We start from the raw sequence: 56216 nt of genomic DNA, 5'->3' as shown, positions 1-56216 counted from the left end.
TTCTCTTGGGCGGATAGCGTTGGGCTGTGATTACATCGCCGAACCCTCGGCTAATACGATGCCGCAATGCCATCACCTGATGCCACGCGAGGCCCTTCCGATTTCCTCCGAGGCAGATACGCTTAACAGACGCCCAAGGAAGCGTTAGTTTGGAGGACGGGGTATCAGGGTGACGGACAAGAGATTTCTCGATGAGCCGCCAGAGAGCGTGGCGCTAACAGACTATGATCGCGCGCATGCAAAATTGTACATGCGTCTGCTGGATGCCGCCACCGATGGTGCGGACTGGCGCGAGGTTGTGCTCGTTCTGTGTAAGCGGTGTGCCGATCACACCCTATATGCTCCAGGCAGGCGCGATAATTTCCGCGGCTCTTGTGACCGGAATCCGCTCAGATTTACCGGGGCAGATCACCGCTCAGGTGACCGAGAACGTCTATGATAGCCCGTCCGGACGCTACTTGCTCATCCCCCAGGGCACCCGCCTGATCGGCGAATATGACAGCGGCGTCGGATTCGGGCAGCGAAGGGTATTGCTGGTCTGGAATCGCCTCATTTTGCCAGGCGGCAACTCGATTGTCCTCGAACGGCAACCGGGAGCGGACGGCGCAGGCTTTGCTGGATTGGAGGACGGCGTCGACCATCATTGGTGGGACGTCGCGAAAGCAGCCGGGCTGTCGACACTGCTCAACATTGGAGCCGAGCTCGGAAGAGATGAGAGTAATGAAATCGCTGAAGCGATCCGCGACGGCGCACAGGATACGATCGGCGATGCAGGGGAAGAAATTGTACGGCGTCAGATTGGACGCACCCCAACGCTAACCATCCGGCCCGGATTTCCAGTGCGCGTGATCGTCACCCACGATCTGATCCTCGAACCGCAAAGGGGACAGTGATGAGCAAGCTTAAACTCGGACCGCTCGTCGACGACAAGCCCGTCAAGCTCACCGTCGAACTGCCTGCAGCCGTACACCGCGACCTTGCCGACTACGCCGAAGTGCTGGGCCGCGAAACCGGGCGGCCGATAGAGGAGCCCTCCAAGCTGATCGCGCCGATGCTCAAGCGCTTCATCGCAACCGATCGGGTGTTTGCGAAAGCGCGGAAGGCGCTTCGTGAGAAGAAGATCGCATCGACACCGACCGCGTCAGAGCCGACTTAGGCCCCTTGTCGTCACAAATGCCGTTTCGGCGTGCTGTCAGTTGCGCGAGGCTGAGCATCCGTCGCCAGGCGGGATTGTCGTTGTTCGGCGACCAAACCGCACAGAAGGGCAGCGTCTCGCCTTCGAGTAGCCGATACACCACGCCGGGAAACCGCATCGCGACCGTAGATTCGCTGGTAAGCGTCACACCGCGTCCAAAAGATACAATCTGCATAAGATTATCGCGACCCACACGGTGCCGCTCGATCGCAGGGTGGACGCCGAGATCGGCAAGATGCTTGATCAGGAAATCGTGGATTTCCGGTCCCGGATCGCCCTCGCTGAGGATGAAAGTCTCCTCGCGCAAATCGTCCCACTTGATCAAAGTCCGCTTCGTTAAAGCATGCGCTTCCGGAAGCATCACGAACACACGCTCGGTCCACAACTGTGCTGCATCACAATCGGTCAGGGCGGGAACCCCCGTAACGAACGCCACATCAAGCTTGTGCATGCGTACGGCCGAGATGTGATCCAACGGTGCGCCTTCGACTATATCAATGCGCACATCGCCGTATCGATTACTGTAGGCACGCAACATCTGCGCCAAAAAGCCGGATGCCAAAGATGAGAAGATACCAACCCGAACCACACCTTCTTCTCCACGCCCTATAAGGCCAACATCAGCGGCAGCAGAGGAGACCTCGCTAAGCGCTTGTCGAGCATGGCGCACAAATTTCTTGCCCGCATGGGTGAGGATAACACCGCCAGAATGACGGTTGAAGAGTGACGCTCCGAGTTCATCTTCGAGATCACGGATGCGGCGACTTATGGCAGACTGCCTGATACCTAACGACATAGCCGCACGCCGAAAGCTGCCGCAAGTCGAAGCGGCGACAACGTATCGGAGATGTTTGAGTTCGATTGTCACCTTTCACCTGTATAGTACCTAAGTTTCTTGATAACCGTCGTCTCATGATGTTCGCAGCTAATGTTCGATCCGAGCCGGAATCTACTGAAGCATTTGTCTCGTCATCAGCGGACCATCAATATTCTGCGCGTTGCGATAGATCATCGACGGTATAACTTGGCAGAAGAGCGCACCTTCAATTTCTGCGTTTGAGGTAGGGTCGGACATTTTCGCGGCGACAGGAGGAACATGATCCACCAAGGGAACGCCGCCTCACGCACATCCCGCCCCACAACACGCGGGATCGTATTAAGCATAGTCGTGCTCGTTGCTTCCCGTGGTTCTTGGAACTGCACCACCTCATTGGGGCGCACGAGGCCGGAGACATCGAGCAGTCGGACGAAGATCTCGGCGAGGTCGGAAAGAAAGGCATAGGTGTTTGGCAGACTCGGTGCGAACTTCGTAATCTTCCGGATCGGCCTGCCAACACGCACCATGGCTTGGCCGAACCAGATATGCGTGTGAAGGTCGCGGGCCACGGCAAAGCCGACCCCGTCCGTAGCAGTGAGGAATAGCGCGATGCGCTGCTGACTTTCCTCATAACTATAATGTGCATCGTCATGAGTATCTCCCAACTGGGGAGAAAACTTAAACAGTTTAGCCCTCATGGAAAATTGCTGAAAACTTTTGAGCAGTTCGTAATAAACTGATGAGCAGATTTTCAATCTATCTGTAGAATTGGAACGACCAACGAGCATTTCTCACGGACAATGGACGGCAGATCGCTTTTCGCCGCTGTGTGCGAATTGGAACGCACTCAGCCTATCCGTTGGCCATTGTTTATTTCGACACCGGGTGCGGATTGTTCGCTCGATGCTGCCTCCGAAAGGATTTTCCAAAGTTTCGGATTGAGCGGATCGAAGAGTTTTAACCGACCGACGAGAATTTTCGCCCGAACCGCGTTAGTCTGCTCCGCGACTATCTTGCTCAATCGTCGTAAATCGGCGTGTCGATATGGCAGGGGCTTTCCACGCAACAGACTCTCACATGCCGCGCGAGCGAACCGCTTTCGAATGAACGTGGCTCGCGACCGTCAACCGCGACGACGACCAAACTAAAAGCTGTCGCAACGCTTGAGTGACGTACTGTTTCTGAAGAGAGAAATGGTGCACCCGACTGGATTCGAACCAGTGGCCTTCGCCTTCGGAGGGCGACGCTCTATCCAGCTGAGCTACGGGTGCTTACCTTGGTGCAACTGCTTACGTGGTGCTTACGTGAGGAATATCAGCTTTCCAAGCACTTCGCACCGATCATAGTAAGTCGTTGTTTATTCTTCCTCTTTCGTCGTTTCTTTTTCAACAACCACCCTTGACATCAGCCTTCGGAGGGCAGCGCTCTATCCAGCTGAGCTACGGGTGCGTATCTTGATTCAGCTGCTTATACGATGCTTACGCGAGATATATCAGTTTTCCAACCATCTCATCGCTGCCAGTATAAGCAGTCAATTCTTGACCAAGTTTCCTCATTTCCATTCAAAACTGCCCCTTTACTTATCTTCAAAGCGGTAACGCTATATCCTGCCAAGCTATGGGACCCTGCGCGGCAGGGGATAGCCGCGAACCCCGACCTCTGCAAGTCACTTCGCATGGTGGTTTTTCACCTGCGCCAGCACCGACTTTGCGGCGCGCAGGCCTGGTGCCTCGCCACCCCGGCCCAACCGCCGCATCGTCAGCTTCAGTGCCTCGGCCTGCCGCATTCGCTCGGACGGGACCGACATCAGCCGCGCGAAGGCCGTGCCGACAGGGCCGGGCAGACAAGCGGGGCCAAGAAATTCCGGCACGGCCTTTTGTTCGGCCACCAGATTGACCAGCGTGACGGTGTCGATCTTCATCATCCGGCTGATGATCTGCCAACTGAGCCAGCTCATATCGTAGGCAATGACCATCGGTGTGCCCGAGGCCGCCAATTCCAGGCTCACCGTGCCCGAGGCCGCCAGCGCCGCCGTCGCCGCACCGAAGGCGGCGCGTTTCTCCGCCGTGTCGGTCACCACCAGAGGATTGCCGGGCCAGAGCCGGGTCAGGTCGCGCACCATGTCGGCCAGGTGCGGCACGGTTGGTACGACCACGCGGGCGTCCTTCGGCAATTGCTCCAGGGCGCGACCGAAGACCGGCGCCAGCCGCGAAACCTCGCCCCGCCGTGACCCTGGCAGGACAAGGGCGATGCCGTCACCTTGGGCCGCCTTGAATAATGCGATTTCCGCATCGGTTGCCTGCGGCTCGGACACGACCGGGTGGCCGACGAAATCGCAGGTCATCCCGGCGGCTTCCATGAGGGGCGGCTCGAACGGCAACAAGGCCAAAACATGGTCGATCGAACGCGCCATTTTTGCCGCCCGCCCTTTGCGCCATGCCCAGACAGACGGAGCGACATAGTGGATCGTCCTGAGCGTCGGAGTGGCGGCCCGGGCACGGGACGCGACCCGCAGGCAGAAATCGGGGCTGTCGATGGTCACGAGGGCGTCCGGCTGCATCTCGGTAATTGCGTCAACCGCCTGATCTCGTCGGCGAAACAGGTCGGGCAGACGGGGCAGCACTTCGGACAGACCCATGACCGACAGAACCTCCATCGGGAACAGGCTTTGCAAGCCTTCGGCAATCATTTCCGGACCGCCGATGCCCGCGATCCCGATCTCCGGCTCCAGCACACGCAGGCCACGCATCAGCGCAGCACCCAATCGGTCGCCCGACGGCTCCCCGGCGATCAGAAACAGCCGCGTCACTGGGTCCACGTCGTCAGAAACAGTCCGGTCCTGGTCAGGCGATGCGTCATTTCCTGTGCGTCCAGAACCAGAATGTCGTCCTGCACCACCGCGATACCTGACAGACCCGCAGCTGCAGCTCCGGTCACAGTATCCGGGCCTATGGTCGCCATATCGACACGGCGGTCCTGGCGGGCCTTTGCCGCTTTGAACAAAACGCCGCCAACAGGTCCATCGAAATGCCTCAGGCTGGCCAGCATCCAGTCGGTTCCCGGCATCGCCTCAATGGACAGCACCTGCCCCCCCGCGACGACACAGCCCTGCCCGACGTCCAGCGGGTCAAGGGCAGCGTGAACCTGCATGGCGCGCGCTATATCCTTCCTGTCACGATCCGAAGGGGTGCCCTGCACAGGGACAACCAGAAGCGACGGCAACACGTCCTGCGCGGCAATAACGTGTAGCCCCGCCTCCTCGAATATCTCCAGTACGACCCGCAATGCCGAGTCGTCACCTGCCTGCAAAGCCTGCATCATGCGTGGAACCAGCGGCAATGTTGCCGCATCGATAGCCGATGGGTCTAACAGGGGGCGTGCGATCCGGCCAGCAAAACAAACCTCGGTCACGCCATTCGCCTGCAACGCGGCGATGAAACTGCCCAGGCGTTCGATGCGGAACGGTTGCGACGACACATCGTCCGGTGCAAATCCGTCGAGATGGTAACAAATGGCATCGGGTCTTGCGCAGGCCAGTAACTGCGGCAGCGCCCCCTGCCCTGCAATCAGTGCCAGCGTCACTTCGGAACCAGAAAGCTGCGATCCGAAGCACCGGTGATGAAATCGACCATGCGCCGGACGTAATCGCTATCGGTTTCGTCGCCAAGACGGCGAGCGCGTTCCAGAAATGTGCCCTCTCCCTGTTTCAGGGTCAGCAGCGCGACCCGCAATGCCTGTATGTCCGCGCGGTCAACGCCCCTGCGCTTCAACCCTACGAGATTGAGTCCGTCCAGCTCGGCCCGCGGGCCGGTCACGAGGCCATAGGGAACCACGTCGTTCGTCACCATCGACAGCGCACCGATGATTGCGCCCTGCCCGATGCGCACCCATTGATGAATACCCGACAGCCCACCGATGATGACGTCGTCCTCGATTTGGCAATGGCCCGCCACGGCAGTCTGGTTCACCACGATCACACGATTTCCGATACGACAGTCGTGCGCGATGTGGCATCCGGCCATGAACAGGCCGTCGTCGCCCACCACCGTCTCGCCGCCGCCCTGTGCAGTGCCGGTGTTCATCGTCACATGTTCACGGATGCGATTGCGCGCGCCGACGATCAGTCGCGTCTTTTCGCCGCCAAACTTCAGATCCTGCGGCACTTCACCTATTGACGCGAAGGGGAAGATAACCGTGCCGTCACCGATCTCGGTCTGCCCCGTGACGACGACGTGGCTGCGAACGTCGACGCCCGTGGCCAGAACGACTTCGGGACCAATTAAGGTAAATGCGCCGACCGAGACGCCCGCGCCGATCTCCGCGCCGTCTTCGATCACGGCTGACGGGTGGATCCTGGCCGTCGGATCAATGCTCACTTCGGCAGATCCATCATTGCGGTGAAATCGGCCTCAGCCGCCATTTCGCCGTTCACCGTCGCTTCGCCGTGGAAACGCCAGACCTTGGCGCCGGGCTTGCCGCGGGTGACATCGACTTTCAGTTCGAGCACGTCGCCGGGGATGACCTTGCGACGGAACTTGCAGCCATCAATCGCCATGAAATAGACTAGGAATTCCTTATCCGCCAAATCGTTGGACACACCCACCATGACTGCCGCCGTCTGCGCCATCGCCTCGATAATGGTGACGCCCGGCATGATCGGAGCGCCGGGAAAATGACCCTGAAAGTGCGGTTCGTTGAAAGTCACGTTCTTGATACCGCATGCCGAAGTATTGGCGACGATATCGCGCACCTTGTCGATCAGCAAAAAGGGATAGCGATGCGGAATGATCCGCTGGATCAGGTGAATATCGGCTTCGGTGGTCATGCGCGGCCCCTTCGTGTTGCGATCGGCAGTTAACGTGCGGCAGGCGGTCGGGGCAAGCGTGGGCTATTTGCCGGGGGCAGCGCCGGGGGTGGGACGGGGTTCGGGTATGGTTCGATCCAGAAGCCCGCTGCCGTCCCCCAGCATCGCGTCGATCCGAGTTTGCGCCAGCGCGGTAATATCGACCTGATCGGCGGACGCGATGACAATCCGCCGGTCCAGGATCACCAGGGCGCCGGTTTCGCGGGCCAGATCCACCAGAACCGGGTTGGCACGCTCGAAGAATATCTGCTGTGCGCGCTCGGTCTGTTGTGTAATGGCGCGGGCCTTTGCGTCCTGCGCCTGTCGGATCCCGGTAACGCGGCTGTCGAAGTCGTCCGCAATGGTGCGGAAAGCAACGACGTCCATTTCGTCGCGTCTTATGGTCAGAGCGCGTTCCTCGGCCTCCAACTCGGCCTCGATACGGCGGTTCTCGGCGGCCAGTTCGGTCGAGGCCGTCTCGATATCGCGGGCAACCCGCCGTCCGAACAAGCTGTTGCTGAACAATGTATCACGGTCCAGAACCACAACCGCCGATTGCGGCACGCCCACGGCCTGTGGTGGGTCGACCGCCTGCTGCGCCGACCCCGAGCCCGTAGCGCAAGCGACAATGGTCGCCAGCAACAGCCCGGCACGCCGCATCAGAACCGCGTCTGGATCGTCAGGTCGAACGTCTGCTCCCGGTCAAACGACCGCTTGTTGATCGCGCGGGTAAAGTTGAAGCGCAGCGGACCGATCGCCGTATCCCAGAGAACACCAACCCCAACAGCCGAATTGAGATAAAAGTCGTCATCCACATTCGAGCCAGCAGGAATGTCGTCCAGCCCCCAGACCGACGCCATATCGAGGAACGTAGCACCCGTTATTCCATATTCCTCCGGAATGAACCCAAGGGGAAACTGCGCCTCGAACCTTGCAGCGACGAAATAATTGCCGCCCAGCGTCGCATCGTCGAAGTTCAGGTCGCGCGGACCGATGCCGCCCGACTCGAAGCCGCGAATGATCGACTGATTGTTAAAGAACCGGTTCGAGCTGCGCGAGATGCCATCGCCAAGCGACGTCAGAACGCCGCCTTCGAAGGTGCCGTTCAGGGTCACTTCGTCGTTGCGAACGGTGCGCTGGGCCGACGCCAGAAACGTCGTTTTGATGAATTCCTCGTCCCCGCCAACGCCCGCGAACTGCTGACCGAAGCGCAGGCGAACACCGCGCGTCGGGTCCAGACCGGTATTGATCGTGCTGTAGGTATAGTTATAGCCGACCGAAGAAGTGATCGCCTCGCCGACGTCGGCCAACAGAACAGGCGACAACGTGGTCCCGGACCGTTCGGTCAGTTTGTCGGTAGCAAAGCTGTAGTAGGTGTTCAGGCGGCTGAATTCGCCGACGGGAAACTCCAGCCCGGTGCGGAAGCCGGCGCTGCGCGAGTCGAAGGTCCGCGAATCCTGCGAGCTTTCGCTGTAGAAGATCGAGAATGACAGCGCCAGATCGCGGTTCAGGAAAAACGGCTCCACGAACGTGAGGTTCGAAGCTGAATTTTCCGAGCCGGTGTCGATCGAAAAACTCAGGATCTGGCCGCGCCCCAGAAAGTTCGTCTCCGAGAAGTTGAACGATACGCCGACGCCGCTTTCGACGGAGTAATTCGCACCGAACCCCAGCGATCCAGTGGGCTGCTCCTCGACGTTGACGTCGACGATGACGGACTCTGGCGTCGTGCCTTCACGTGCCTCCACGTCGGCCTGACTGAAATACCCCAGGGCGCGAATGCGTTCGGCCGAGGCGCGAATTTCGCGTGGGTTGAACGGATCGCCTTCGACGGTATCGAACTGGCGGCGGATGACCCGGTCCAGCGTCGTGGCATTGCCTTCGATGTCGATCCGCTCGACGAACAGACGCTCGCCGCGTTCCAGAACGAAATCGACATCCAGCGTCCGGGCGGCATCGTTGCGCGTGATCTGGGGCGTGGCCCGCACGAAGGTCAGGCCCTGCCGCGTAGCCAGAAGCTCCAGCCGCTGAATCTGCCGCTCGATTGACTGCGGATTGAAAATATCGCCGGGCTTTACCCGAACTTCGGCCTGATATTCCGGCACGTTGATATCGGGAAGGGTCGATACGGCGTTGACCTGACCGAAGCGGAATTGCTGCCCCTCCTGAATGCGGAACGTCAGGAAATAGGCGTCGCGGCTGGGCGCAAGTTCGGGCGTGGCGGACAGGACCTGAACATCTGCATATCCGCGCGACAGGTAGAAATCGCGCAGCAGTTGCGTGTCCAGCGCGACCCGGTCGGCGATGAAGGTGTCCGAGCCGATGAAGGTGCGGAACAGACCGGCCTGCTTGGTTTCCAGGATGCGGCGCAGGCGGCGGTCGGAATAGGCGCGGTTCCCGACAAAGCTCAGACGCTCCACTTCGGATACACGACCTTCGGCGATTTCGAAAACCAGATCGACGCGATTATCGCTGCGACGGATGATCTTGGGCTGCACCGTGGCGGACAACCGTCCCTCGATCGCGTAAGCTTCGCTTATTGCGGCGGCATCGAGTTCGGCCTGTGCCGGGGAATAGACGCGACGCACCTGACTTCCGATCAGCGTCTCGATCTGTTCGTCCTTGATGCGATTGTTGCCTTCGATCGAAATGCGGTTGACCGTCGGATATTCGTTCACGATCACCAGCAGCTTGGACCCCTGTGGCACGATTTCGACCGTCTCGAACAGACCCGACGCCTGAAGCCGCTGAAAGCCATCGTTCAATTGGCCTGCGGAAATCGGCTGCCCCGGCGTCACGCCCAGCGTGGACAGGACCGACGCGGTTTCGATGCGGGTGTTGCCCTGTACTTCGAAGGTCTGGAACTGGAAGGTCTGCGCTTGTGCCGCTCCGGCCATCAGAACTGCGCCAAGCAGGGCCAACAGCGTCAGCCGCAAGCCGTAAATCCAGGATGTGAGGATGGAGGTTGCCCCCCGACCGACGCCATTCTGCGCCTTGCCGTGCTCGATCATGTCTATACCGCCCCGTTACGACATTCTTTGGAATGTCACTACCGAACGGTGGATTGCATGTCAAAGCGACAAAGCCCCGGATGGGGCCTTGGTTACGTGAATTGTTTCATGTGTGCGCAAAGGGTTTCTGCGCAACTCCCTCAGCCGTTTGTTCCGTCTATCAGAGCGACTGGACCCACGCCGCCAGCAGAACCGCACCGAGAATGGCGAAGGCCGACAGAAAGCGGTCGATGTTCAAGCCCATGAAGACCGAGAGGCCACGATATCCATTTTGCATTTGGCGCATGGGACAACCCTTTAAAAACATGTCCCTCTTGATGCCGCCGGAATGGGGCGGGATTGGGGCGACCATCGGGCGATTTCGGACCGTTTCGGTTGCTGAACCGTAAACAAGCAGATGGCGGGGCGAAGGATTGCCCGCACCCGCGCCGCTATCCGCCCATCATGCGCAGGTCAGATCGTTAAACAATGCGAACACCATAAGTGCCCCCATCAGTGCGATTCCGATCATCATCAAGATCCGCACCGCATTGTCCGACGGCGGCTTGCCGCGCACCGCCTCATAAGCGTGGAACACCAGATGTCCGCCGTCCAGCACCGGTATCGGGAACAGGTTCAGCATTCCCACTGCTGCCGACAACAGCGCAATGAAACCGATGAAGGTCGCGGCGCCGTGGCTGGCAGCGACCGCACTGGTCTGGGCAATTCCGATCGGCCCCGACAGGTTGCAGGTGCTGATCTTGCCGGTGATGATGTAGCCCAGCGACGATAGCGACCGACCCAGGATCGACCAGACCTGCTGACCGCCGAAACTGATCGCCTCGATCGGGCCGGACCGGACGGTCGCAGGCTCGAACGCGAGAGAGCTGGTGATGCCGATCAGGGCGCGCCGCTCGAACCCGCCATCGGGCAGCGGCACATCGCGCATCCGCGGTTGCAGAATGAAGTCGAGGATTTCGCCGTCGCGCCAGGCCGTCAGCGTGACTGTCCCCCCGTCCGCCGCCTTGACGACCGCTTGCAGGTCCGAGAACGAGTAAAGCGGGTTACCTTCAGCCGTCAGGATGACATCGCCAGGACGCATCCCGATATCCCAGGCGGCAGATCGCGGCTGCACCGTATCGGCGCGCGCGGGCATCGGTGGCGTCGCCTCGACCTCAATCACGGATCCGTCGCGGAGCACTTCATAGGGCAGCAACTGGACCGACGGCAGATCGCGCACCACATTGTTCAGATCTGCGAATGTTTCGATCGGATTGCCAGCAATCGACAGGATCTGATCGCCCGGTTCCAGTTGGATCATCTCGGACGGAAGCAAAACAGTCTGGCCGACAGTGGGCATTTCGGTCGGACGCCCCAAGAACATGACCATCCCTGCGAATAGCAGGATCGACAGGATGAAATTGAATACAGGACCCGCCGCGACAGTCGCCGCGCGGCGCCAAAGCGATGCGCCGGTCATGGTCTGGGCGCGTTCCTCGGGCGTCATTTCCTCCAACGTGCCGTCATCGCCGACCGAAGCGGCATTGCCGTCGCCACGAAACTTGACGTATCCGCCCAGCGGCAGCGCCGCCATCTGCCAGCGCGTGCCGTGCCGGTCCATCCGCGAAAACAGGATCGGGCCGAAGCCGATGGAAAAGACATCCGCCTTGATCCCGCACCAGCGTCCGACAATGTAATGACCGTATTCATGGATAGCGACGATGATGGACAAGGCCAGCACAAACGCGAGGATCGTCCAGATCAGGCCGCCGAACTGCGGGATGATGTCTGCAAACATGTAAGGTCTTTCCTGCTCAGGCGGCGCGGAGGGTCTGCGCAAGCTCCTGCACGATGGCTCGCGTCATTCGATCGGTGTCCTGCACCATATCGAGTGAAAGCATGGCAGCTTCAAGGCTTCCCTGCCCGTCCAGCCGATCAAGTGTCCGTTCGACCAGCGGTGCCATGTCGGTAAACCGGATGCGGCGGTCGATGAAAAGGTCCAATACATGTTCTTTTGCGGCGTTGAACGCGGCCCCTGCGAGTCCGCCCCTTGCCATCACGAAATCGGCCAACGCCAGCGCCGGATAACGCGCCGCGTCGGGCGCGTGAAAATCGAGGCGGGCAATATCCGCAAGGTTCAGCCGCGCCACCGGCAGCGCCGCGCGGTCGGGCCAATTGAGCGCATAACCGATGGCATGTCGCATGTCCGGCGCGCCAAGATGTGCCATCATTGCTCCGTCGACGAACTGCACCAACGCATGGATCAGACTTTGCGGGTGAATGATGGTTTCGATCTGCGAACGGTTTAACCCGAAGAATTCCTTCGTCTCGATCAATTCCATCGCCTTGTTGAACATCGATGCGGAATCGATGGTGATCCGCTGGCCCATGTCCCAGTTCGGGTGCGTACCGGCCTGATCCGGTGTCGCCTCGGCCAATTTGTCCAGTGGCATATCGCGCAAGCCGCCGCCCGATGCGGTGATGACAACTTTCTCGACCGCTGCGATGTCTTCGCCCGCAAGTGCCTGAAACACGGCGGAATGCTCACTGTCGACCGGCAAAATTGTCGTGCCGTGCCGCGTCGCCTCGGCCATCAGAATCGGCCCGGCACAGACCAGGCTTTCCTTGTTGGCCAGCGCGACCGTCGTGCCATGTCGCAGGGCGCGCAGTCCGGGGGCCAGACCGGCCACCCCGACGATGGCCGACATGATCCAATCGGCAGGGCGGTCCGCCGCTTCCTCCAGCGCGGCAGTCCCGGCGGCGGCTTCGATACCGGTGCCGGCCAAGGCCTCGCGCAGTGAGAAGAGTTGATCGTCAAAAGCTGTGACAGCAACATCCGCCCGCAGGCGGATCGCGTCGGCGGCCAACAAGGCGACGTTGTGTCCGCCGGTCAATGCCACGACATCGTAATCACCACGTCCAATCAGGTCGAGAGTGCTTTGACCGACCGAACCGGTCGCGCCGAAGATGGAGACGCGCTTCATCTAGACCCCCGGAACCGGCGGAAATTCCATCAGCGATTCAATCACCAGTAGCATCAATGCTGCGCCCAGCATCGCATCGAACCGATCGAACAGCCCGCCATGGCCCGGCAGCAGATTGGAGCTGTCCTTGACGCTGGCCTTCCGCTTGACCGCCGATTCCGCGATATCGCCCATCTGCGCCATCATGGCGAGAGCTATGGAAATGCCGATCGTTTCCCACCCCGCATTCTGCCAGACGACCCAGACCCAGCCGACCAGTCCCGCGCCGATCCAGCCCGCGATGGTGCCGGACCAGGTTTTCTTGGGGCTGACGCGCGGCCAGAACTTCGGCCCGCCCAGCATCCGGCCCGCGAAATACCCCGCCACATCGGACATCACGACGACGGCGATCAGCCAGATCATCCAGATCAGACCGAACTGCGCCAGATGCTGCGTCAGCGCCAGACCGGCCAGCACGATGGCGGCGGAAAACCCGACCATGATCCGGCGGTCGTTGCGGATGAACGCAATCGCCGTCATCGGCACCAGCATCAGAAGCGGCAGGCCGAACCCGACCGGCATGATGTTGGCCACGAACAGCGCGACGCCGCCCACGACCGCCATCAGCCGCGCGCGTTTCCGCCCGCAGCGTAGCATCGTCGCCAACTCCCACAGCATTACCGCGACGCAGATGGATATCACCGTCACGAACCAAAAACCGCCCCCCCAGATCGCAACACCGCCGATCACCAGCAGAAAGAGCGCGGTTCCCATGCGCGGCGCTAGATCCTGAAACCGTCCCGCCACCTGTGGTTCGATCGGCGGGTCGAGGGTGAAATCGAACAACGGCGGTTCGTCTTCGGGGAGGTCGGAAGGATCGGTCATGCCTTGACACCTCCAAAGCGGCGATCTCGGCTGCCATAGCGGTCCAGAACCTCTTCGAACTTCGCGCGGGTGAAGTCGGGCCAGAGCGTATCGACGAATTCGTACTCGGCATAAGCCGATTGCCACAGCAGGAAATTCGAGATCCGCGCCTCGCCACTGGTGCGGATCACCAGGTCTGGGTCGGGCAGGACATGGGTATCCAGATAGCGCGGCAGCGTTTCGTCGGTGATTGCGTCCGGGTCCAGTTTACCATCGGCTACGTCACGGGCCAGACGCTTTGTGGCGCGCGCCACCTCGTCCCGGCCACCGTAGTTCAACGCAATGGTCAGGTGACAGCGAACGTTATGCGCGGTCAGCGCTTCGATCATGTCCATCAGACCGCGCAGCTTCTTGTCCAGACGCAGGCGGTCGCCGATGAACCGCACCCGCGTGCCTTGCTTCAACAGGGTCTGCGCTTCACTTTCTATATACCGACGGAACAACGTCATCAGGCCCGACACCTCGGCCTGAGTCCGCTTCCAGTTTTCGGTCGAGAAAGCGAAGATCGTGACGTACTCAACCCCCAGTTCGGGACAGGACTCGACGATTTCCCGAACCCGGCGCGCGCCCGCCCGGTGGCCCAGAAGACGCGGCCGACCCCGCTGTTCCGCCCAGCGACCATTACCATCCATGATGAAGGCAACGTGCCGGGGACCGGGTCTGGAAGCGGAAACGCCCTTACTCATCGTCTGATCCTTCGTTCCGGCGTCAGCCGGGACTGGCAATACCGGACCGCTCCCGCGACCCAAAGTCTCGCCAATGTCCGCAAGGCATCCAGGCCAACGGGTCATGCGCAGGCTCGCGGTCTGTCTGCATCATCCGGGGCTCCGCTCTATATGTGCTCAAACGATCCATCGGATCGCTTGCTGTCCCTGTGGGTCAGTTCAGCATTCAAACCTGCATGATCTCGGCTTGCTTGTCGTCCAGCGCCTGATCCACCTTCTTGATGTATGCGTCGGTCATATCCTGCACTTCCGACTCCCACATTTTAGCTTCGTCTTCGGCCAGCCCGTCGGCCTTCTTGATCTTGTCCATACCGTCACGGCGGATGTTTCGGATCGCGACGCGCGCGCCTTCGGCATATTGGCCGGCGACCTTGGTCAAGTCTTTGCGGCGCTCTTCGTTCAATTCAGGAATCGGCAGCATAATGATTGTGCCGTTGAGCTGCGGATTGATGCCCAAGCCACTCTCTCGGATGGCTTTTTCCACTTTGCTGACAAGCCCCTTGTCCCAGACGTTCACGGTGACCATGCGCGGCTCGGGGACGTTGACGGTGCCGACCTGGTTGATCGGCGTCGGGCTGCCGTAGGCATCGACCATCACCGGCTCCAGCATCGAAGCCGAGGCCCGGCCCGTCCGCAGGCTACCGAATTCGGTGCGCAGGTTGGCCAGCGTGCCGTCCATGCGACGGGTCATGTCAGCAGTGTCGAGGTCGAATTCTTCGGCCATTCCCAATTCTCCGTCAGGTTCGTCGTCGCCCGCTTTCATACGGCCCGCGAGAGTTCTTGTATAGATGCAGGGCGGGCCGGTCCTGCCGCGCTTGTGCTTGGTTAGATATGGATAATTGTGGAAGGCTGTCGGCGACCTCAGCCCTCGACACGGGTATAGGTGCCTTTCCCCGCGAGAATTCCCCGGAAACCACCCGGCTCGTCCAGCGAAAAGACGATGATCGGAAGGCCGTTTTCACGCGCCAGGGCGATGGCCGACGCATCCATGACCTTCAGGTGCTTCTGCAACACTTCGTCATAGGTGATCGTCTCGTATCGCACGGCATCGGGGTGTTTTTCGGGATCCTTGTCATAGACACCATCGACCTTGGTGCCCTTGAAGATGGCGCCGCAGGACATCTCGGACGCGCGCAGCGTTGCCGCCGTGTCGGTCGTGAAATACGGATTGCCTGTTCCGGCGGCAAAGATCACGACCCGCTTTTTCTCCAGATGCCGCACAGCGCGGCGGCGAATATACGGTTCGCAGACCTGATCCATCGGAATGGCCGAAATGACCCGAGTATGGATACCAAGGCTTTCCATCGCGCCCTGCATTGCCAGCGCATTCATCACTGTGGCCAGCATGCCCATGTAATCGGCTGTCGTCCGCTCCATCCCCTGGGCACTGCCCTGAAGGCCGCGGAATATATTGCCGCCGCCGATCACCATGCAGATCTCGACGCCCATTTCATGGACAGATTGCACTTCGCGGGCGATGCGTTCGACGGTCGGGGGATGCAGACCGAAGCCTTGCGGCCCCATCAGCGCCTCGCCGGAAATCTTGAGCATTACACGCTTGAGGGGCTTTGCGCCTGCGGTCCCGGTGTCCTGGTCCTGCATCCTGGGCTCCCCTCGTGGCCGTTGCGGTGACGGGTATGCCGGATTAACCGGGAACGGGCAACCGCAACCGACAACATCCAGAATGACATGAAGAACGCGCCACAAGATGCTGCAATTTATAGATGATATACCCAAAGATCGTCCGGTCCTGATCGCTGGACCGACGGCATCTGGCAAGTCTTCGCTGGCGCTGGCGATCGCGCGGCGGGGCGGCGGGCGCATCGTGAATGCCGATGCGCTTCAGGTTTTTGCCGACTGGCGCAGCCTGACGGCCCGTCCTTCTCCCGAGGAGGAGACGCTGGCCCCGCACGCTCTGTATGGTCACATCGAATGGATGCGTGCCTATTCCGTGGGCGACTGGCTGCGCGACGTCACGCCATTGCTCGGCGGGATGCGTCCTATCGTGGTCGGCGGAACCGGCCTTTACTTTCGCGCCCTGACTGAAGGTCTGGCCGACATTCCCCCTACGCCCCCGGACGTCCGGACCGAGGCGCAGGCCCGGTTGGTCGACATCGGTCTGACCGCACTGGCTGCGGAGTTGTCGGACGACGTGCGCGTTGATCTGGACCTGTCTAATCCGATGCGTGTCATGCGAGCCTGGGAAGTGGCGCGGCACACTGGCCGGTCGATCCGCGACTGGCAGGCCGATACGCCGCCGCCTTTGGTGCCGCTGGCGAAGGCAGTGCCGCTGATGATCGACGCGCCGAAGGACTGGCTGACGCCCCGGATCGAACGCCGTTTCGATCTGATGCTGGACGACGGCGCGCTGGATGAGGCGCGCGCGGTTCTGCCGAACTGGGACCCCGGACTGAATGCCGCGCAGGCCATTGGCGCGCCGGAGCTGATCTCGTATCTGCGCGGCGAAATCGACCTTGCGGCAGCCCGCGAACAAGCAATCATTGCCACCCGCCGTTATGCCAAGCGACAACGCACGTGGTTCCGTGCAAGGCGGGCAGGCTGGACGCTACTGGACGCAGAAGACATCTGACGACATTTTGTTTCTTTGACAGTCGTGTCCCGCCCGTGGTCCCCTAGGTTTCATGTCGCGCATCCGCCTCTTCGAATCGCGGGATCTGTCCGAGGCCGAGCGTCTGACAGGTCTGACGCTGGAAATGGTCACTGCGCTCAAGCGGCATGGCCGCTGGCGGCGCACCCTGCCCCATGTCGAACCCCTGCCCGTTCTGATCTGGATTCAGCGAGGCCAGGGTCGCATCACCGTTCTGGGACGCACCCGCGGGTTCGGACCGGCAACCGCCATCGCCCTGCCGCCGGGGACACCTTTCGCGCTAGTGCCGGGGACGATGACCGAAGGCACGCTGATCCGTATGCCCGCCCTGTTCGAGGCTCCACTTCCTGACACACCGCGTCATCTGCGACTGTCGGATGTCGCGGTGCAGGGCGAGTTGTCCGGCCTGATCGACCGCTTGGGACGGCACGGCGACCTGGCAGATCCGCCCGCCGGGCGTTCGGCACTGGGTCGGGTGATCCTCTTGTCGGCGCTGGTCGAACGCGAGGCGCGGAAGGTCGAGGCTCCGCCGACGCCCCGCCCCGCACAGCTTGCGGCGCGCTTTGCCCGCGCGGTCGAGGCGCATCTGGGCAGCTGCGTCACACTGGAGAATATCGGCGCGGAACTGGGCGTCACCGCGACCCATCTGACCCGCACCCTTCGCGAGACCGCGGGAATGACAGCGGCGGCCTATATGCAGGCGCGCCTGATGCACGAAGCGCGCCGCCGCCTGTCGGACACCGACGCGCCCGCGGCAATGATTGCGGCCGACCTGGGATTCAGCAGTCCTGCCTATTTCACGCGGGCCTTCGGGCGTGAGACCGGGCAGACGCCATCGGCCTTTCGCGCCGAGGCGCGGCGGGTCGCATCGATCTGATCGGAACCGATATAGGGTTGCCGGACGTTGTTACGCGTAATCCCGTCTCAGGAGGCCCCTCGAATGTCCGATTCAAGCTGGACGATTCCGATCATGCGCACGGGCTATGCTGGACGCGGCATCACTTATCTGGCGGTTGCGGGCCTTTCGCTTTTCGCGATTTGGCGCGGCGGCGACGCGAAGGGCACCAGTTCCACCATGGAGGCGCTGTCGGGTTCGATCTGGGGGGTTCTGACGCTCTGGCTTATCGCGCTCGGTTTGGCGGCCTACATGATGTGGCGGCTGGTGGATGCATGGAACGATCTGGAGGATTACGGGACTGACGCCAAGGGCATCGTGTCGCGCATCGGAATGGCCACGACCGGGTTGGTTCACGGAGCGCTGGCCGGATTGGCGGCCTTTGCTGCACTCGGCATCGAGGGAAGCGGCGGCGGCATTCCGGGCTTCGTCTCGGCAGTCCTGGGCTGGCCGGGTGGATGGCTGATCGTCGGCCTTGGCGGCCTTCTGACCTTTGGCGCAGGCGTCTATGAAATCCGCAAAGGCGTCAAGGCAAGCCACCGGAAACATCTGGCCGCAAATCCGTTCACCGAAAATTGGGACTGGGCCATCCGGACAGGCGTTATCGCGCAGGGTGTGCTGATCGTGATCATCGGTGCATTCCTGGTGTTCGCCGCCTGGACGGGACAGGCCGGCGAAACCGGCGGCGTCGAACGGGCATTCGATTTCCTTGAAAATCAGTCATTCGGTAATTTTCTGGTGATTGCGATCTGTATCGCTCTGATCGGGTTTGCCTTCTATTGCTTCGTCAACGCCGCTTATCGCGTTATCCCCAAGGCATCCGATCCCGACCTGAAGACCGTGGCGGCAAAGCTCCGCGCGATGGGCTGACGGGCGCGCTGACCGCCGGACATCCATTACAAAAAAAAGGCCGGGGCGCAAAATACGCCCCGGCCCGTGTCATCGGATCAGTGGATCAGTGGATCACTGGTTCCACGACTGGATCAGCTCGTCGTAGCTGACGGTGATGGGCTCTTCATCCTCGTTCTCCAGCTTCGGCTGCGGTGCGCCGGGCTGGGCGAACCAATACTCCGCATCCCGCTCTTCGTTCAGGACCGGACCCAGGTCTCCCTGGATCCCGGCACGCTCCAGACGCTCCAGCACGCTTTCCTGATCGGCGCAAAGGCTGTCGAGTGCTTCCTGTGGGGTCTTCGCACCGGACATTGCGTCGCCGATGTTCTGCCACCACAGCTGCGCCAGCTTGGGATAGTCAGGCACATTGGTTCCGGTCGGCGACCACTGCACGCGCGCGGGCGAGCGGTAGAATTCGACCAGACCGCCCAGCTTGTCGGCCCGCTCGGTGAAGGATTCGTCCTGAATCGTCGACTCGCGGATGAAGGTCAGGCCCACATGGGACTTCTTCACATCCACCGTCTTGGAGGTCACGAACTGAGCATAGAGCCAAGCGGCTTGCGCCCGATCCACCGGAGTGGATTTCATCAGCGTCCACGATCCGGCGTCCTGATAGCCGATCTTCTGTCCTTCCTGCCAGTAAACACCGTGCGGCGAGGGGGCCATGCGCCACTTGGGCGTGCCGTCCTCGTTCATCACGGGCAGGCCGGGCTTTACCGTGTCGGCGGTAAAGGCGGTGTACCAGAACATCTGCTGGGCGATGTTGCCCTGCGCCGGAATCGGCCCGGCCTCGCCGAAGGTCATTCCCATGGCGGTCGGCGGCGAGTACTTGTTCAGCCACTCGATCGCCTTGGTCACGGCGTAGACCGCAGCCGGGCCGTTGGTGTCGCCACCGCGCGCCACGCAAGAGCCGGTCGGCTGGTTGTTCTCGTTGACGCGAATACCCCATTCGTCGACCGGAAGGCCGTTGGGTTCGCCGACGTCTCCGGCACCGGCCATGGACATCCATGCGTCGGTATAGCGCCAGCCAAGCGACGGGTCTTTCTTGCCATAGTCCATGTTGCCGAAGACGTCGCCTTCGACGCCCAGACGGCTGAGATCACGACCGGTGAAGAATTCGGCGATGTCCTCATAAGCGGACCAGTTCACCGGAACGCCCAGCTCATAGCCATACTTCTCCTGGAAGTCGGTCTTGTTCTGTTCGTCGTTGAACCAGTCGTACCGGAACCAGTAAAGGTTCGCGAACTGCTGCGTCGGAAGCTGATAGAGCTTGCCGTCGGGTCCGGTTGTGAAACTGGTGCCGATGAAATCGTCGACGTCCAGCGTCGGCGACGTCACATCGGCGCCTTCGCCTGCCATCCAGTCGGTCAGATTGCGAACCTGTTGATAGCGCCAGTGGGTGCCGATCAGATCGCTGTCGTTGACGTAGGCGTCATAGATGTTCTCGCCCGACTGCATTTGCGTCTGCAGCTTCTCAACGACATCGCCTTCGCCGATCAGGTCGTGGTTCACCTTGATGCCGGTGATTTCCTCGAAGGCCTTGGCCAGCACCTGCGACTCGTACTCGTGCGTGGTGATGGTTTCCGAGACGACGTTGATCTCCATGCCCTGATAGGGCTCGGCCGCGTCGATGAACCATTGCATCTCGGCTTCCTGCTCTTCGCGGGTCAGTGTCGACAGATCGCCGATCTCCGCATCGAGGAAGGCCTGCGCGGCTTCCATGTCGGCAAAGGCGGGTGCTGCGAACAGCGCCAGGGCCAGTACCGAGGTTGTTGTAAGGGTCTTGTTCATGTGTTCCTCCCTGAACGTGTGAACGATGGAAACGGGCCGTCAGACCCAGCGGAAGACCGCTGCGGCATAGACGGCACAGACGACCAGCGCGCCCCATTGGGGCAGACCGCTGAGACCGAGCCAGGCCAGATTGATGAAGGCCGAACCCAGAAGCGTGATGAACAATCTGTCACCACGTGTCGTTGCGATCCGGAGGATGCCGGTGCGAGGCGTCTCCGGGAATTTGATGGCGAGCACCGTGAAGGTCAGCAGGATGCCCGCAATGATGATGAAGAAGGTTGCGGTGGGCCAGGTCCAGGCCATCCAGTCAAGCATGGGGAGCCTCCTTGCCACTACGAACATTCACGTGCACAGGCACTGAAAAGGAAATGCGGTTCGCCTTAGTTCGCTCCACTTCACCACCAGCCTCGGCAATCTGCATAACTCGCAAGCCACTCTTTGCAGATGCATCCGTTGTCACATCTGCCTCGAATGAAATCGGCCTTTCGGTCCAGATTGATTTTCCTTCGATACTTGCTGGAGCGACCGCAGAGTCTTCGTTCTCCGCAGCACGAACGCCTTCCAGAATTTCCTGGGTCGAAGTTTGGATGAAATCTCTGAGTTCCATCATACCCTCCCCAGGGCAAAGCCCTTGGCGATGTAGTTGCGCACGAAATAGATCACCAACGCCCCCGGCACGATGGTCAGGACACCCGCCGCCGCCAGCACGCCCCAGTCGACGCCCGACGCGCCGACCGTGCGGGTCATCGTCGCGGCGATGGGCTTGGCATCGACCGACGTCAGCGTCCGCGACAGCAGCAGCTCCACCCAGGAAAACATGAACGAGAAGAACGCGGCCACGCCGATGCCCGAGGCGATCAGCGGTGTAAATATCTTCACGAAGAAGGTCGGGAAGGAATAGCCGTCGATATAGGCCGTCTCATCGATTTCTTTCGGGACGCCGCGCATGAACCCTTCCAGAATCCAGACTGCCAAAGGCACGTTGAACAGCGTGTGCGCTAGCGCCACTGCGATATGGGTGTCGAATAACCCGATGGAGGAATAGAGCTGGAAGAACGGCAGCGCGAATACCGCAGGCGGTGCCATCCGGTTGGTCAGCAGCCAGAAGAACAGGTGCTTGTCGCCCATGAAGCTGTAACGGCTGAAGGCATAGGCCGCAGGCAGTGCCACCGCGAGGCTGAGCACCGTGTTCATCACCACGTAGATGATCGAGTTGACGTAGCCCATGTACCAACTGGGGTCGGTCAGGATCGTCTCGTAATTCTCGAGGGTGAAATTGCGCGGCCAGAGCGAGAACGCGCCCAGAATTTCCGAGTTTGTCTTCAGGCTCATGTTCAGCAGCCAATAAATCGGCAGCATCAGGAACAACAGGTAAAGTCCCATTACGATAAGCGATCCGGAGGGCCGGAAGCGGCGCGAGCGCGTCCGCGACCCGGTCATGGTCATCGACTTTGCTGTCACGTCGCCCGGCAGAGGGGCGGCGCCGGGGGCTGCGGTATCGGACATCATTTGCCCTCCCGTGCATCAAGGGTCGTCATGACCGTATAGAACACCCACGAGATCAGCATGATCACGAGGAAATACATCAGACTGAACGCCGCTGCCGGTCCAAGATCGAACTGACCCAGCGCCATCTTCACAAGGTCGATGGACAGGAATGTCGTGGCATTGCCGGGGCCACCGCCGGTAACGACGAAAGGCTCGGTATAGATCATGAAACTGTCCATGAAGCGCAGCAGGATCGCGATCATCAGAACGCCCGCCATCTTGGGCAGTTCGATATATCGGAACACGGCCCAGCGGCTGGCCTGATCGATCTTGGCGGCCTGATAATAAGCATCCGGAATTGATCTCAGACCGGCATAGGCCAGCAGCGCGACCAGCGAAGTCCAGTGCCAGACATCCATCACGATGACCGTCATCCAGGCGTCGAGCGTGTTCTGCGTATAGTTGTAGTCGATGCCGATCGCGTCGAGCGCATAGCCCAGCAGGCCAATGTCGACACGCCCGAAAATCTGCCAGATGGTGCCGACCACGTTCCACGGGATCAGGAGCGGAAGCGACATGGTGACAAGGCAGAACGATGCCCAGAAGCCACCCTTGGGCATGTTGAGCGCCACGAAAATGCCCAGTGGCACCTCGATGGCCAGGATGATCGCCGAGAACATCAGCTGACGGCCAAGAGCGTTCCACATCCGGTCGCTGGACAACATATCCTCGAACCAGCTGAGGCCCGCCCAGAAGAACTGGTTGTTTCCGAAGGTGTCCTGCACCGAATAATTCACCACTGTCATCAGGGGGATGACGGCGGAAAAGGCGACCAGCACCAGCACCGGCAGCACCAGGAACCATGCCTTTTGATTGACGGTCTTGTTCATGCCCTGCCCTCCACACGCCAGTCGTCGGCGTAAACGTTCACCCCTTCGGGCGCGAACGAGATGTGATCGATATCCGCCGGGATGGTATCCCCCTCGCCCGCTATGGCGCTGACGGGGCGCCCTTCGACGTCCAGCCGGACGATCTTGTGACGGCCGACATCCTCGACCCGGCGAATGCGCGCGGGAATACCCTCGCCGCCCGATTGCAGGCGGATGAATTCGGGCCGCACACCAATCTGCGTCTTGCCCTGCGCCGTGTAGGATTGCCCCAGATCGACCGATGTGTCGCCGACGCGGGCGGTGCGTCCGTCGATCTGCGCGTCGAACAGGTTCATGCCCGGCGAGCCGATGAAATAGCCGACGAAGGTATGCGCGGGCCGTTCGAACAATTCCTGCGGCGTGCCGATCTGGACGACGCGGCCATCATACATGACGACGACCTTGTCCGCAAAGGTCAGCGCCTCGGTCTGATCGTGCGTCACGTAAATCATCGTGTGCCCGAAATCGTTGTGCAGCTTTTTTAACTGGGTTCGAAGTTCCCACTTCATATGCGGGTCGATCACGGTGAGCGGTTCGTCAAAAAGCAGCGCGTTCACGTCCTCGCGGACCATCCCGCGCCCCAGCGAAATCTTCTGCTTGGCGTCCGCCGTCAGGCCGCGTGCCTTGCGGTCGAGACGATCCTCCATGTCGATCATCGAGGCGACCTTCTGGACCCGGCGTGTGATTTCGGCCGTATCCATGCCCCGGTTCTTGAGCGGAAAGGCTAGGTTTTCACGCACTGTCATCGTGTCGTAGACTACGGGGAACTGGAACACCTGCGCGATGTTACGGTCCGCCGTGGGTGCGGTGGTTACGTCCACACCGTCGAACAGCACCCGGCCCTGCGACGGGATCAACAGGCCCGAGATGATGTTCAGAAGCGTGGACTTGCCGCAGCCCGACGCGCCCAGCAAAGCATAGGCCTCGCCGTCAGCCCAGTCGTGGTTCAACTCCTTCAGGGCGAAGTCATCCTCGGACCTGGGTTTCGGCAGATAGGAATGCGCGAGATTGTCGAGTGTGATCTTGGCCATCTACGCAGCCTCCGCATAGGGGGCAGTGGCGGCCAGACGGCCGTCTTCGGAAAACAGGTAAACGCGCGACAGGTCCAGATAAACCGGCAGGTCCTGTCCGGCCCGCAGCTGGCGCACACCGTGGATCAATCCGACCCATCGATCGCCCGCGTGTTCAAGGTGGACGAAGGTTTCCGACCCCGTGATCTCGGTCACGGTCAGCCTGGTATCGAAGCGGACAGCACCAGGAGTCTCCTCCAGCGTCAGGTGATTTGGCCGGAACCCGGCCATATATGTTCCGTCGGGCATGTTGGCCGCCGACCGCGGCACCGGCAGGCTGCCGCCCTTGGCGAAGGTCATCATGTCGCCCTGCTTTTTCAGCGTGAGGAAGTTCATCGGCGGGTCCGAAAACACCCGCGCCGTCGTCGCGTCGGCAGGTTGGCGATAGACCTGCGCGGTCGGACCGAACTGTGTCACGCGGCCTTCCCAGAGCGTGGCGCAATGACCGCCCAGCAACAGCGCCTCCTCGGGTTCGGTCGTCGCATAAACGAAGATCGAGCCGGATTCCTCGAAGATGCGCGGGATCTCGGCGCGCAATTCTTCACGCAGTTTGTAATCGAGGTTGGCCAACGGCTCGTCCAGAAGGACCAGTCCGGCATTCTTGACCAGTGCCCGCGCCAGGGCACAGCGCTGTTGCTGACCGCCCGACAATTCCAGCGGTTTGCGGTTCAGCATCGGGGTCAGCTGCATCAGATCCGCCGTTGCACGGACGCGGCGGTCGATCTCGGCCTTGTCCAGCCCCAGCAATTTCATCGGCGAAGCGATGTTCTCGTAGACGGTCATCGAGGGGTAGTTGATGAACTGCTGATAGACCATCGCCACCTTTCGGTCCTGAACCCGCTGACCCGTCACGTCTTCTCCATTCCACAGGACGCGCCCCCGGGTCGGCTGATCCAGTCCCGCCATCAGACGCATCAGCGATGTCTTGCCGGACAGGGTCGGACCCAACAGGACGTTCATCGTTCCCTTTTCCAGCGTCAGGGACGTCGTGTGAATGTGGGTCTGCGCGCCGACGGTATGCGTCACGCCGTCCAGTTCAAGTGCCACGAGCCTCTCCTCTCTGCCGCTGAGCGGCTACAACGCGGGGCGATCGCGCGTCGGTCAGATATTTATCAAGCGTTGTCACAGCATCCGCGGACATCCGCAGCCCCAGCTTCGACCGGCGCCACAAGATGTCTTCCGATGTGCGCGCGAACTCCCGTGTCATGAGCCAGTCAATTTCGGCTTCCGTCAAGGTTGCACCGAAATCCTGACCCAGATCATTTGCGGTCCGCGCGTCGCCCAGAATCAGGTGCGCGTCCGTGCCATAGGCCCGGATCAGACGCTGCGCCCAAGACAATGTCAGAAACGGATAATCGCGCCGCAAACCGGAGATCATCGCATCGACGCCGTCGACGGCGAAGTTGCCGCCCGGCATCGGCGACCCGGCGGTCCATGGGCCGGGGAGGTCGGCGAACTGCGTGCCGATCTTGTCGAGTGCGCTTTCCGCCAGCCGTCGATAAGTGGTGATCTTGCCGCCGAAGACATTCAGTACGGGCGCACCGGCGCTGGTGTCGACCTTCAACGTGTAATCCCGCGTTGCCGCCGAGGCGGAGGACGCGCCGTCGTCATGCAGCGGGCGGACACCGGAGTAGGTCCAGACAATATCGTCGGTCGAGATCGGCGTTTTGAGATACCCGTTCACGAAATCGATCATATACCGTTGCTCCTCGGGAGTGCAGACCGGCGTATGGTCAGGGGTGTCGTGATCCTGATCGGTTGTTCCGATCAGGGTGAAATCGGTCTCGTAGGGGATGGCGAACATGATCCGCCCGTCAGTCCCCTGAAAGAAATAGCATTTGTCATGATCGAACAGTCGCTTGGTCACGATATGGCTGCCCCGGACCAGCCGCACGCCATCCTTGCTCCTGGATCGGATCGTGTTGCGGATCAGGTCGCCGACCCAGGCCCCTGCCGAATTGACGATCATCTTCGCCCGCACAACGCGCGTCTCGCCAGTCTCGCTGTCTTCCAGCGTGACGTTCCATTGCCCGTCCTGCTGATCGGCGGATACGACCTTGGTACGGGTCAGGATCGTCGCGCCCCGCGCCTCGGCGTCACGCGCGTTGAGGACGACAAGGCGCGCATCCTCGACCCAGCAGTCTGAATATTCGAATGCCGTGGCGAAACGATCGTCCAGTGGCGCGCCTTCAGGACCGGACGTCAGGTCAAGCGTTCTGGTCGGGGGCAGGATGTCCCGGCCTCCCATGTGGTCATACAGGAACAGGCCCAGACGGATCAGCCATGCGGGTCGTCGTCCGCGCATCCACGGCATCACGACGTTCAGAAGGCGAGACGTCGGAGTATCGCTCTCGAACCGCATATCCTTGTGATATGGAAGAACAAAGCGCATCGGCCAGCTGATATGCGGCATGGCGCGCAGCAGGATTTCGCGTTCAATCAGGCTTTCGCGGACCAGCCGGAACTCGAAATATTCAAGATACCGCAGCCCGCCGTGGAACAGCTTGGTCGACGCGGAGGATGTGCCGGACGCGAGATCGGACATTTCGGCCAGAGTGACGGACAGGCCCCGACCGGCTGCATCACGCGCGATACCGCAGCCGTTGATGCCGCCGCCGATCACGAGCAAGTCGCAGGTATCCTCCTCATGTGCCACTCTAGGATCCTCCCAAATCCTCGTTTGCGCTAATCTATCTAACCAAACATCCTCAAAAGGAACAGGATAATTTTCGTTTATGTTCGTTTTTTCCCAATTCACTGATATTATGCGAATCTCCGGACCGACTAGTCGTGGGTCCCCCGAGCATCAGCCAAGAGTATACTCTCTTACCCTCCGGACAGCGCGACCTTCAGTCAAAGACCGTTGACAGCAGACCGAATGATCGCGTGACGTCGCAGCACATTGGAACCGGACCATGACACAGACCATTCGCTATCCTGAAATCCTCGAAATCGCGCGCCGCGACGGCAAGGTCACGGTCGAGCATCTGTCCGAACATTTCGGCGTCACGTTACAGACGATTCGCCGGGATCTGGCCGATCTGGCCGAAGCCGGGCGGCTGGAACGGGTACATGGCGGCGCGGTCCTGCCCTCGGGCACCGTCAACATCGGCTACGAGGAGCGCCGACGCCTGAACGCTCGCGGCAAGATCGCCATGGCGCGGGCCTGCGCCGCACATATCCCCGAAGATTGCGCCGTATTCCTGAACATCGGAACCAGCACCGAGGCGGTCGCGGCCGAGTTGATGCACCACCGCAACCTGCTGGTCGTGACCAACAACATGAACGTCGCCAACATCCTGTCGCAGAATCCCGATTGCAAGGTCATTGTAACCGGCGGGACGCTGCGCCAGTCCGATGGCGGGTTGATCGGAGACATCACCACGGCAGCAATCCGGCAGTTCAAGTTCGATATCGGCGTCATCGGGTGCAGCGCGATCGACACTGACGGCGATATCCTGGACTTCGACGTGCAGGAGGTCGGGGTCAGTCAGGCAATCCTGAACCGTTCGCATCGCAAGATGCTGGTCGCCGACCACAGCAAGTTTCAGCGCACTGCCCCGGCGCGCATCGCGTCGCTGGGTGACATCGACGTATTCTTCACCGACCACCCGGTGTCTCGCGATCTGGCGGATCAATGCGAAGCCTGGGCCACGCAGGTGGTTGTGGAACGGTCAGAAGGATAACTCCTTCCAGCCATATGGTGCCACAACAGGCAGTTGCTGCATTGCTTTCAGCCAAACAGGTTGCTGATGAGTGTTATTTCCTGACCAAGGCAGAAGCGTAAAAATCGTGGGCCGGAGGCAAGCCTGAACACCCGACCGCAACTCAGGGCAATGTCGCCTCGCAGGTGATTTCCGCGTCACCCATGGTCGCGATCAGTCTCACCTGCATCGTGGCCTCGGGGGTGCCACCGAAGGCACCCTGCCACAGAGCCATCGACTTGCCCGCTTCGAGTACCTGCACCGTACCGCGATTGGTGGCCCGGGACCGCGATGCGCCGTTTTCGACGGTAATCTCGATGGCATAGGTCAGTTGGCCGACATCGGGCGGAGTGATTTCGGCGGTCACCTCATACCGTCCGTTCGCGCCGTCGATCAAAAGACGGCAGGGCTCGGGCGCAGCGGCATCGAGGGCCAGTACCAAGACCAACGGCAGAAGGGGTTCGGGCAGCATGAAGTCCTCTCGTTCATCGACAAGACCCCTTCCGGGAAAACCGGAAGGCTGCGCCAAGTCTATGCCATTTCCGGATTTCGAACCAGCCCGACCCGGCAGTCCAGCCGAATTGCACTGCTTTGCGTGGGGTGACAGGATGGAACGTTCGAAAAGGACGTCAGAACAAGGGACGCCGACATGCCCGATGGATCATCTTTGCATCCAGTCCACGCCCGGCCCGGTGGGTGCAGGGTCACCCCGGTCCGACGCCCGGCATGACCCGGCCCGCGCCTGCCATCCTGATCCTTGCCGCCGGGGCGTCCACCCGGATGCGCGGGGCCGACAAGCTCTTGGAAGAAGTGGACGGCACGCCGCTGATCCTGCGCGCGACCCGTGCGGCCTGCGCGGTCAGCGACCGTGTGATCGTGGCGCTGCCTCCCGCTTCGCCCCGGCGCGCATGGCTGGGCGACAGCCCGGCGCAGATTGTCGAAGTCGCGGATCGCGCGATGTCGGCCTCCATCCGCGCGGGCGTAGCCGCCTGTAACTCCGGGGGGCTTCTGATCCATCTGGCCGACATGCCGGACATCGACGCCATGGCACTCACCCGCCTCTCGACCGCATGGCAGGCCTCCGACGCTGCTATCCTGCGCGCGACGGATGCGGATGGCACACCGGGGCAGCCGGTCGTATTCGCCTCCGAGCTGTTCCCGGAACTGCTGGCATTGACGGGAGATACCGGCGCGCGGAACATCATCGCCCGTCATCGCGGGGCAACCTGCGCCCTGCCCGGTCGCGCGGCAACGACCGACCTGGACACACCCGAGGCCTGGGCAGAATGGCGTGCGGGCCGCGGCTGACCAGCCTGCATCACGGGCATCGCTGACCTGCATGGCATTCAGGCTTCGAACCGCCCCCGTAGCCGATCCGTCGATCCGAAGAAGCCGGATATTGGCGCAGACAGGGGCGACGCCGGTATTGAATTGACCCGAGGACAAAGCTCGGCGCAAACTCGGACTGACTGCAACATCCGGAGAGCGCTCATGTATCGACCCAATCTCACCCTTGTCGCCGGCGCCTGTGTTGCCGCCGCCATCGGAACTGTAGCCATAGCGGCTTCCCATACAGTTCCTCCCTCGGTCAAAGGTCGTCAGGGCGCGATGCAGGTCATCTCTCTGCACACCGGCCTTCTTGGCGAAATGGCACGCGGCAACTCCGACTACGACGCCGGGGTGGCGCAGACCGCCGCCGACAACCTTGTGGCGGTGTCGAACCTGAACCTGTCGACGCTGTTTCCCGAAGGAACCGACAACGGGGCCCTGACCGACACGATCGCCCTGCCCGCCATCTGGTCGGACCCTGCCGGGTTCCAGACCGCGTGGGAAGGCTTCGGCACGGCTGCCGCCAACCTTCAGGCCGTCGCGGGCGACGGGCTGGACCCGATGAGGGCCGCCATGGGCGATCTGGGCAAATCCTGCGGTGCCTGCCACGATACGTATCGCGCCAAGAACTGACCCGTGCGCCGGGCGCTGATCGGTGTTCTCATTCTGGGTGGGCTGGGCCTTGCCGCGGGCCTCTGGCTCACGCGCGCCCAGGCCCTGACCGAGGGTGACCTGGCCGGTCTGACCGGCGATGCGACACAGGGCGAAATGGTGTTCTACGCCGGTGGCTGCGCGTCCTGCCACGCAGCCAAGGACGCGGAGGGCGAGGCCCGGCTGATCCTGTCAGGAGGTATCGGTTTCGTATCCGACTTCGGCACCTTCCGCGCGCCCAATATCTCGATGGATCCCGATCAGGGGATCGGTGCATGGACGTTCGCGCAATTCGCCAGCGCCGTGCAGCGCGGCGTATCGCCCGAGGGCACGCACTACTATCCGGTCTTCCCATATTCCGCTTATGCCCTGGCCCAGCCTCAGGATATCGCCGACCTCTGGGCGTTCTGGCAGACACTGCCCGCGTCGGACACCGAAAACCTGCCGCACGAGGTCGGCTTCCCCTTTTCCATCCGCCGGGGCGTCGGGCTTTGGAAGCTGCTCTATATGCCGGACGGTTTCACCATGCCCGCCGATACCGAGCCCCTGATCCGCGGCCGTTACCTCGTCGAGGCCCTGGGCCATTGCGCAGAATGCCATACGCCCCGTGACGCCCTGGGTGGGCTGGACCGCAGCCGCTGGATGGCAGGCGCACCGAACCCATCGGGATTGGGCCGCATACCGGGCATCACGCCCGCCACACTCGACTGGTCCGAAACCGAAATAACGCAGTTCCTGGCCGACGGCTTCACACCCGAGTTCGACGTTGCGGCGGGTCAGATGGCCCTGGCGATCCTGAATCTCGCCCACCTGCCTGAAAGTGACCGCGCCGCCATCACGGCCTATCTCAAGGCCCTGCCCGCTGTGGAGGAGCAAAACGCCGAACCCGGATAATTCGCGGGAATATCTTCGGTCTCCCTTAATGGCTGGCATGCCACAAAGGAGACGAGATTTTACGGATTGGGGTTAAGGTGCTTCAGGACAAAATAGACATGCTTGATGCGCTTCCGGTCGGAGACCGAGAAAATCAAGCCATCATCGACAGCGCCCTTACCGCTGTGCGGGAACATCTGGACATGCCCATCGCCTATCTGTCGGAGTTCGTCGGGGATCAGACCATTTTTCGCAATGTCAGCGCACCGGGTCTGGAAGACCTTATCAAACCGGGCGATTCCCGCAATCTGGACGAGGTATATTGCCAACATATCCTTCGCGGCGACCTGCCGGAGCTGATCCCCGACACCGCCGCCTTTCCCCTGGCACAGTCGCTGCCGATCACGAACACGGCCCCGATAGGCAGCCACGTCAGCCTGCCGATCCACCGGGCGGACGGGTCCGTCTACGGAATGTTCTGTTGCCTTTCCCCAGTGGCGAACCCCAGCCTGAATGACAGGGATATCAAGGTCATGCGCCTCTTCGCCGACCTTGCCGCCGATCAGGTGCGATTGAACCACAGCAGACAAAGCGAACTTGAAGGCACCCGCAATATCATCCGCGACATGCTCCGCGATGCGGCGTTCGACATGCTATTTCAGCCGATCTATCGCCTTGCGGACGGCGGTCTGGCCAGCTTCGAATCCCTCTGCCGGTTTCGCAGCGACCCCTATCGCAGCCCCGACAAATGGTTCGACGATGCCCGAACCGCCGGTCTGCAAACCGAACTGGAGCTGAAGGTCATCGACGCGGCGCTGAAAGCCCTGCCCGGTCTGCCACCGCATGCACGACTGGCCGTAAACGCCGCCCCGGATACCGTGGCCAGCGGCGCGTTGCTGCCGATCCTGTCGCGGGTCGACCCCACCCGTCTGACGCTGGAGATTACCGAACACGAACGATCAAACGATTTCGATCGCCTTCTGCGCGCGGTACAGGCGATCGGCGCGCGGGGAACGTGGATCGCCATCGATGATGTCGGCGCGGGTTATTCCGGACTGCAACAGATACTGCAACTCCGGCCGGACATTCTGAAACTGGACATGTCACTGGTGCGTGACATCGATACCGACACCGCCCGCCGCTCCCTGGCCGGGGCCCTCGTCAGCTTCGCCTCGGAAACCGGTGCCAAGGTCACTGCCGAAGGGATCGAACGGCGCGCGGAATGGGATTGCCTGCGCATGATCGGTGCCGATTACGGCCAGGGCTGGCTGATGGGCCGGCCCGGCCCGATGAATCAGGCTGCACCAAATGTGACCGTCTGATCGCTCCTCCAGCGCTGAAGGAAGCGGCAACAGCGGCGCGCCCGTCCCCGGCGCTCGCCCTGCAGGATTGCCGTGTCAGCCCCCGCTCAGCTTCTGCAACCGCGCCGACCTCAAACGGGCAAAATCCTCTCCCGCGTGATAGCTGGAGCGCGTCAGGGGTGTTGCCGAAACCATCAGGAATCCCTTGCCCCAGGCGGCTTTTTCATAGCCCGCGAATTCCTCGGGCGTGACGAACCTGTCAACAGCGTGATGTTTGGGTGTCGGTTGCAGATATTGCCCGACCGTAAGGAAGTCGATGTCGGCTGCACGCATATCGTCCATGACCTGCAACACAGACTGTCGATCCTCACCCAGCCCAACCATGATACCGGACTTGGTGAACATCGTCGGGTCCAGTTCCTTGACCCGCTGAAGCAGCCGCAGGGAGTGGAAATACCGCGCGCCGGGACGCACCTCGGGGTAAAGGCCGGGGACGGTTTCCAGATTATGATTGAACACGTCCGGTTTCGCCGCAACGACAACTTCCAGAGCCGATGGATCGCATTTGATGAAATCGGGCGTCAGGATTTCGATCGTCGTATCGGGGGCCCGCTTGCGGATCGCGCGGATCGTCTGAGCAAAATGCTCCGCACCGCCATCGTCCACGTCGTCCCGGTCGACCGACGTGACGACGACGTGGTTCAACCCCAGTTTCTGCACCGCATCCGCAACGCGCCCCGGCTCGAACACGTCCAGCGCTTCGGGCGGCTTGCCGGTTGCGATGTTGCAGAACGTGCAGGCACGGGTGCAGACCTCGCCCATGATCATCATGGTCGCATGGCCCTGCGACCAGCATTCCCCGACATTGGGACAACCCGCCTCCTCGCAGACCGTCACCAGTTTATGCTCGCGCATGATCTTAGCTGTCTGCCTGTAACCTTCGCCAACGGGCGCCTTGACGCGAATCCAGGACGGTTTCTTCGGCTGCGGATTATCCGGCCGCCTGGCCTTTTCGGGGTGACGTTCGGCGGGGATCTTCAGGTCGCGCATCCGCGGTCTCCCAGGGTTGTTCCATCTTCACTTAAGGCAAGCCGGCCCCGCGTTCCAGTGTGGGTCACCACAGAACCGCAGAGTTGCGCCCGATGCATGTTTTTACAGACATTTTTCCCCAATCCCGCCAGAAATATGCCGGAAATTCATGTTCCAGTGCCCCCGTAGCCATCAAGGCACAGTGAAATGTAGTAATTTTTGGAACAAGAATATGAATGCCACTTTTCTGAATGACGAAGCCGGCGCGGTCACGGTCGACTGGGTTGTCCTGACGGCAGCGCTCGTAGGCCTCGGGCTTGCTGTGATGGGCGTCGTTTCGGGCGGCATCGAAGATCTCTCGACCGACGTCAGCGCGGCCCTCGAAGATGAAAGCAAATTCTCGGAACAGTTCGGTGGCATGACACTTGCCTCCGCAAGCAACACGACGGTCTTTTCGGGTCGCACGGCCTCGGATTATGTTGCCTATGGACAGTCCCTTGCGCCCGGCAACAACGGCGCAGTCTATTATCACGCCCAACAAGCGGCCATATCTGACGCGCCCGACGGCTACAATTTCGACAATCCGCTCTCCGATCCGGATTCCGGCAACGTCATCTACACCAGCAACGACGGCCAGAATTACAGTATCGGCGGGAACGTCGTGTCCGTCGACAGCTACGCCGGTTCGGCCAACTACTTCGGGGCCTGACCGGTGCCCGCCTCCCGTGCGTAAATCCGGGGAGCGGATCTGTTTGAAAGCCAGACGCGATTGCGGTCCCGAGCAACCGGAACCCTTGGAATCCGCCAAATTTCTGCCCGCGATAAATTTACGTGTTAGGTAAATATATCAACCATCTACGAAGTGACGTAAAAGTTTCATGCGCCCCAGAAGCGCATTGCGTCTTTTGCGTCACTTCGACTGACGACGTGTCCATCCCCACAGGCACACCAATTCCATCAGCACATGTGCGCCCGCGATCGCCGTTGCCCCTGTCGTGTCGTAGGGCGGGGAGACTTCGACCACGTCGCCCCCGACCAGGTTGACGCCGGCCAGGTCTCGCAGGATCGCCGCGGCCTGCGCCGACGACAGCCCGCCCCAGACCGGCGTGCCTGTGCCGGGCGCGAAGGCCGGGTCAAGACAGTCGATATCGAAGGTGAGATAGCAACTCCGGTCGCCCACGACCTCTTTGATGCGGCGCGCAACCTCTCCGGGTGCGGCCTCATGGACGGCACGGGCGTCGATGGTCGTCACTCCCATCGTGTTCGGATTCACGGTGCGGATGCCAATCTGAACGCTGGTCGCCGGGTCTATCACGCCGGTTTTGACCGCTTTGTAGAACATCGTGCCATGGTCGATCCGGCTCATGTCGTCGTCGGGCCATGTGTCGGAATGGGCGTCAAAATGGATCAGGCTCAAAGGCCCGTGTTTTTCGGCATGCGCCTGCAGGATCGGGAAGCTGATGTAATGGTCGCCGCCCATCGCGATGCAACCTGCTCCCTGATCCAGGATGCCTTTCACATGGTCGCGCAAGGCGGCTGGAAAGTCGGCGACCTTGGCATAATCGAAGCCCACGTCGCCATAATCCGCCACGGCGAATTCATCCAGTGGCGAATAATCCCAGTAATATGGCGGATCGAAGGGTTGCAGCGCACTCGCCTCGCGGATCGCGCGTGGCCCGAACCGCGTACCAGGCCGGTGGGTCACCGCCTGATCGAAGGGCACGCCTGTAATCGCCAGATCATATCCTGTCAGATCCTTGGTATACGTTCGCCGAAACGCCGAGGTTGCGCCGCCGAAGGCGTTCTCGAACGCCAACCCCCGGCGAGCGTCCCGGGCAAAGGCCCCGTCCACCTGATCGCGCGCGTCCTGCAGTGCCATTGATCGACTCCCTTCTGTTCGGCACGACCACACCACGAGAGTGCGGCAAGGAAAACCCTCTCGACTCCGCGCCCCGGTGCGTTAGGTGCATGGATCATGCACGACACCCAGCTCCGCACCGATTTCATCCACGCCATGAGCCGCGCCGCCGCCACCGTCAGCGTGGTAACGACCGACGGGCCAGCGGGCCGCGCGGGCGTCACGGTATCGGCCATGACAAGCGTGTCGGCGGATGGAGAAGCCCCGACGATGCTGGTCTGCATCAACAAGGGCGCTTCGGCGGCCGAGCCGATCCTTGCGAATGCCTGCTTCGCCGTGAGCGTCCTGCAATCCGAGCAGAGCGACGTGGCCGACGTATTTGCCGGGCGCACGGGGGCCACGGGCGACGACAGGTTTGCTACCGGAACCTGGACCACGATGGTGACGGGCGCGCCGGTTCTGGACGGGCTGGCGGGTTTCGATTGCGAAGTTCAGTCAGCCGAGCTGGTCGGCACACACCACGTCATCATCGGTGCCGTCCGCGCCGTGCGCGTGTCCGATGACGGCGCGCCCCTGATCTATGGAATGCGCAGCTATCTGCGGGCTGAAAAAGCCTAGGACATCACCGCCCGCCACCCCAGCCGCAGACGGCTGACGAGTGGATTGAGTCGTGGCTGCGTCCCCGGATTTGCGGCAAACGCGCGCAACTCTGCCCGCGTGTCACTCAAGACCAGAAATACCGGGTGCGCCTGCGTCGGTTGCCGCGCTTGCCGGAACCGATCCAGTGCAGCCAGCCCCGTCTCCGCCAATGCCGCAATATGCGCCTCGGCCTCGCCCGACGGCAACGGATGCCGTCCCTTGGCGACAAGGTCGGGCACGGCGCGCAACCACGCCGAAATCCCATGAGCCAGCCCGGCATCACGGATTGCTGGCGCATCCGACGCCCCCGCCAGTCGCGCCGCTGTCCACAGCAACGTTCCCGCCGTCCGGTCGATATAACGCGTCAGTTCCACTGACGACGCAAAGGACCATCCTTCTATGTCAGCCCGCCGTGCCTCGATCAGGTCGTCCAGATCGCGCGTCGCCTGCGCGTCCAGAACGGCGGCCAGCGGGGTGACGACCTCGTGTCGCCGGACCGCGCCGTCCGATCCGATCTCGGCCAGCGCATCGCGCCACCATTGCAGCCGCATCTCGGCGATCAACGGCTCTTTCGTGACCCATGGCGCGCGCGCGACTTCAAGGTTGAACGCATAAAGCGGAAACAGCCTCCGACGCAGGTCCACAGGCGCGGCCATTACCGCGCGGAACCGGTCCGGGTCGCCGCGCGCCACCAGTCCTGCGCAGGCCGACACCTCGGCGTCGGTCATCACTGCAAAAGCTTCCAGCGCACCGCGTCCAGCAACGCTTCGAAACTGGCGTCGACTATGTTGGCTGAGACGCCGACCGTGGACCAGCGCCGCCCGGCATCGTCTTCGTGGTCGATGATGACGCGGGTCACGGCCTCGGTCCCGCCCTGCATGATACGAACGCGGAAATCTTTCAGCCGCATGTCTTCAATGTGACCCGACAGCGACCCGAGGTCCTTGGCCAGGGCTTTCGACAGCGCGTTGACCGGACCGCGATCATTGCCCGTCTCATCCATCGACTCCGACACCGAAAGCCGCTTTTCGCCGTCGACCTTAACCACCACCACCGCTTCGGACAGGGTGACCATCTGGTCGCGCTTGTTCTTGCGCCGTTCAACCGTGACGCGGTAGCGCTTCACCTCGAACAATTCGCGTAACTGGCCCAGTTCGGCCCGTGCGATCAGCTCGAAACTGGCGGGCGCCACGTCATAGGCATAGCCCGCATCCTCCCGCTCCTTCACGACCTCCAGAATGCGCCGCAACTGGTCAGCTGTGCCGTCCAACCCCAGATCTGCCAGCCGCTTGCGCAGGTTCGACAGCCCGGCCTGATTGGACATCGGCACGATCCGCGCGTTTCCGACCGTTTCGGGCGGCACGTGTTCGTAGGTCGTCGGATCCTTCAGGATCGCGCTGGCATGCAGGCCCGCCTTATGCGCGAAAGCCGAAGCACCGACATAGGCCGCCTCGCGCCGTGGCACCCGGTTCAGGATGTCATCCAGCCGCCGCGACACCTTCATCAGTCCCGGCAGCGCCTTGCGGGACACGCCCGTCTCGAAGCGGCTGGCAAATGGCTCTTTCAACAGAAGTGTCGGAATCAGCGACGTCAGGTTGGCATTGCCACAGCGCTCGCCCAACCCGTTCAGCGTACCCTGCACCTGTCGCGCCCCGGCCTCGATCGCGGCCAGCGATCCGGCAATGGCCTGTTCGGTATCGTTGTGCGTATGAATGCCCAGACGGTCGCCCGGAAGGCCCGCCGCGATCACGGCCTGCACCACTTCGGCGATGCGCGCGGGCATGGTGCCGCCATTCGTATCGCACAGCACGACCCATCGCGCCCCCGCGTCCAGAGCCGCCCTGGCGCAGGATACCGCATATTTCGGGTCATCCTCGTAGCCATCGAAGAAATGCTCGCAATCGAACAACGCCTCACGGCCCGACGCCACCAGGTGCGCCACCGACTCGGCGATGGCCAGGCGGTTTTCCTCAAGTGTTACGCCCAGCGCGGTCGTGACGTGGAACGGGTGGGTCTTGCCGACCAGACAGACGGCGGAGGTTCCGGCGTTCAGCACGGCGGCCAGCACGTCGTCGTTCTCTGCCGAGCGTCCGACGCGCTTGGTCATTCCGAAGGCCGTCAAAGTGGCGCGCAGCTTCGGCGCGTCGTCGAAAAAATCGCTGTCGGTCGGGTTCGCGCCGGGCCAGCCGCCTTCGACGTAATCCACACCCAGACCGTCCAGCATCGCGGCGATCTCGCGCTTTTCGCTGGCCGAGAACTGCACGCCCTGCGTCTGCTGACCGTCGCGCAGGGTGGTGTCATAGAGGTAGAGACGTTCGGTCATCGCGTCCTCCGATCCATGTATTCGGAACGGGTGATCCACGGGTGATCCACGTCGGACGCAATTGTGATCACAATAGACCCTCCAGCTTCGACGGATCGAACCCCGGCCCGGCCTCCCAGCCCCTGCCCAGCCCGTCCGTCACCACGACGCCCGCCGCCACCAGCGCATCGCGCAGCGCGTCGGCGCGCGCCCAGTCCCTGTCGGCCCGTGCGGCGATCCGGGCCGCCAGAACCGCTTCCACCACCTCGTCGTTGCCCCCGTCGATCCAATCGCCCATCGCGTCCTCCAGCAATCCCAGCAGCCCGGCCGATGCCTTCAGCCCCGCGCCGTCTCCGGCCTTGGCCAGACGGTGCAGCTCCGCAATCGCGCCGGGCGCGTTCAGGTCATCGCGCAACGCGCTCAGCACGGCGTCATCCACGGTTCCGCCATCCCCGGCCATGGCGCGCCATTTGCGCAATGTGCCTTCGGCCTCCAGCGCCTTGGCCTCGGTCCAGTCCATCGGCTTGGAATAATGCGTCGACAGGAACACGAAGCGGATCACTTCGCCCGGCACGCCACGGTCAAGCAGGTCGCGGACGGTGAAGAAGTTGCCCAGCGACTTGGACATCTTGCGGCCCTCGACCAGGAGCATTTCATTGTGCAGCCAGTACCGCGCGAAATCGCCGTCCGGGTCGGCGCAGCAGCTTTGCGCCCGCTCGTTCTCATGATGCGGAAACAGCAGATCGTTGCCGCCCCCGTGAATGTCGAACGATGTGCCCAGAAGCGCCTTGGCCATGGCGGAACATTCGATATGCCAGCCGGGGCGGCCGTAGCCCAGCGACGTCTCCCAGCCCGGTTCTTCTTCCGACGACGGCTTCCACAACACGAAATCCATCGGGTCGCGTTTATAGGACGCGACCTCGACCCGCGCGCCCGCGATCATGTCGTCCACGGTCCGGCCCGACAGGACACCATAGCCGTCGAACGACCCGACCGAAAACAGCACATGCCCGTCGGCGACATAGGCGTGACCGGACGCAATCAGCCCCTCGATCATTTCGACCATCTGTTCGATGTAGTCCGTCGCGCGCGGCATATGCGTCGGCTCCAGCGTGCCCAGCGCGGCCATGTCGTCCAGATACCACTGCGTCGTCTCGGCGGTGATATCCTCGACCTCCCGGCCGGTATCAGCCGCCCGCGCGATGATCTTGTCGTCGATATCGGTGAAGTTGCGCACATAGGTCACGGCGTCCACGCCATAATCGTGACGCAGCAGGCGGAACAGCAGATCGAACAGGATCACGTTGCGCGCATTGCCCAGATGGGCGCGGTCGTAGACGGTCGGTCCGCACAGGTAGAGGCGCACATTGGACGCATCCAGCGGCGCGAACTCCTCGACCCTGCGGGTCAGCGAGTTGCGAAGTCGGAGCATCGGGATAGCATTCGGCGCGGTCATCCGGGCGTTTCCTGTCGTTTTATGGCGGGGATGGATGCCGGATGGGAAACGGGCAACCAGCGCCCGCCGATCCTGTCAGCGGGCGGTCGAAATGCAGATGATGCAGATGCACGTGCCCATAGCCTGCGCCTAACATGGCGATGCCGCCCTGCCAAGCGCCGCGGCATGGCCACCGATCAACGGTTTGACATGGGCGTGCCGCCGGTGTCCGGTGCCGACAGTGGCGTCTTTCCAGCTCCAAGGCTGCACCGCCCCAACGGCCACGGCAGGCTCGTACGCGATATGCAGCGTCGGGCCCGCTTCTGACCTTCGCCAAGGAGATGCCCCGATGACCGACTTCCGCGCCCTGCACCAACCCGGCAATCCCTTCATCCTCGGCAATGCCTGGGACGTCGGATCGGCCCGCATGCTGGTGGCCCTAGGTGCCAGGGCCATCGCCACGTCATCCGCCGGATACGCCTTCACCCGCGGTTTGCCCGACGGCGGTCAAGTGGGGCGGACCGACGCCATCGCCCATGCCAGGGATCTGGCCGATCACCTGTCGGTCCCGGTCTCTGCCGATCTGGAGGACGGGTATGGCCCCGACCCCGCCGATTGTGCGGAAACCGTCGAACTGGCCGCGCTTGCCGGTCTGGCCGGATGCTGCATCGAGGACGTGACCCCGAACGGCGCGCCCTATGACTTCGATCTGTCGGTCGCGCGCATGGATGCCGCCGTGAAGGCCGCGCGCCGGGCCAACCACGACTTCGTCTTCTGCGCGCGCGCCGACGGCGTCATGCACGGCACCTATGATCTGGACGAAGCGATCCGCCGGTTGCAGGCGTTCGAAGCCGTGGGCGCAGACGTTCTGTATTGCCCGATGCCCGAAACCATCGAAGGTCTGACACGCCTTTGCGCGTCGGTCACCGCCCCGGTCAACGCGCTGGCCGCCGGGCCGTGGACGCAGACCAGCCGTGACGAATTCGCCGCCGCCGGGGTCGCCCGCATCTCGCTCGGGTCGGCACTGGCCCGTGCCACCCACCAGGTGATCCGCGACGCCGCGCAGGATATGTTCGGCGCGGGCGATTTCACCCGTCTGGGCGGCATCGGGTCGGGCGAGGTCGATGACTATCTGACGGCAGGGTCGAAGTGAATCACGACGATCTGAACCACTGGTCGAAGCGCGCCGCCGATTGGATCACCGATTATCATGCTACCCTGCGGGACCGGCCCGTCCGCGCGCAGGTCTCGCCCGGCGATCTGCTGGCCCGACTGCCTGCGACGGCCCCCGACATGGCCGAGCCGCCCGAGGATATCTTCGCCGATTTCGAGGCGCTGATCCCAGGTGCCCTGACCCATTGGCAGCACCCCCGCTTCTTCGCCTATTTCCCGGCCAATGCGGCACCCGCGTCGATGCTGGCCGAACAGCTTATGTCCGGCATCGGGGCGCAGGCGATGCTCTGGCAGACTTCTCCGGCGGCGACCGAACTGGAGCAGGGCATGATCCGCTGGCTGATCCGTGCGCTGGACATGCCCGAGGACTGGACCGGCACGATCCACGATTCGGCGACGACCGCGACACTGTCAGCGGTGCTGACGATGCGGGAACGGGCGCTCGGCTTTGCGGGCCTGACCGAGGGGTTGTCGGACCAGCCGCGGCTGCGCATCTACGCCAGCGCGCAGACCCATTCATCGGTCGACAAGGCCGTGCGGCTGGCGGGCATAGGGCAGGACAATCTGGTCAAGGTTCCCGTCCGCGATGACCTGTCGATGGACCCGGACGCGCTGACGCGCGCGATCGGGGCGGATGTCGCCGCCGGGCTGATGCCCGCCGGTATCGTGTTCTGCGCGGGCGGCACGGCGGTCGGGGCCTTCGACGAGATCACGGCCTGCCTGCCGGTCGCACGGGCGCACGATCTGATGACCCACGTCGATGCCGCATGGGCGGGCAGCGCGATGATCTGCCCCGAGTTCCGGACGCTTCTGGAAGGTGCGGAAGACTGCGACAGCCTTGTTTTCAATCCGCACAAGTGGATGGGCGCACAGTTCGACTGCGCCGTGCAACTGATCCGCGACCCGGTCGACCAGATCCGCACGCTGGGGCTGAGACCCGATTACCTTCAGACGCTGGAAGGCGACGAGGTCACCAATTTCAACGAATGGACCGTGCCGCTGGGCCGTCGCATGCGGGCGCTGAAGCTGTGGTTCGTTCTGCGCGCGCATGGGCTGGACGGCATTCGCGTCCGCATCCGCAACCACGTCGCCTGGACGCGGGAGCTGTGCGAGGTTCTGCGGGGCGAGCCGGGCCTCGAGATCACATCCGAGCCGCGCCTGTCGCTTTTCAGTTTCGCGCTGACCGGGGGCTGTGCCGCGACCGAAGCCCTGCTGACGCGCATCAATGCGGACGGACGCATCTATCTGACGCAGACGACACATGCGGGCCGGTTCGTCATTCGCTTCACATGCGGCACATGGGACTGCACCCGTGACGACGTGATGGCCGTCTGGGAGGTCATCCGCGACCTGCGATAATGTCGCAAACGGACGCGCGACGCCATCGAAGGCGCGCCACCATCGGGCGATGAGCCATACAACGGTATATCTTCTGGTGTTGCGTGTGATCGGCGCGCGGCGGGGGCGTGCGGCGCGGGGACGACCTGTCGGGCACTGATCCCGTCCCTGTCTGTTCCTTACCCGGAGATCCGATGACCCGTCCCATCCGCACCGGCGGTCGCGCCGCCCGTCACGCCGCCCGCGCCGCGCCGCTGCCTGACGCCTCCCGCCCCGTCCGCCCCGGCCTGACCGGCGGTCGGTACAAGCCGCTGACCGAGGCCGATGTCACGCGCATTCACGAGACCGCGCTGACCGCACTGGAAGAGATCGGCCTGTCCGGTGCGCCGCCATCGGGCGTGGCCAGCATGACCGCCGCCGGGGCCGTGCAGTCGGATGACGGTCGCCTGCGGTTCCCGCGCGCGCTGGTCGAGGACATGCTGGCGTGCGCCGCCCGCGACATCACCCTGCATGCCCGCGACCCGGCCTTCGACCTGGACCTGTCGGGGGCCCGCGTCCATTTCGGCACGGCGGGCGCGGCGGTCAGCGTGGTCGATGCCGTCACCGGCGATTACCGCGACAGCACGCTGGCCGATCTGCACGAGGCGGCGCGGCTGGCCGATGCACTCGACAACATCCACTTCCTGCAGCGGCCCATGGTGGCGCGCGACATGACGGATGACCAGACATTGGACCTCAACACGCTGCACGCCTGTCTGACGGGGACGCGCAAACATGTCGGTACGAGTTTTTGCACCGCCGCGACGGTTCCGAAGTGTCTGGACTACCTTTACGCGGTCGCGGGGGGCGAAGATGCGTTCCGCGCGCGACCCTTCGTGCTGAACTCCAACTGTTTCGTGGTGCCGCCGATGCGCTTCGCCACCGAAAGCTGCGAGGTGATGGAGGCCTGCATCCGCGGCGGCCTGCCTGTCCTTCTGCTGTCCGCGGGTCAGGCCGGGGCCACGGCCCCCGCGACGCTGGCGGGCGCGGTGATGCAGGCCGTGGCCGAATGTCTGGCGGGCGTTGTCTATGTGAACAGCATCGCGCCGGGGCATCCCGCGATCTTCGGCACCTGGCCGTTCGTGTCGGACCTGCGGACCGGCGCGATGTCGGGCGGATCGGGCGAACAGGCTGTGCTGACGGCGGCCTGTGCGCAGATGGGGCGGTTCTATGGCCTGCCGGGCGGCGCGGCGGCGGGGATGGCGGACGCCAAGCTTCCCGACATGCAGGCCGGCTGGGAACAGGGCATGAGCGATGTGATGGCCGGTCTGGCCGGGCTGAACATGGTATATGAGGCCGCCGGGATGCACGGATCGCTGATGGGATTCTGCCCCGAGAGCCTGATCCTGGGCGATGACATGATCGGGGCGGCGCTGCGCTGCGTGCGGGGGGTCGAAGTCACCGACGAGACGCTGGCGCTGGAGGCGATGCGCGCCGTCTGCCTGGAGGGGCCGGGGCATTATCTGGGCACCGAATCGACCCTGTCGGTGATGCAGAGCGAATATGTCTATCCGACGCTGGGATGCCGGATCAGCCCGAAGGAATGGCAGGAGGCCGGTCGGCCCGACCTGATCGCAAAGGCGCGCGTGCGGCGGGCGGAGATTATGGCCGGGCCAAACATCGCCGCCTTTGCGCCCGAACTGGAACGAAGCCTGCGCGCCCGGTTCGATCTGCTGGTGTAACGGTCAGGTCTGGGCGTCGCGCGCGAGTTTTTCGATCCCGTCCCAGTCGCCCGCGTCCATCATGTCCTTGGGAGCGACCCAGCTTCCGCCGACGCAGACCACGTTCGGCAGGCTCAGGTAGGAGGCTTTGTTCTGTGGGCTGACACCGCCCGTCGGGCAGAACGAAATCTGCGGAATCGGCGCGCCGATACCCTTGAGCGCGGGCGCGCCGCCGGAGGCCTCTGCGGGGAAGAACTTGAGCATGTCATAGCCCTTTTCCAGCAGGATCATCGCCTCGGTCGCCGTGGCCGCGCCGGGCAGCAGGGGCAGGTCTTCGTCGATGCAGGCCTGGATCAGCGTATCGGTCGCGCCGGGCGAGACCCCGAACATCGCGCCCGCCCCTTTTGCCGCTTTCACGTCGGCGGGGGTCAACAGCGTGCCTGCCCCGACGATCCCGCCCGGCACCTTGGCCATTTCACGAATGCACTCGAGCGCGACCGGCGTCCGCAGCGTGACCTCCAATGCGGGCAACCCACCGGCGACCAGCGCGCGGGCCAGCGGCGCGGCATGCGCCACGTCGTCCAGCACAAGCACGGGGATGACGGGTGCGCGGGTGGCGATGTCGCGGGCGGCCCTGGATTGTTCGGCGGGGGTCATGGTCATGGCGGTGCCTCTTTGCGGTGCCTTTGGTGGGCGGCTGGATTGGATCAGGTGTGGCGCAGGCGCAGTCAGATGACCACACCCGCCCCCCGGTCGGATGGCCCTGCACTGGCCCGGAAGAGGCTGAACAATTCGCGTCCCAGCCCATACTCATTATGGCTCAGGTCGGGCCGCGGAACATCGCGACCGGCCACGCCTTCGGTCAGCACGTCGAGCGTGCCCTTGACCGCATCGACGCGGATCAGGTCGCCATCCTGCAACTTGCCGATCAAACCGCCGTCCAGTGCCTCGGGCGCGACATGGATCGCGGCGGGGACCTTGCCCGATGCCCCTGACATGCGCCCGTCGGTCACCAGCGCGACCCTGTATCCGCGCTGCAAAAGAACCGTCAAAACAGGTGTCAGGCCGTGCAGTTCGGGCATCCCGTTGGCGCGCGGCCCCTGATAGCGGACCACGATGACGCCGTCGCGGTCAAGCTCTCCGGCGCGGAAAGCGACCTTTACGTCGTCCTGCGAGTGGAAGATGCGGGCGGGCGCTTCGATCACATGAAGTTCGGGCGCTACCGCACTGATTTTAATGACTCCCAGTCCCAGATTGCCATGCACCTGTTTCAGACCGCCATGATGGTCGAAGGGCGCATCCGGAGTTTTCAGTATCCTGTCGTTCAGGCTGTCCTTCGGGCCGGGCGTCCATTCGATGCGGTCGCCTGTCAGCTTTGGTTCGGTCGCATAAGCCGACAGGCCCTGCCCGGCGACCGTCTGCACATCCTCATGCAGCAAGCCAGCCTCCAACAACCGACCGATCATGAACGGCAGGCCTCCGGCGGCATGGAAATGGTTCACGTCGGCCAGACCGTTCGGATAGACCCGCGCCATGAGCGGCGTGACGTCCGACACGGCATCGAAATCAGCACAGGTCAACTGAACGCCCGAGGCGCGCGCCATGGCGATCAGATGCAGCACCAGATTGGTCGACCCGCCCGTCGCCATCAGGCCCACCAGACCGTTCACATAGGCGCGTTCGTCCAGCACGTCGCAGACCGGCGTATAGGCGTTGCCAAGCGCCGTGATTTTCGTCGCCTGCACTGTCGCGGCATCGGTCAGGGCATCGCGCAGCGGCGTGCCCGGATTGATGAAAGACGCGCCGGGCAGGTGCAGGCCCATGAACTCCATCAACATCTGGTTGGAATTCGCGGTGCCGTAGAATGTGCAGGTGCCCGGCCCGTGGTAGCTGGCCATTTCGGCCTTCATCAGCTCAGCCCGGTCGATCTTGCCCTCGGCGAAATCGCGGCGAACCTGCGATTTCTCTTCGTTGCCCAGACCGGACGTCATTGGACCCGCGGGCACGAATATCCCCGGCAGATAGCCAAAGGTCGCAGCGGCGATCACCAGGCCCGGCACGATCTTGTCACAGATGCCCAGATACAGCGCGGAATCGAAGGTGTTGTGCGACAGCGCAACGCCCGTGGCCAAGGCGATCACGTCGCGCGAAAACAGCGACAACTCCATGCCGTTCTGGCCCTGCGTGACGCCATCGCACATCGCGGGAACACCGCCCGCGACCTGTGCCGTGGCACCGACGGACCGGGCGGCGGCCTTGATGCGGTCGGGATAATCCTTGAAAGGCTGATGCGCCGACAGCATGTCGTTGTAGGCTGTCACGATGCCTATGTTCGGTGCCCGGTCAGCGACAAGATCGCCCTTGTCTTCGCCCATCGCGGCATAGGCGTGGGCCTGATTGCCACAGTCCAGATGGGCGCGGCGCGGACCTTTCTGCGCCTGTTCCCGCATACGTTCGAGATAGAGGTCTCGCGTCGGACGGGAGCGTTCGCGGATACGGTCGGTGATTTCATCGATTCGGCTGTCCAGCGGCATGATGGGCCTCCTTTAAGGAACAAATGCACCGTTAGCGCTAACGGTTCAAGAGGCGTGTTCGACTCCTGCCTATTTCGGCGTCGATATACCGCGCACGAATCCGGCCCCGCAGCTTTGTTACCATGGATATCTACGGCACATTTGCGCCGGGCTGGAACCTGATCCCGATAAGGTAGCTGTTTCGCACGATTACCCTAGCCGATCGGTCGCATCAGCTCGATCTCATCTTTATCGCGGACGGCCGTAAAGAAGCAGCTCCGCCGATTTGTGTGACAGGCAGGCCCGGTCTGCTCGACGATCAGCAGCAAGCAATCCCGGTCACAATCGACCCGCAGATCGACCAGCGCCTGAACGTGCCCCGACGTCTCGCCCTTGATCCAGAAGGCCTGCCTTGACCGCGACCAATAGGTCACCTGCCCCGTCGCCAGGGTTTTCGCGATGGCTTCTGCATTCATCCAGGCCATCATCAGGACTTCGTTCGTGACATGATCCTGCGCAATGGCCGGGATCAGACCGTTGGCATCGTATTTCAGCGTAGTAGGGTCAAAAGTCATCGGGGCCACACCTTTGCAACCGGGGTTCGGGGGGCTACCTAAGGGTCAGGACCGTCCGAGGGAAGTCTCCTGAGGTCGGCCAGAAGCCGGAGGCACGTGAATGTCCGAAACTGATCTGGTCAAGCTCTACTCCGGACGCATCCTTGCCCTGGCCGCCGACATGCCTGCGACCGAGCCTTTGATCGACCCGCAAGTGAGCGTGCGCAAGCGGTCGCCGCTTTGCGGGTCGACGGTGACTGTATCGCTGGATGTCGAGGATGGGCGGATCATCCGCTATGCTCAGGACGTGAAGGCCTGCGCGCTGGGCCAGGCTTCCGCGTCGGTATCCGGGCGCAGGGTGATCGGTTCCGATCTGGAGCAGGTTCGCACTGCCCGCGACCAGTTGCGCGCGATGTTGAAAGACGGCGGGCCGGTGCCGGATGCGCCGTTCGACGGGTTGGAAGTGATGCTGCCCGCGCGTGAATTCCGCAATCGACATGCCTCGATCCTGCTGGCACTGGATGCGACGGTCGAAGCGCTTGAAAGCCTCGCTGACCGGCGATTAACCGCAAGGTAATCTTCAGGTTCTATTCTCCTCTGTCGAGACCGAGGAGGATGCATGACGGCCCAGCCCCTGCCTGTAGCGACTGTACCGACCAATCCGGCGGACCCTGCAATCGTCGCAGACACCAGCCTGGCTGAGGAAATAGCTCCCTTGGGGTATCTGGTGGCCGACCTTGCCGCCTTCGTGGACGGAATCGACGGCAACGCGCGGGCCAACCTTGTGCAAATCGATACATTGCGGCGGGCAACACAGGATTTCGGTGGTGCCATTGCCGCCCTGCACGACGGGTTTAGATCACTTGGGACGTCGGCTCTCGAGACCGAGGCGGCAGCGGCGGAGCGTCTCGAGGCCATCGCGGAAAACGGACGCCGTTATCAGGAACTCTCGGCGTGGGGCACGGGCATCGGGCCGCGCACCGAAGACCTCGAACACGTCCTGTCCCGGATCGTCGCATCCAACGACGACATCACGCGGATCGCCCGGCAGGTGAACATTCTGGCCATAAATGCGTCGATCGAAGCGGCGCGGGCAGGCGATGCCGGTCGCGGCTTTGCAGTCGTCGCCGAAGCGGTCAAGGACCTGTCGCACAAGACCGCAGACGCCGCCGGCGGCATCAGGACCGCGGTAACTTCGCTGGACGGATGGACCCGGACGATGCGCGAAGACAGCCGCCGCCTGACACCGGAGTTCGCGCGCGGTCTGGAAATCGCGGCCAGCACGCAGGATGCCGTTGCCATGATCGCTGACCAGATGTCCGCCGCACGTACCCGGATCGAAGCATTGGAGGCCTCTGTCAGCGTTCTTGCCACTGCCGATAGGGACGTCGGAGAGGTTTGCGACATCATCGACATGGGCACGCGGCACACCGCGACCGGCGTCGACGAAGCGCGCAACCGCACGAGCCACATGATGGACAGATGCGAAGCATTGTTGCAGCGCGTTGCGGAGGTCGAAACCGACGGCCCGGATCGTCCTTTCATCGCCCACGCCCAGACCATCGCCGGCAGGATTGCCGCCGCCTTCGAGACGGCCCTCGAAACCGGTCAGATCACCGAAGAAGACTTGTTCGATACCGGTCTTGCCCCGATCCCCGGCTCAGACCCTCCTCAATTCATGGCCCGCCACAGCCGGCTGACCGATACCGTCGTCCCGCCGATCATCGAGGATGCGCTGAGGTTCGACCCGAGCATCCTGTTTACCTGCCCCTGCGACCGGCAGGGGTATATCGCCACCCACAACCGCAAGTTTTCGGCGCTGCAGTCGGACGATCCGGCGTGGAATGCAGCGAATTGCCGCAATCGCCGTCTGTTCGACGACCGGACCGGGCGGCAGGCCGGAGCCAGCCGCGCGCCGTTCCTGATGCAGGTCTATCGCAGAGATATGGGCGCACAGGGGATGGTGATGATGAAGGACATTTCCGCCCCGATCACTGTGCGGGGCCGTCACTGGGGCGGGCTGCGCATAGGGTATCGCAACACCGTGCAAGAGGCACCACACAGGGTATGAGCCGAAAAAACCGCCGCACTCCGTGGGGCGGAGGCGGCGGTGAAGTGGCATCCCGTTGCGTTCGAGGAACCGATGTCCGGGGCGGGACGACGGGACCGGATCGGGTGTCTCCGGGGGACAGAGACGGCGATCGACCGACCGGACGAGGGGGAGGTCCGGATCAGGGTTCGAAACCGAGGGGATGCAGGCAGTAACGGGAAAAGGCAGGATCAGGAGATCAGCGAAGGAAGGTTCAGAAGGCCCAGCATCACAGTTACCAGCCAGATTCCGCCAAGAATATCGCCCAGCGGTTCATCGCTGAGACGGGTCAGGGAAGTTTTCATTCTGCGGGCCATTTCAGTCACCTTCCGTGCTGTTATGTTTTGCCTTTGTTCTCACTTCCCTAACAATAAGTAAAGAACTTTTTTAGAACATTAGTGAACAAACTGCATTTGTTCCTGGTTTTGTGGCTAACCGACAGACAATAATCGAAGCGCCCGGTCCTGTTCGGTCAACCACAGAAGCAGCCGGGCGGCCTGTCCCCGCGCGCTCGCCAGATCGGCATCTTTCGCAAGCAAAGATCGCGCATCCCGACTGGCCAGCTCCATCAGTCCGGCATGACGTTCCAGGTCGGCAATCCGGAACCGAGGCAATCCGGATTGCGCCGTTCCGATCACATCGCCGGCACCACGCAGAGCCAGGTCCTCTTCGGAGATGCGAAAGCCATCCTCGCTTTCGCGCAGGATCCGCAAGCGCGCTTCTGCCGCTTCACCCAGCGGCGCTTTGTACATCAACAGGCACGTCGAGGCCGCCGCCCCGCGCCCGACCCGGCCGCGCAACTGGTGCAACTGCGCCAGACCGAAGGTTTCCGCCCGCTCGATGACCATGATCGACGCATTCGGCACGTCCACCCCGACTTCAATCACCGTCGTCGCCACCAGAACCTGCGTCTTGGCCGATACGAAATCGGCCATCGCCGCGTCCTTCTCGGACGGCTGCATCTGACCGTGAACCAGGCCCACGACCCCCTCGCCCAAGGCCGCGCGCAAACTGCGGAACCGTTCTTCGGCAGACGTCGTGTCCACGACCTCCGATTCCTCGACCAGCGGACAGACCCAATAGGCCTGCCGCCCCTCAGCCACCGCATGGCGCAGCTTGGCAATCACGTCGTCCATCCGGGACACCGGCACCGTCGCCGTCTGCACCGGCGTCCGGCCCGGTGGTTTTTCGTCCAGAACGCTTATGTCCATATCGCCGTATTGCGTCAGTGCCAGCGATCGCGGAATCGGCGTGGCCGTCATGACAAGAACGTCCGTCGCCGCATTCTTTTCGCCTAGCAACATGCGTTGCCGCACTCCGAACCGATGCTGTTCGTCGATCACCGCCAGCCGCAGGTCGGCAAAGACCACGTCGCGCTGGAATACAGCATGGGTCCCGACCAGAATGGCGATGTCTCCCCGCGCCAGCGCATCCAGCTTGGCCTGCCGCTCCCGGTTCTTGTCGCGCCCGGTCAGCAGTTCCAGCACCACGCCCGCCGTATCCGCCATGGGCCGCAACCCTTCGGCGTGTTGCCGTGCCAGAATTTCCGTAGGCGCCATCAACACCCCCTGCCCGCCCGCCTCGGCCGCCGTCAGCAGCGCCATCAGGGCGACCAGCGTCTTGCCCGACCCCACGTCGCCTTGCAGCAAGCGGTTCATCCGACGGGGCTGCCCCATGTCGGTCGCGATCTCTCCGATGCAACGTTTCTGCGCGTCGGTCGCTTCGAATGGCAGTGATGCCAGAACCTTGCGCCGCAATCGGCCGTCGCCTTCGGTCACGACCCCGGCCCGCCGGCGGTCCGTCGACCGGGCCAGTGCAAGCGTCAGCTGATGCGCAAACAATTCGTCGTATGCCAATCGCTGACGCGCCGCCGTGCCGGGCGACAGATCGCCCGCATCCTCCGGGTGATGGGCCTGCCGCAGGGCGTCGCCAAAGGCGGGCCAGCCCCTTTCAGCAACCAGTGCCGGATCGATCCATTCGGCCAATTCGGGCACACGCTGCACCGCCGCCTCGACCGCCCGCGCCATGATCCGCGAGGAAATCCCGCCGGTCAGCGGATAGACCGGTTCGAAGGCAGGAAGCCGTTCGCCTTCGACCAGCACATGATCGGGATGTGGCATCTGCGCGATGCCTTCATAAAGCTCGACCTTTCCAGACAAAATCCGCTTTTGCCCGGTCGGCAACGTCTTGGCGTGGAGGTCGGCAGAACCGCGAAAATACACCACCTGAAACGTCGTTTTCGCGTCCTCTACCTCAATACGATAGGGCCGCCCGCGCGACGATGGCGCGATGTGGCGCCCGACCGTCACCTGTACGGTTACAACCCCTGGAAGGATCGCATCCCGAACCGACACGACCGGCGTGCGGTCGACGCCCCCGGTGGGCAATGTGAAGATCAGGTCCCTGGGCGTCGCCACGGACATGTTGGCCATCAGTTTGGCCGTCTTCGGTCCGACGCCGGGCAAGGTTTCCAGACTGGCGAACAGGGGAAACAGGGGTTCAGGACGTCCCGTCATCTATTGCCGGTCAGGGCGATCCAGCCAGCTTCGTCCAGTGTTTCGATCCCCAGTTCCGCCGCTTTGAGCAGCTTCGATCCGGCACCCGGCCCGGCGATCAGCAGGTCCGTCTTGGCCGAGACCGAGCCCGATACCCTGGCCCCCAATTGCTCCGCGCGCGCCTTGGCCTCGGCCCGAGTGACCCGCTCCAGGGTGCCGGAAAACACGACTGTCTTGCCTGCGATCGGACTGGCGCTGGCGACTGCTTCTGGTGCTGCGGGGTCCAGCTCCGCCATCAGGGCGTCAATCGCCGCGCGTTCCTGCGCTGCCCCCATGGCGTCGCAGATCGCAAGCGCCAGGGTCGCGCCGACACCGTCAATCCCTGTCAGCTCGTCCCATGCGGCGCGGGCCGCGTCGGAAACAGCGGACCAGATCGGGGTGCGTACATCGGACAGCCTGGCACGGCGGCCCGCGGCCTCGGCGGCGGCGCGTTCGTCGATGATGGCGGCTTCCGCCGCTCGATGCGCTTCGGCGGCGGGAATCGCCGCGTCAGCGACGGTGGCGAACCTAGCCCAATCGCCGAAATGTCGTGCCAGATCGCGGCCTGCAACTTCGCCCAGATGCCGGATGCCCAACCCGAACAGGACGCGGGCCAGACCTTGCGTTCGTGCCGCCTCGATCCCCGCAAACAGGTTCGATGCCGATATTTCGCCCCAGCCTTCAAGGTTCGCGACAGTCTTGAGCCCGCTGCCATGCCGCGCCTGCAAGATAAAAATATCGGCCGGAGTGCATACCCAACCCAGATCGTGGAAGCGCTCGATCTCCTTGTCACCCAGACCGTCGATATCCATCGCACCGCGCGACACGAAATGCTTGAGTCGCGCCACCCGTTGCGCCGGACAGATCAGACCACCGGTGCATCGCCGTACAGACTCCCCCGGATCGCGTTGCGCCGGGCTGCCGCATTCGGGGCAGATTTTGGGAAATACGAATGGCACCGCATCCGCCGGACGTGCTGACACATCAACATCGCGGACCTTGGGGATGACGTCACCGGCGCGGTATATTTCGACCCGATCTCCGACCCTCAGATCACCGCTTCGGATCGGATGGCCGTTGGCGTCCCGCCCCGCGATGTAATCCTCGTTGTGCAGCGTCGCGTTCGAAACCACGACGCCCCCGACGGTGATCGGCGTCAGCCGCGCAACCGGCGACAGCGCCCCCGTGCGACCAACCTGGATGTCGATGCCCTCCAGATGCGTCCATGCGGTTTCGGCGGGGAACTTGTGCGCGATGGCCCAGCGCGGTGTGGTCGAGCGGACACCCAGCCTTTCCTGCAGCTTCAGGTTGTCGACCTTGTAGACGACGCCGTCGATGTCATAGCCAAGGTCGGCGCGCGTGGCCGCGATCTGCGCGTATTGCGCCAGCAGGTCATCCGGTCCGCTGCACCGGCGCGTGACCGGATTGGTCGAAAACCCCAAGTCAGCCAAGCGTTCCAATGCCCCGAATTGCGTGTCGGCCAAAGGCGCGCTGACCTCGCCCCAGGCATAGGCGAAAAAGCGGAGCGGGCGCGCCGCCGTTATCGTCGGATCCAACTGTCGCAGACTGCCCGCGGCGGCGTTGCGCGGATTGGCAAAGACCTTGGAATTCGCTGCTGTCTGCCGGGCATTCAGCGCGGCGAAGTCGGCATGCGTCATATAGACTTCGCCGCGCACTTCCAGAACGTCGGGCGCGTCGACCAGCGTCTGGGGGATATCCGCAATCGTGCGGGCGTTCGCCGTCACATCCTCGCCGACCTCGCCATTGCCGCGTGTCACGGCATGGACCAACGCGCCTGCCTCATACCGCAGCGACAGGCTCAGCCCGTCGATCTTTGGCTCGGCGGTATAGGCCAGCGGCGCGTCCGGTTTCAAATCGAGGTATCGTCGGATGCGGGCATCGAAGTCCTGCACGTCGGAGGTGTCGAAGGCGTTGCCCAGCGACAGCATGCGAACGGAATGGCGGATCTTGCCGAAGCCATCGGACGGTGCGGCACCGATCTGTTCAGTGATGCTGTCATCAGGTTTGAGGTCTGGAAATCGCGCCTCTATCGCGGCGATCCGGCGTTTGAGCGCGTCGAACGCAGCATCGTCCATTACCGGATCATCCGCGCTATGATAGGCCGTATTAGCCTGCGCCAAGACTGGGCCGAGCGCCGCCAGTTCCGACCTGGCCTGCGCTTCGGTCAGATCGTCGACCGCAATGTCCCGTTCCCGCGCCACCCTGCCCCCCTTCGACCGATCGCCTCGCCGTACGGTAGTAAGACTCCTCTCCGTCGCTTTCCACCGATTCGGGATGGGCGGACATCAAGCCGGACCGTTCGGTGAATCGAAACGCCGCCCCCGTTAATCCGGGAGCGGCGGTGCGCATCGCTTCGCATATTTGAGCGGAGGGCGTTTATGACCGGCGACCGAAGTGTCAAAACCTGCCGGTCGGGTCCATTCCATCGGGTCAGGACCGTATGATCCTGTCGCTCGGCCCGGAATGCATGATATGAGTCAGTTGATCGTCATGGCTAACCCTCCCGTTGATACCGGCATGTCGCGGACCACGATCAGGCGCTGACCAGATGTTTTCCCTTTTCGCTTCCTTCAGGGTCGCGCAGAACATAGCCGCGTCCCCATACGGTTTCGATATGGGTTTCACCGCCCGTAGCCTCAGACAACTTTTTGCGAAGCTTACAGATAAATACGTCGATGATCTTCAATTCCGGCTCGTCCATGCCACCATAGAGATGGTTAAGGAACATTTCTTTGGTCAGGGTCGTCCCCTTCCGCAGGCTCAGAAGCTCCAGCATCTGATATTCCTTGCCGGTCAGGTGGATCGTCCGCCCGTCGACTTCGACCGATTTGGCATCAAGATTGATCGCGACAGACCCGGTGCGGATCACCGACTGCGAATGCCCCTTGGAGCGTCGCACGATCGCGTGGATGCGGGCAATCAATTCGTCACGGTGGAATGGCTTGGTCATGTAATCGTCTGCACCGAAGCCGAAACCGCGGATCTTGTTCTCGGTATCGTCGGAACCGGACAGGATCAGGATTGGGGTTTCGATTCGGCTGAGGCGCAACTGCTTGAGCACTTCATGGCCGTTGATGTCGGGCAGGTTCAGATCCAGCAGGATAAGATCGTAATCGTACAGCTTGGCGAGATCGATCCCCTCTTCCCCCATATCGGTGGAATAGACGTTCAGATTCGCACTGCCGAGCATCATTTCAATGCTCTTGGAGGTCGTGGGATCGTCTTCGACGAGCAGGATACGCATTAACTCTCTCCAGGGAGAACTTAGGGATGCTGTCATCCTTTCACCCAAATGGTTAACTTATCGTTACCACGTTTTCCAACCAGCCTTCAAACCCTCTAAGATTGTCTGAATTTCTGGATCAGCGTCGTCTTCAAGCCATTGGCTCCAAAGGCATTCCTTGCCTCCTCCCAGCCTGCGAGTTCCTCGTCCGACAGATCATAGCGTTCAATCGCCTCGTCTCGGGTGATCAGTCCGGCCTGCACACCGTGCACGACAGCCTCTTTCCGGCGGGCGACCCATCGCGTCGTCCCGATGGGCGGCAGATCGGCCCGAGACATCTGTGTGCCGTCGGGCAGCGTCACCACATGTGGTCCCGGCCCCTTTCTGAGATACATGGCATGCTCCTCCGTAGGTTACCGCCTTCCTGAGCGACAGTCGTTAAGCCAAGATGAAGCGCCACCTTGTGAATATCTCGCATTTTCCTATATCTGACGGCGTTTCCTGCCGGAGAAGCACATGCCCCTGGATCAACCCACGCTCAACAGCCTCGGCATCGCCAAGGCCCCCGCCGACACGCGGGTCGTCGTCGCCATGTCCGGAGGCGTCGATAGTTCGGTCGTGGCCGCGATGCTGGCTGAAGAGGGCTACGACGTGGTGGGCGTCACGCTGCAACTCTACGATCACGGGGCCGCGCTGGCAAAAAAAGGGGCCTGTTGCGCGGGCCGGGACATCCACGATGCGCGGCGCGTGGCGGAGACCATGGGCTTTCCGCACTATGTCCTCGATTATGAAGACACCTTCCGCGAGTCGGTGATCGACGAATTCGCGGATGCCTATCTTGGTGGCGCGACACCGGTGCCCTGCATCCGCTGCAACGAGCGCGTCAAGTTCCGCGATCTGCTGGAAACCGCCAGGGATCTGGATGCCGACTGCATGGCGACTGGCCATTATATCCAGCGCAAGATGGGCGCGCGCGGTCCCGAATTGCACCGCGCCGCCGACCCGGTGCGCGACCAGTCCTATTTCCTGTTCTCCACCACCGGAGAACAGTTGGATTATCTGCGTTTTCCGCTGGGCCATCTGCACGACAAGGCGGCGACGCGAGCTCTGGCCGCGAAATATGGCCTGCCGGTCGCCGACAAGCCCGACAGTCAGGACATCTGTTTCGTGCCGAACGGTGATTATGCCGCCGTCATTGAAAAACTGCGCCCCGATGCCGCGCAACCCGGTGCCATCGTCGATATGGACGGGCGCGAACTGGCCCGTCACGACGGCATCATCAACTATACTGTTGGCCAACGTCGCGGTCTCGGGATCGGCGGACTGTCCGAGCCACTGTATGTGGTGAAACTGGACCCCGACAGGCGCCACGTCGTCGTCGGCCCGAAATCCGCGCTCGCCACGCGCTTGGTGCCGCTGCGCGAAATCAACTGGCTGGGCGACGCGCCGCTGGCCTCTCGAGGGGAATGGCACATCGGCGTGAAGGTTCGATCCACGCGCCCTCCACGCGAAGCGATCCTGCGGCCCAAGGCAAACGATCTGGCTGAAGTCGAACTGCTGACGCCGGAGGAAGGCGTCTCGCCCGGACAGGCCTGCGTGTTCTATGACCTGGACGATACGCGCGTTCTGGGCGGCGGCTGGATCTGGCGCGGATACTGAAGACCGGGACCTGCGGTTTATTGAAAACCAGCGGCTAGCGTCTCTTCAAATGCCATTCCGGTCTCCACCTCCCACTCGGCACGTCACTCATCCCATACTGGTGCGTACAGGCCGTTTCATGGCTCGGTTTTTGTCGTCCCTCCAACTCCACAGCGAAGCCGCGCC

Annotated in this window: 54 protein-coding genes, 1 tRNA gene and 1 pseudogene (1 of these 56 running past the window's edge); 18 read left to right on the top strand and 38 right to left on the bottom strand. The window is 62.5% G+C overall.

Features of this window, described 5'->3' with window-relative positions; all coding sequences use genetic code 11:
• Positions 1-323: 323 nt before the first annotated feature.
• Positions 324-893: pseudogene (locus BMY38_RS15970) on the top strand (TraB/TrbI/VirB10 family type IV secretion system protein); the annotation flags it as partial.
• Positions 893-1156, top strand: coding sequence for a DUF2274 domain-containing protein (locus BMY38_RS15965; RefSeq protein WP_092764707.1), 264 nt, complete (start codon positions 893-895; stop codon positions 1154-1156). The pseudogene BMY38_RS15970 and the gene BMY38_RS15965, both read left to right, overlap by 1 nt.
• On the opposite strand, the gene BMY38_RS15960 is transcribed toward BMY38_RS15965, so the two are convergent.
• From BMY38_RS15960 to pyrH, 16 genes are all read right to left on the bottom strand, one after another.
• On the bottom strand, positions 1065-2063 hold the full coding sequence (locus BMY38_RS15960) for a LysR family transcriptional regulator (protein WP_245737649.1): 999 nt from the start codon (positions 2061-2063) through the stop codon (positions 1065-1067). The two genes, BMY38_RS15965 and BMY38_RS15960, sit on opposite strands and share 92 nt — an antisense overlap.
• Positions 2064-2203: 140 nt before the next feature.
• Positions 2204-2710, bottom strand: coding sequence for a Rossmann-fold NAD(P)-binding domain-containing protein (locus BMY38_RS15955; RefSeq protein WP_092764704.1), 507 nt, complete (start codon positions 2708-2710; stop codon positions 2204-2206).
• Between the two features lie 496 nt (positions 2711-3206).
• Positions 3207-3283, bottom strand: a tRNA-Arg gene (locus BMY38_RS15950).
• 395 nt (positions 3284-3678) lie between these two features.
• Positions 3679-4821: a lipid-A-disaccharide synthase gene (lpxB, locus tag BMY38_RS15945; RefSeq protein ID WP_092764702.1), complete on the bottom strand. Its 1143-nt coding sequence runs from the start codon at positions 4819-4821 to the stop codon at positions 3679-3681.
• Positions 4818-5594 (bottom strand): LpxI family protein, encoded by a 777-nt coding sequence (locus BMY38_RS15940; RefSeq protein ID WP_092764700.1) that lies wholly within the window; start codon positions 5592-5594, stop codon positions 4818-4820. The genes lpxB and BMY38_RS15940 overlap by 4 nt, the downstream gene beginning before the upstream one ends.
• On the bottom strand, positions 5591-6388 hold the full coding sequence (gene lpxA, locus BMY38_RS15935; RefSeq protein ID WP_092764698.1) for an acyl-ACP--UDP-N-acetylglucosamine O-acyltransferase: 798 nt from the start codon (positions 6386-6388) through the stop codon (positions 5591-5593). Before lpxA ends, BMY38_RS15940 begins: the two co-directional genes overlap by 4 nt.
• Positions 6385-6837, bottom strand: coding sequence for a 3-hydroxyacyl-ACP dehydratase FabZ (gene fabZ, locus BMY38_RS15930; protein ID WP_092764696.1), 453 nt, complete (start codon positions 6835-6837; stop codon positions 6385-6387). Before fabZ ends, lpxA begins: the two co-directional genes overlap by 4 nt.
• A 63-nt stretch (positions 6838-6900) precedes the next feature.
• Positions 6901-7515: an OmpH/Skp family outer membrane protein gene (locus BMY38_RS15925; protein WP_092764694.1), complete on the bottom strand. Its 615-nt coding sequence runs from the start codon at positions 7513-7515 to the stop codon at positions 6901-6903.
• Positions 7515-9863, bottom strand: coding sequence for an outer membrane protein assembly factor BamA (bamA, locus tag BMY38_RS15920; protein WP_245737648.1), 2349 nt, complete (start codon positions 9861-9863; stop codon positions 7515-7517). Before bamA ends, BMY38_RS15925 begins: the two co-directional genes overlap by 1 nt.
• A 160-nt stretch (positions 9864-10023) precedes the next feature.
• The gene (locus BMY38_RS18590; protein ID WP_281243238.1) at positions 10024-10149 is read right to left on the bottom strand and encodes a hypothetical protein; all 126 of its coding nucleotides are present in this window, start codon (positions 10147-10149) and stop codon (positions 10024-10026) included.
• Between the two features lie 156 nt (positions 10150-10305).
• Entirely contained in the window at positions 10306-11640 is a 1335-nt protein-coding gene (gene rseP / locus BMY38_RS15915; RefSeq protein WP_092764692.1) for an RIP metalloprotease RseP, read from the bottom strand.
• A 16-nt stretch (positions 11641-11656) separates the two neighbouring features.
• Entirely contained in the window at positions 11657-12826 is a 1170-nt protein-coding gene (gene dxr / locus BMY38_RS15910; protein ID WP_092764690.1) for a 1-deoxy-D-xylulose-5-phosphate reductoisomerase, read from the bottom strand.
• On the bottom strand, positions 12827-13690 hold the full coding sequence (locus BMY38_RS15905) for a phosphatidate cytidylyltransferase (protein WP_092764688.1): 864 nt from the start codon (positions 13688-13690) through the stop codon (positions 12827-12829).
• Positions 13687-14415: a polyprenyl diphosphate synthase gene (uppS, locus tag BMY38_RS15900; protein WP_092764686.1), complete on the bottom strand. Its 729-nt coding sequence runs from the start codon at positions 14413-14415 to the stop codon at positions 13687-13689. The genes BMY38_RS15905 and uppS overlap by 4 nt, the downstream gene beginning before the upstream one ends.
• Before the next feature lie 205 nt (positions 14416-14620).
• A complete protein-coding gene (gene frr, locus BMY38_RS15895) occupies positions 14621-15178 on the bottom strand; it encodes a ribosome recycling factor (protein WP_092764759.1) in 558 nt (185 codons plus the stop codon).
• A 137-nt stretch (positions 15179-15315) separates the two neighbouring features.
• Positions 15316-16056, bottom strand: coding sequence for a UMP kinase (gene pyrH / locus BMY38_RS15890; protein WP_092764684.1), 741 nt, complete (start codon positions 16054-16056; stop codon positions 15316-15318).
• 106 nt (positions 16057-16162) lie between these two features.
• Here pyrH and miaA point away from each other — a divergent pair, with 106 nt between their 5' ends.
• The 3 genes from miaA to BMY38_RS15875 all read left to right on the top strand — a co-directional run bounded on the left by miaA (position 16163) and on the right by BMY38_RS15875 (position 18827).
• Positions 16163-17044 (top strand): tRNA (adenosine(37)-N6)-dimethylallyltransferase MiaA, encoded by an 882-nt coding sequence (miaA, locus tag BMY38_RS15885; RefSeq protein ID WP_092764682.1) that lies wholly within the window; start codon positions 16163-16165, stop codon positions 17042-17044.
• Positions 17045-17096: 52 nt separating this feature from the next.
• The gene (locus tag BMY38_RS15880; RefSeq protein ID WP_092764680.1) at positions 17097-17939 is read left to right on the top strand and encodes a helix-turn-helix transcriptional regulator; all 843 of its coding nucleotides are present in this window, start codon (positions 17097-17099) and stop codon (positions 17937-17939) included.
• Between the two features lie 63 nt (positions 17940-18002).
• The gene (locus tag BMY38_RS15875) at positions 18003-18827 is read left to right on the top strand and encodes a DUF1206 domain-containing protein (RefSeq protein ID WP_092764677.1); all 825 of its coding nucleotides are present in this window, start codon (positions 18003-18005) and stop codon (positions 18825-18827) included.
• Between the two features lie 93 nt (positions 18828-18920).
• On the opposite strand, the gene BMY38_RS15870 is transcribed toward BMY38_RS15875, so the two are convergent.
• Genes BMY38_RS15870 through glpD form a run of 8 tightly spaced genes read right to left on the bottom strand, consistent with a single transcriptional unit; the run spans position 18921 to position 26782 of the window.
• Positions 18921-20639, bottom strand: a complete 1719-nt coding sequence (locus tag BMY38_RS15870; protein WP_092764675.1) for an ABC transporter substrate-binding protein — start codon at positions 20637-20639, stop codon at positions 18921-18923.
• Between the two features lie 39 nt (positions 20640-20678).
• Entirely contained in the window at positions 20679-20954 is a 276-nt protein-coding gene (locus BMY38_RS15865; protein WP_092764673.1) for a DUF2160 domain-containing protein, read from the bottom strand.
• Positions 20947-21246 (bottom strand): hypothetical protein, encoded by a 300-nt coding sequence (locus tag BMY38_RS17960; protein ID WP_139204728.1) that lies wholly within the window; start codon positions 21244-21246, stop codon positions 20947-20949. The genes BMY38_RS15865 and BMY38_RS17960 overlap by 8 nt, the downstream gene beginning before the upstream one ends.
• Positions 21246-22085 (bottom strand): carbohydrate ABC transporter permease, encoded by an 840-nt coding sequence (locus BMY38_RS15860; RefSeq protein WP_092764757.1) that lies wholly within the window; start codon positions 22083-22085, stop codon positions 21246-21248. Before BMY38_RS15860 ends, BMY38_RS17960 begins: the two co-directional genes overlap by 1 nt.
• 59 nt (positions 22086-22144) lie before the next feature.
• Positions 22145-23017, bottom strand: coding sequence for a carbohydrate ABC transporter permease (locus BMY38_RS15855; protein WP_092764671.1), 873 nt, complete (start codon positions 23015-23017; stop codon positions 22145-22147).
• Positions 23014-24087 (bottom strand): ABC transporter ATP-binding protein, encoded by a 1074-nt coding sequence (locus BMY38_RS15850; RefSeq protein WP_092764669.1) that lies wholly within the window; start codon positions 24085-24087, stop codon positions 23014-23016. Before BMY38_RS15850 ends, BMY38_RS15855 begins: the two co-directional genes overlap by 4 nt.
• Positions 24088-25173, bottom strand: coding sequence for an ABC transporter ATP-binding protein (locus BMY38_RS15845; protein WP_092764667.1), 1086 nt, complete (start codon positions 25171-25173; stop codon positions 24088-24090).
• Positions 25163-26782 carry a glycerol-3-phosphate dehydrogenase gene (glpD, locus tag BMY38_RS15840; RefSeq protein WP_092764665.1) on the bottom strand — a complete coding sequence of 540 codons (1620 nt, stop codon included), beginning with the start codon at positions 26780-26782 and terminating at the stop codon, positions 25163-25165. Before glpD ends, BMY38_RS15845 begins: the two co-directional genes overlap by 11 nt.
• A gap of 259 nt (positions 26783-27041) precedes the next feature.
• Here glpD and BMY38_RS15835 point away from each other — a divergent pair, with 259 nt between their 5' ends.
• On the top strand, positions 27042-27812 hold the full coding sequence (locus tag BMY38_RS15835; protein WP_092764663.1) for a DeoR/GlpR family DNA-binding transcription regulator: 771 nt from the start codon (positions 27042-27044) through the stop codon (positions 27810-27812).
• 142 nt (positions 27813-27954) lie between these two features.
• Here the strand turns inward: BMY38_RS15835 and csgH are convergent, their stop codons facing one another.
• On the bottom strand, positions 27955-28302 hold the full coding sequence (csgH, locus tag BMY38_RS15830; RefSeq protein WP_092764661.1) for a curli-like amyloid fiber formation chaperone CsgH: 348 nt from the start codon (positions 28300-28302) through the stop codon (positions 27955-27957).
• A gap of 254 nt (positions 28303-28556) precedes the next feature.
• Between csgH and BMY38_RS15825 the strand changes: the two genes are divergently transcribed.
• The 4 genes from BMY38_RS15825 to BMY38_RS15810 all read left to right on the top strand — a co-directional run bounded on the left by BMY38_RS15825 (position 28557) and on the right by BMY38_RS15810 (position 32005).
• Complete coding sequence (locus BMY38_RS15825) at positions 28557-29138, top strand: nucleotidyltransferase family protein (protein WP_092764659.1); 582 nt, start codon at positions 28557-28559, stop codon at positions 29136-29138.
• A 183-nt stretch (positions 29139-29321) separates the two neighbouring features.
• Positions 29322-29792, top strand: coding sequence for a c-type cytochrome (locus BMY38_RS15820; RefSeq protein ID WP_092764657.1), 471 nt, complete (start codon positions 29322-29324; stop codon positions 29790-29792).
• 3 nt (positions 29793-29795) lie between these two features.
• The gene (locus BMY38_RS15815; protein WP_092764655.1) at positions 29796-30704 is read left to right on the top strand and encodes a c-type cytochrome; all 909 of its coding nucleotides are present in this window, start codon (positions 29796-29798) and stop codon (positions 30702-30704) included.
• 98 nt (positions 30705-30802) lie between these two features.
• Positions 30803-32005 carry a sensor domain-containing phosphodiesterase gene (locus tag BMY38_RS15810; protein ID WP_092764653.1) on the top strand — a complete coding sequence of 401 codons (1203 nt, stop codon included), beginning with the start codon at positions 30803-30805 and terminating at the stop codon, positions 32003-32005.
• 75 nt (positions 32006-32080) lie between these two features.
• On the opposite strand, the gene lipA is transcribed toward BMY38_RS15810, so the two are convergent.
• The gene (lipA, locus tag BMY38_RS15805; protein ID WP_092764650.1) at positions 32081-33034 is read right to left on the bottom strand and encodes a lipoyl synthase; all 954 of its coding nucleotides are present in this window, start codon (positions 33032-33034) and stop codon (positions 32081-32083) included.
• Between the two features lie 211 nt (positions 33035-33245).
• On the opposite strand from lipA, the gene BMY38_RS15800 reads away from it, so the two are divergent.
• Positions 33246-33722 carry a hypothetical protein gene (locus BMY38_RS15800; protein WP_092764648.1) on the top strand — a complete coding sequence of 159 codons (477 nt, stop codon included), beginning with the start codon at positions 33246-33248 and terminating at the stop codon, positions 33720-33722.
• A 201-nt stretch (positions 33723-33923) separates the two neighbouring features.
• Here the strand turns inward: BMY38_RS15800 and speB are convergent, their stop codons facing one another.
• Entirely contained in the window at positions 33924-34892 is a 969-nt protein-coding gene (gene speB, locus BMY38_RS15795; RefSeq protein ID WP_092764646.1) for an agmatinase, read from the bottom strand.
• A 96-nt stretch (positions 34893-34988) separates the two neighbouring features.
• Between speB and BMY38_RS15790 the strand changes: the two genes are divergently transcribed.
• Positions 34989-35489, top strand: coding sequence for a flavin reductase family protein (locus tag BMY38_RS15790; RefSeq protein WP_092764644.1), 501 nt, complete (start codon positions 34989-34991; stop codon positions 35487-35489).
• On the opposite strand, the gene BMY38_RS15785 is transcribed toward BMY38_RS15790, so the two are convergent.
• The 3 genes from BMY38_RS15785 to cysS form a co-directional block, all read right to left on the bottom strand.
• The gene (locus BMY38_RS15785) at positions 35486-36238 is read right to left on the bottom strand and encodes a squalene/phytoene synthase family protein (RefSeq protein ID WP_092764642.1); all 753 of its coding nucleotides are present in this window, start codon (positions 36236-36238) and stop codon (positions 35486-35488) included. The two genes, BMY38_RS15790 and BMY38_RS15785, sit on opposite strands and share 4 nt — an antisense overlap.
• On the bottom strand, positions 36238-37833 hold the full coding sequence (gene cimA / locus BMY38_RS15780) for a citramalate synthase (protein ID WP_092764640.1): 1596 nt from the start codon (positions 37831-37833) through the stop codon (positions 36238-36240). Before cimA ends, BMY38_RS15785 begins: the two co-directional genes overlap by 1 nt.
• Positions 37834-37900: 67 nt before the next feature.
• Positions 37901-39268, bottom strand: a complete 1368-nt coding sequence (gene cysS / locus BMY38_RS15775; protein WP_092764639.1) for a cysteine--tRNA ligase — start codon at positions 39266-39268, stop codon at positions 37901-37903.
• Between the two features lie 328 nt (positions 39269-39596).
• Here cysS and BMY38_RS15770 point away from each other — a divergent pair, with 328 nt between their 5' ends.
• From BMY38_RS15770 to BMY38_RS15760, 3 genes are all read left to right on the top strand, one after another.
• Entirely contained in the window at positions 39597-40400 is an 804-nt protein-coding gene (locus tag BMY38_RS15770) for an isocitrate lyase/PEP mutase family protein (RefSeq protein WP_092764637.1), read from the top strand.
• Positions 40397-41779 (top strand): pyridoxal phosphate-dependent decarboxylase family protein, encoded by a 1383-nt coding sequence (locus tag BMY38_RS15765; RefSeq protein WP_092764634.1) that lies wholly within the window; start codon positions 40397-40399, stop codon positions 41777-41779. Before BMY38_RS15770 ends, BMY38_RS15765 begins: the two co-directional genes overlap by 4 nt.
• A 173-nt stretch (positions 41780-41952) precedes the next feature.
• Positions 41953-43479 carry a trimethylamine methyltransferase family protein gene (locus tag BMY38_RS15760; protein ID WP_092764632.1) on the top strand — a complete coding sequence of 509 codons (1527 nt, stop codon included), beginning with the start codon at positions 41953-41955 and terminating at the stop codon, positions 43477-43479.
• 3 nt (positions 43480-43482) lie between these two features.
• On the opposite strand, the gene BMY38_RS15755 is transcribed toward BMY38_RS15760, so the two are convergent.
• The 3 genes from BMY38_RS15755 to hisI form a co-directional block, all read right to left on the bottom strand.
• Entirely contained in the window at positions 43483-44115 is a 633-nt protein-coding gene (locus BMY38_RS15755; RefSeq protein WP_175495921.1) for a bifunctional 4-hydroxy-2-oxoglutarate aldolase/2-dehydro-3-deoxy-phosphogluconate aldolase, read from the bottom strand.
• A gap of 71 nt (positions 44116-44186) precedes the next feature.
• A complete protein-coding gene (edd, locus tag BMY38_RS15750) occupies positions 44187-45992 on the bottom strand; it encodes a phosphogluconate dehydratase (protein ID WP_092764627.1) in 1806 nt (601 codons plus the stop codon).
• A 194-nt stretch (positions 45993-46186) separates the two neighbouring features.
• A complete protein-coding gene (gene hisI, locus BMY38_RS15745) occupies positions 46187-46546 on the bottom strand; it encodes a phosphoribosyl-AMP cyclohydrolase (RefSeq protein WP_092764625.1) in 360 nt (119 codons plus the stop codon).
• A 100-nt stretch (positions 46547-46646) separates the two neighbouring features.
• Between hisI and BMY38_RS15740 the strand changes: the two genes are divergently transcribed.
• Together BMY38_RS15740 and BMY38_RS18310 are read left to right on the top strand one after the other, a co-directional pair.
• Positions 46647-47102, top strand: a complete 456-nt coding sequence (locus tag BMY38_RS15740) for an iron-sulfur cluster assembly scaffold protein (protein WP_092764623.1) — start codon at positions 46647-46649, stop codon at positions 47100-47102.
• Positions 47103-47144: 42 nt separating this feature from the next.
• Positions 47145-48596 (top strand): methyl-accepting chemotaxis protein, encoded by a 1452-nt coding sequence (locus BMY38_RS18310; protein WP_092764621.1) that lies wholly within the window; start codon positions 47145-47147, stop codon positions 48594-48596.
• A gap of 449 nt (positions 48597-49045) precedes the next feature.
• On the opposite strand, the gene recG is transcribed toward BMY38_RS18310, so the two are convergent.
• The 4 genes from recG to sciP form a co-directional block, all read right to left on the bottom strand.
• Positions 49046-51130: an ATP-dependent DNA helicase RecG gene (gene recG / locus BMY38_RS15730; protein ID WP_092764618.1), complete on the bottom strand. Its 2085-nt coding sequence runs from the start codon at positions 51128-51130 to the stop codon at positions 49046-49048.
• Positions 51127-53370 (bottom strand): NAD-dependent DNA ligase LigA, encoded by a 2244-nt coding sequence (ligA, locus tag BMY38_RS15725; protein ID WP_245737647.1) that lies wholly within the window; start codon positions 53368-53370, stop codon positions 51127-51129. Before ligA ends, recG begins: the two co-directional genes overlap by 4 nt.
• Positions 53371-53702: 332 nt before the next feature.
• The gene (gene ctrA, locus BMY38_RS15720) at positions 53703-54413 is read right to left on the bottom strand and encodes a response regulator transcription factor CtrA (protein WP_092764616.1); all 711 of its coding nucleotides are present in this window, start codon (positions 54411-54413) and stop codon (positions 53703-53705) included.
• Positions 54414-54508: 95 nt separating this feature from the next.
• The gene (gene sciP, locus BMY38_RS15715; RefSeq protein WP_092764614.1) at positions 54509-54787 is read right to left on the bottom strand and encodes a CtrA inhibitor SciP; all 279 of its coding nucleotides are present in this window, start codon (positions 54785-54787) and stop codon (positions 54509-54511) included.
• 121 nt (positions 54788-54908) lie between these two features.
• Between sciP and mnmA the strand changes: the two genes are divergently transcribed.
• Positions 54909-56051 (top strand): tRNA 2-thiouridine(34) synthase MnmA, encoded by a 1143-nt coding sequence (gene mnmA / locus BMY38_RS15710; RefSeq protein ID WP_092764612.1) that lies wholly within the window; start codon positions 54909-54911, stop codon positions 56049-56051.
• Positions 56052-56138: 87 nt separating this feature from the next.
• Here mnmA and BMY38_RS15705 read toward each other — a convergent pair whose 3' ends face one another.
• Positions 56139-56216, bottom strand: partial view of a DUF2270 domain-containing protein gene (locus BMY38_RS15705; protein ID WP_092764610.1) — the final stretch only. 600 nt of this gene lie beyond the right edge of the window; 78 of the gene's 678 nt are visible here — the last part of the coding sequence; the start codon falls outside the window, past its right edge; it ends in the stop codon at positions 56139-56141.

Origin of the sequence: Jannaschia helgolandensis (assembly GCF_900109285.1) — a bacterium.
Lineage (GTDB): Bacteria > Pseudomonadota > Alphaproteobacteria > Rhodobacterales > Rhodobacteraceae > Jannaschia > Jannaschia helgolandensis.
The sequence above is the reverse complement of the archived record's forward strand: the minus strand, read 5'-3'. Positions and strand labels throughout refer to the sequence as shown.

What these genes read in the sequence shown, in the direction of transcription:
- BMY38_RS15740 (WP_092764623.1), top strand. Translation starts at nt 46,647, where the DNA reads ATGTCCGAAACTGATCTGGTCAAGCTCTACTCCGGACGCATCCTTGCC.
- cimA (WP_092764640.1), bottom strand. Translation starts at nt 37,833, where the DNA reads ATGACCGAACGTCTCTACCTCTATGACACCACCCTGCGCGACGGTCAG.
- edd (WP_092764627.1), bottom strand. Translation starts at nt 45,992, where the DNA reads ATGCCGCTGGACAGCCGAATCGATGAAATCACCGACCGTATCCGCGAA.
- rseP (WP_092764692.1), bottom strand. Translation starts at nt 11,640, where the DNA reads ATGTTTGCAGACATCATCCCGCAGTTCGGCGGCCTGATCTGGACGATC.
- cysS (WP_092764639.1), bottom strand. Translation starts at nt 39,268, where the DNA reads ATGACCGCGCCGAATGCTATCCCGATGCTCCGACTTCGCAACTCGCTG.
- BMY38_RS15755 (WP_175495921.1), bottom strand. Translation starts at nt 44,115, where the DNA reads ATGACCCCCGCCGAACAATCCAGGGCCGCCCGCGACATCGCCACCCGC.
- BMY38_RS15880 (WP_092764680.1), top strand. Translation starts at nt 17,097, where the DNA reads ATGTCGCGCATCCGCCTCTTCGAATCGCGGGATCTGTCCGAGGCCGAG.
- BMY38_RS15905 (WP_092764688.1), bottom strand. Translation starts at nt 13,690, where the DNA reads ATGACCGATCCTTCCGACCTCCCCGAAGACGAACCGCCGTTGTTCGAT.
- BMY38_RS18310 (WP_092764621.1), top strand. Translation starts at nt 47,145, where the DNA reads ATGACGGCCCAGCCCCTGCCTGTAGCGACTGTACCGACCAATCCGGCG.
- BMY38_RS15790 (WP_092764644.1), top strand. Translation starts at nt 34,989, where the DNA reads ATGCACGACACCCAGCTCCGCACCGATTTCATCCACGCCATGAGCCGC.
- BMY38_RS15865 (WP_092764673.1), bottom strand. Translation starts at nt 20,954, where the DNA reads ATGCTTGACTGGATGGCCTGGACCTGGCCCACCGCAACCTTCTTCATC.
- sciP (WP_092764614.1), bottom strand. Translation starts at nt 54,787, where the DNA reads ATGTATCTCAGAAAGGGGCCGGGACCACATGTGGTGACGCTGCCCGAC.
- BMY38_RS15820 (WP_092764657.1), top strand. Translation starts at nt 29,322, where the DNA reads ATGTATCGACCCAATCTCACCCTTGTCGCCGGCGCCTGTGTTGCCGCC.
- BMY38_RS17960 (WP_139204728.1), bottom strand. Translation starts at nt 21,246, where the DNA reads ATGGAACTCAGAGATTTCATCCAAACTTCGACCCAGGAAATTCTGGAA.
- mnmA (WP_092764612.1), top strand. Translation starts at nt 54,909, where the DNA reads ATGCCCCTGGATCAACCCACGCTCAACAGCCTCGGCATCGCCAAGGCC.
- BMY38_RS15835 (WP_092764663.1), top strand. Translation starts at nt 27,042, where the DNA reads ATGACACAGACCATTCGCTATCCTGAAATCCTCGAAATCGCGCGCCGC.
- miaA (WP_092764682.1), top strand. Translation starts at nt 16,163, where the DNA reads ATGCTGCAATTTATAGATGATATACCCAAAGATCGTCCGGTCCTGATC.
- BMY38_RS18590 (WP_281243238.1), bottom strand. Translation starts at nt 10,149, where the DNA reads ATGCGCCAAATGCAAAATGGATATCGTGGCCTCTCGGTCTTCATGGGC.
- BMY38_RS15850 (WP_092764669.1), bottom strand. Translation starts at nt 24,087, where the DNA reads ATGGCCAAGATCACACTCGACAATCTCGCGCATTCCTATCTGCCGAAA.
- bamA (WP_245737648.1), bottom strand. Translation starts at nt 9,863, where the DNA reads ATGATCGAGCACGGCAAGGCGCAGAATGGCGTCGGTCGGGGGGCAACC.
- csgH (WP_092764661.1), bottom strand. Translation starts at nt 28,302, where the DNA reads ATGCTGCCCGAACCCCTTCTGCCGTTGGTCTTGGTACTGGCCCTCGAT.
- BMY38_RS15965 (WP_092764707.1), top strand. Translation starts at nt 893, where the DNA reads ATGAGCAAGCTTAAACTCGGACCGCTCGTCGACGACAAGCCCGTCAAG.
- BMY38_RS15825 (WP_092764659.1), top strand. Translation starts at nt 28,557, where the DNA reads ATGACCCGGCCCGCGCCTGCCATCCTGATCCTTGCCGCCGGGGCGTCC.
- hisI (WP_092764625.1), bottom strand. Translation starts at nt 46,546, where the DNA reads ATGACTTTTGACCCTACTACGCTGAAATACGATGCCAACGGTCTGATC.
- BMY38_RS15760 (WP_092764632.1), top strand. Translation starts at nt 41,953, where the DNA reads ATGACCCGTCCCATCCGCACCGGCGGTCGCGCCGCCCGTCACGCCGCC.
- BMY38_RS15800 (WP_092764648.1), top strand. Translation starts at nt 33,246, where the DNA reads ATGAATGCCACTTTTCTGAATGACGAAGCCGGCGCGGTCACGGTCGAC.
- lipA (WP_092764650.1), bottom strand. Translation starts at nt 33,034, where the DNA reads ATGCGCGACCTGAAGATCCCCGCCGAACGTCACCCCGAAAAGGCCAGG.
- dxr (WP_092764690.1), bottom strand. Translation starts at nt 12,826, where the DNA reads ATGAAGCGCGTCTCCATCTTCGGCGCGACCGGTTCGGTCGGTCAAAGC.
- BMY38_RS15770 (WP_092764637.1), top strand. Translation starts at nt 39,597, where the DNA reads ATGACCGACTTCCGCGCCCTGCACCAACCCGGCAATCCCTTCATCCTC.
- BMY38_RS15785 (WP_092764642.1), bottom strand. Translation starts at nt 36,238, where the DNA reads ATGACCGACGCCGAGGTGTCGGCCTGCGCAGGACTGGTGGCGCGCGGC.
- BMY38_RS15925 (WP_092764694.1), bottom strand. Translation starts at nt 7,515, where the DNA reads ATGCGGCGTGCCGGGCTGTTGCTGGCGACCATTGTCGCTTGCGCTACG.
- fabZ (WP_092764696.1), bottom strand. Translation starts at nt 6,837, where the DNA reads ATGACCACCGAAGCCGATATTCACCTGATCCAGCGGATCATTCCGCAT.
- frr (WP_092764759.1), bottom strand. Translation starts at nt 15,178, where the DNA reads ATGGCCGAAGAATTCGACCTCGACACTGCTGACATGACCCGTCGCATG.
- ctrA (WP_092764616.1), bottom strand. Translation starts at nt 54,413, where the DNA reads ATGCGTATCCTGCTCGTCGAAGACGATCCCACGACCTCCAAGAGCATT.
- BMY38_RS15870 (WP_092764675.1), bottom strand. Translation starts at nt 20,639, where the DNA reads ATGAACAAGACCCTTACAACAACCTCGGTACTGGCCCTGGCGCTGTTC.
- BMY38_RS15855 (WP_092764671.1), bottom strand. Translation starts at nt 23,017, where the DNA reads ATGAACAAGACCGTCAATCAAAAGGCATGGTTCCTGGTGCTGCCGGTG.
- BMY38_RS15810 (WP_092764653.1), top strand. Translation starts at nt 30,803, where the DNA reads ATGCTTGATGCGCTTCCGGTCGGAGACCGAGAAAATCAAGCCATCATC.
- pyrH (WP_092764684.1), bottom strand. Translation starts at nt 16,056, where the DNA reads ATGCAGGACCAGGACACCGGGACCGCAGGCGCAAAGCCCCTCAAGCGT.
- speB (WP_092764646.1), bottom strand. Translation starts at nt 34,892, where the DNA reads ATGGCACTGCAGGACGCGCGCGATCAGGTGGACGGGGCCTTTGCCCGG.
- BMY38_RS15955 (WP_092764704.1), bottom strand. Translation starts at nt 2,710, where the DNA reads ATGAGGGCTAAACTGTTTAAGTTTTCTCCCCAGTTGGGAGATACTCAT.
- BMY38_RS15860 (WP_092764757.1), bottom strand. Translation starts at nt 22,085, where the DNA reads ATGACCATGACCGGGTCGCGGACGCGCTCGCGCCGCTTCCGGCCCTCC.
- uppS (WP_092764686.1), bottom strand. Translation starts at nt 14,415, where the DNA reads ATGAGTAAGGGCGTTTCCGCTTCCAGACCCGGTCCCCGGCACGTTGCC.
- BMY38_RS15875 (WP_092764677.1), top strand. Translation starts at nt 18,003, where the DNA reads ATGTCCGATTCAAGCTGGACGATTCCGATCATGCGCACGGGCTATGCT.
- recG (WP_092764618.1), bottom strand. Translation starts at nt 51,130, where the DNA reads ATGACGGGACGTCCTGAACCCCTGTTTCCCCTGTTCGCCAGTCTGGAA.